The 56,388-nt window shown below is 74.7% G+C and carries 53 protein-coding genes, 2 pseudogenes and 1 riboswitch; of the genes and pseudogenes, 18 read left to right on the plus strand and 37 right to left on the minus strand.

All coding sequences use genetic code 11. From position 1 onward, the window contains the following. Positions 1 to 305: 305 nt before the first annotated feature. Complete coding sequence (locus ABZ809_RS26480) at positions 306 to 905, minus strand: hypothetical protein (RefSeq protein ID WP_357565309.1); 600 nt, start codon at positions 903 to 905, stop codon at positions 306 to 308. Positions 906 to 1,035: 130 nt separating this feature from the next. Between ABZ809_RS26480 and ABZ809_RS26485 the strand changes: the two genes are divergently transcribed. Beyond that, a complete protein-coding gene (locus ABZ809_RS26485) occupies positions 1,036 to 1,878 on the plus strand; it encodes an SAM-dependent chlorinase/fluorinase (RefSeq protein WP_357565310.1) in 843 nt (280 codons plus the stop codon). A gap of 39 nt (positions 1,879 to 1,917) precedes the next feature. Here ABZ809_RS26485 and ABZ809_RS26490 read toward each other — a convergent pair whose 3' ends face one another. Further along, positions 1,918 to 3,126, minus strand: coding sequence for a hypothetical protein (locus tag ABZ809_RS26490; RefSeq protein ID WP_357565311.1), 1,209 nt, complete (start codon positions 3,124 to 3,126; stop codon positions 1,918 to 1,920). Positions 3,127 to 3,236: 110 nt separating this feature from the next. Here ABZ809_RS26490 and ABZ809_RS26495 point away from each other — a divergent pair, with 110 nt between their 5' ends. Together ABZ809_RS26495 and ABZ809_RS26500 are read left to right on the plus strand one after the other, a co-directional pair. After that, positions 3,237 to 4,079, plus strand: a complete 843-nt coding sequence (locus ABZ809_RS26495; RefSeq protein ID WP_357565312.1) for a zinc finger domain-containing protein — start codon at positions 3,237 to 3,239, stop codon at positions 4,077 to 4,079. Between the two features lie 204 nt (positions 4,080 to 4,283). Further along, on the plus strand, positions 4,284 to 7,931 hold the full coding sequence (locus ABZ809_RS26500) for a hypothetical protein (RefSeq protein WP_357565313.1): 3,648 nt from the start codon (positions 4,284 to 4,286) through the stop codon (positions 7,929 to 7,931). Positions 7,932 to 7,955: 24 nt separating this feature from the next. On the opposite strand, the gene ABZ809_RS26505 is transcribed toward ABZ809_RS26500, so the two are convergent. The 7 genes from ABZ809_RS26505 to ABZ809_RS26535 form a co-directional block, all read right to left on the minus strand. After that, positions 7,956 to 8,735 (minus strand): hypothetical protein, encoded by a 780-nt coding sequence (locus ABZ809_RS26505; protein WP_357565314.1) that lies wholly within the window; start codon positions 8,733 to 8,735, stop codon positions 7,956 to 7,958. 25 nt (positions 8,736 to 8,760) lie between these two features. After that, complete coding sequence (locus ABZ809_RS26510) at positions 8,761 to 9,633, minus strand: PspA/IM30 family protein (protein ID WP_357565315.1); 873 nt, start codon at positions 9,631 to 9,633, stop codon at positions 8,761 to 8,763. Between the two features lie 253 nt (positions 9,634 to 9,886). Then, a complete protein-coding gene (locus tag ABZ809_RS26515) occupies positions 9,887 to 10,327 on the minus strand; it encodes a helix-turn-helix transcriptional regulator (protein ID WP_357565316.1) in 441 nt (146 codons plus the stop codon). Positions 10,328 to 10,468: 141 nt separating this feature from the next. Next, positions 10,469 to 11,026, minus strand: a complete 558-nt coding sequence (locus tag ABZ809_RS26520; protein ID WP_357565317.1) for a CinA family protein — start codon at positions 11,024 to 11,026, stop codon at positions 10,469 to 10,471. Positions 11,027 to 11,105: 79 nt separating this feature from the next. After that, the gene (pgsA, locus tag ABZ809_RS26525; protein WP_357565371.1) at positions 11,106 to 11,663 is read right to left on the minus strand and encodes a CDP-diacylglycerol--glycerol-3-phosphate 3-phosphatidyltransferase; all 558 of its coding nucleotides are present in this window, start codon (positions 11,661 to 11,663) and stop codon (positions 11,106 to 11,108) included. Between the two features lie 113 nt (positions 11,664 to 11,776). Further along, positions 11,777 to 13,324 carry a 30S ribosomal protein S12 methylthiotransferase RimO gene (rimO, locus tag ABZ809_RS26530; protein WP_357565318.1) on the minus strand — a complete coding sequence of 516 codons (1,548 nt, stop codon included), beginning with the start codon at positions 13,322 to 13,324 and terminating at the stop codon, positions 11,777 to 11,779. 86 nt (positions 13,325 to 13,410) lie between these two features. Continuing rightward, positions 13,411 to 14,334 carry an ornithine cyclodeaminase family protein gene (locus ABZ809_RS26535; RefSeq protein ID WP_357565372.1) on the minus strand — a complete coding sequence of 308 codons (924 nt, stop codon included), beginning with the start codon at positions 14,332 to 14,334 and terminating at the stop codon, positions 13,411 to 13,413. Between the two features lie 92 nt (positions 14,335 to 14,426). Continuing rightward, a riboswitch (guanidine-III (ykkC-III) riboswitch) is annotated at positions 14,427 to 14,492 on the plus strand. Positions 14,493 to 14,551: 59 nt separating this feature from the next. Here ABZ809_RS26535 and ABZ809_RS26540 point away from each other — a divergent pair. Next, complete coding sequence (locus ABZ809_RS26540) at positions 14,552 to 14,866, plus strand: SMR family transporter (protein WP_357565319.1); 315 nt, start codon at positions 14,552 to 14,554, stop codon at positions 14,864 to 14,866. A gap of 88 nt (positions 14,867 to 14,954) precedes the next feature. Beyond that, positions 14,955 to 15,200 (plus strand): hypothetical protein, encoded by a 246-nt coding sequence (locus tag ABZ809_RS26545; protein ID WP_357565320.1) that lies wholly within the window; start codon positions 14,955 to 14,957, stop codon positions 15,198 to 15,200. A gap of 93 nt (positions 15,201 to 15,293) precedes the next feature. On the opposite strand, the gene ABZ809_RS26550 is transcribed toward ABZ809_RS26545, so the two are convergent. After that, positions 15,294 to 17,729, minus strand: a complete 2,436-nt coding sequence (locus ABZ809_RS26550; protein ID WP_357565321.1) for a DNA translocase FtsK 4TM domain-containing protein — start codon at positions 17,727 to 17,729, stop codon at positions 15,294 to 15,296. A 112-nt stretch (positions 17,730 to 17,841) separates the two neighbouring features. Between ABZ809_RS26550 and ABZ809_RS26555 the strand changes: the two genes are divergently transcribed. Then, positions 17,842 to 18,321, plus strand: coding sequence for a YbjN domain-containing protein (locus ABZ809_RS26555; protein WP_357565322.1), 480 nt, complete (start codon positions 17,842 to 17,844; stop codon positions 18,319 to 18,321). Then, positions 18,318 to 19,964 (plus strand): YbjN domain-containing protein, encoded by a 1,647-nt coding sequence (locus ABZ809_RS26560; protein WP_357565323.1) that lies wholly within the window; start codon positions 18,318 to 18,320, stop codon positions 19,962 to 19,964. Before ABZ809_RS26555 ends, ABZ809_RS26560 begins: the two co-directional genes overlap by 4 nt. Before the next feature lie 69 nt (positions 19,965 to 20,033). Here ABZ809_RS26560 and ABZ809_RS26565 read toward each other — a convergent pair whose 3' ends face one another. The 5 genes from ABZ809_RS26565 to ABZ809_RS26585 form a co-directional block, all read right to left on the minus strand. Beyond that, entirely contained in the window at positions 20,034 to 21,722 is a 1,689-nt protein-coding gene (locus tag ABZ809_RS26565; protein WP_357565324.1) for a ribonuclease J, read from the minus strand. Between the two features lie 52 nt (positions 21,723 to 21,774). Further along, positions 21,775 to 22,701, minus strand: a complete 927-nt coding sequence (gene dapA / locus ABZ809_RS26570) for a 4-hydroxy-tetrahydrodipicolinate synthase (RefSeq protein WP_357565325.1) — start codon at positions 22,699 to 22,701, stop codon at positions 21,775 to 21,777. 52 nt (positions 22,702 to 22,753) lie between these two features. After that, complete coding sequence (gene thyX, locus ABZ809_RS26575) at positions 22,754 to 23,491, minus strand: FAD-dependent thymidylate synthase (RefSeq protein ID WP_357565373.1); 738 nt, start codon at positions 23,489 to 23,491, stop codon at positions 22,754 to 22,756. Between the two features lie 383 nt (positions 23,492 to 23,874). Further along, positions 23,875 to 24,396: a DUF2752 domain-containing protein gene (locus ABZ809_RS26580; protein ID WP_357565374.1), complete on the minus strand. Its 522-nt coding sequence runs from the start codon at positions 24,394 to 24,396 to the stop codon at positions 23,875 to 23,877. Between the two features lie 71 nt (positions 24,397 to 24,467). After that, the gene (locus ABZ809_RS26585; protein WP_357565326.1) at positions 24,468 to 25,697 is read right to left on the minus strand and encodes a crosslink repair DNA glycosylase YcaQ family protein; all 1,230 of its coding nucleotides are present in this window, start codon (positions 25,695 to 25,697) and stop codon (positions 24,468 to 24,470) included. Positions 25,698 to 25,775: 78 nt separating this feature from the next. Here ABZ809_RS26585 and ABZ809_RS26590 point away from each other — a divergent pair, with 78 nt between their 5' ends. After that, positions 25,776 to 26,327 carry a GNAT family N-acetyltransferase gene (locus tag ABZ809_RS26590; RefSeq protein WP_357565327.1) on the plus strand — a complete coding sequence of 184 codons (552 nt, stop codon included), beginning with the start codon at positions 25,776 to 25,778 and terminating at the stop codon, positions 26,325 to 26,327. Here the strand turns inward: ABZ809_RS26590 and ABZ809_RS26595 are convergent. Beyond that, entirely contained in the window at positions 26,249 to 27,532 is a 1,284-nt protein-coding gene (locus tag ABZ809_RS26595; RefSeq protein WP_357565328.1) for a glycosyltransferase 87 family protein, read from the minus strand. The two genes, ABZ809_RS26590 and ABZ809_RS26595, sit on opposite strands and share 79 nt — an antisense overlap. A gap of 35 nt (positions 27,533 to 27,567) precedes the next feature. Between ABZ809_RS26595 and ABZ809_RS26600 the strand changes: the two genes are divergently transcribed. Both ABZ809_RS26600 and ABZ809_RS26605 read left to right on the plus strand, forming a co-directional pair. After that, the gene (locus ABZ809_RS26600; protein ID WP_357565329.1) at positions 27,568 to 28,209 is read left to right on the plus strand and encodes a GNAT family N-acetyltransferase; all 642 of its coding nucleotides are present in this window, start codon (positions 27,568 to 27,570) and stop codon (positions 28,207 to 28,209) included. Between the two features lie 174 nt (positions 28,210 to 28,383). Next, positions 28,384 to 28,764, plus strand: coding sequence for a VOC family protein (locus ABZ809_RS26605; protein WP_357565330.1), 381 nt, complete (start codon positions 28,384 to 28,386; stop codon positions 28,762 to 28,764). A gap of 22 nt (positions 28,765 to 28,786) precedes the next feature. Here the strand turns inward: ABZ809_RS26605 and ABZ809_RS26610 are convergent, their stop codons facing one another. The 12 genes and pseudogenes from ABZ809_RS26610 to ABZ809_RS26665 form a co-directional block, all read right to left on the minus strand. Beyond that, positions 28,787 to 29,281: a GNAT family N-acetyltransferase gene (locus tag ABZ809_RS26610; protein ID WP_357565331.1), complete on the minus strand. Its 495-nt coding sequence runs from the start codon at positions 29,279 to 29,281 to the stop codon at positions 28,787 to 28,789. Between the two features lie 48 nt (positions 29,282 to 29,329). Next, positions 29,330 to 30,097, minus strand: a complete 768-nt coding sequence (dapB, locus tag ABZ809_RS26615; protein ID WP_357565332.1) for a 4-hydroxy-tetrahydrodipicolinate reductase — start codon at positions 30,095 to 30,097, stop codon at positions 29,330 to 29,332. A 125-nt stretch (positions 30,098 to 30,222) separates the two neighbouring features. Next, positions 30,223 to 31,635 (minus strand): pitrilysin family protein, encoded by a 1,413-nt coding sequence (locus ABZ809_RS26620; protein ID WP_357565333.1) that lies wholly within the window; start codon positions 31,633 to 31,635, stop codon positions 30,223 to 30,225. Positions 31,636 to 31,682: 47 nt separating this feature from the next. Continuing rightward, the gene (locus ABZ809_RS26625) at positions 31,683 to 34,037 is read right to left on the minus strand and encodes a polyribonucleotide nucleotidyltransferase (RefSeq protein ID WP_357565334.1); all 2,355 of its coding nucleotides are present in this window, start codon (positions 34,035 to 34,037) and stop codon (positions 31,683 to 31,685) included. A gap of 227 nt (positions 34,038 to 34,264) precedes the next feature. After that, positions 34,265 to 34,534 (minus strand): 30S ribosomal protein S15, encoded by a 270-nt coding sequence (gene rpsO, locus ABZ809_RS26630; RefSeq protein ID WP_043962418.1) that lies wholly within the window; start codon positions 34,532 to 34,534, stop codon positions 34,265 to 34,267. Positions 34,535 to 34,715: 181 nt separating this feature from the next. After that, complete coding sequence (locus ABZ809_RS26635; protein ID WP_357565335.1) at positions 34,716 to 35,645, minus strand: bifunctional riboflavin kinase/FAD synthetase; 930 nt, start codon at positions 35,643 to 35,645, stop codon at positions 34,716 to 34,718. A gap of 57 nt (positions 35,646 to 35,702) precedes the next feature. Continuing rightward, positions 35,703 to 36,587, minus strand: coding sequence for a tRNA pseudouridine(55) synthase TruB (truB, locus tag ABZ809_RS26640; RefSeq protein ID WP_357565336.1), 885 nt, complete (start codon positions 36,585 to 36,587; stop codon positions 35,703 to 35,705). 84 nt (positions 36,588 to 36,671) lie between these two features. Beyond that, positions 36,672 to 37,997, minus strand: a complete 1,326-nt coding sequence (locus ABZ809_RS26645; protein ID WP_357565337.1) for an MATE family efflux transporter — start codon at positions 37,995 to 37,997, stop codon at positions 36,672 to 36,674. A gap of 46 nt (positions 37,998 to 38,043) precedes the next feature. Further along, positions 38,044 to 38,997 carry an EamA family transporter gene (locus tag ABZ809_RS26650; RefSeq protein ID WP_357565338.1) on the minus strand — a complete coding sequence of 318 codons (954 nt, stop codon included), beginning with the start codon at positions 38,995 to 38,997 and terminating at the stop codon, positions 38,044 to 38,046. 295 nt (positions 38,998 to 39,292) lie between these two features. Next, positions 39,293 to 39,796: an SAM-dependent methyltransferase gene (locus ABZ809_RS26655; RefSeq protein ID WP_357565339.1), complete on the minus strand. Its 504-nt coding sequence runs from the start codon at positions 39,794 to 39,796 to the stop codon at positions 39,293 to 39,295. 447 nt (positions 39,797 to 40,243) lie between these two features. Further along, positions 40,244 to 40,432, minus strand: a pseudogene (locus ABZ809_RS26660) (ATP-binding cassette domain-containing protein); the annotation flags it as partial. Beyond that, positions 40,429 to 40,731, minus strand: coding sequence for a hypothetical protein (locus tag ABZ809_RS26665; RefSeq protein ID WP_357565340.1), 303 nt, complete (start codon positions 40,729 to 40,731; stop codon positions 40,429 to 40,431). The gene ABZ809_RS26665 and the pseudogene ABZ809_RS26660, both read right to left, overlap by 4 nt. 60 nt (positions 40,732 to 40,791) lie before the next feature. Between ABZ809_RS26665 and ABZ809_RS26670 the strand changes: the two genes are divergently transcribed. Then, positions 40,792 to 41,421, plus strand: coding sequence for a TetR/AcrR family transcriptional regulator (locus tag ABZ809_RS26670; protein WP_357565341.1), 630 nt, complete (start codon positions 40,792 to 40,794; stop codon positions 41,419 to 41,421). Positions 41,422 to 41,458: 37 nt separating this feature from the next. Continuing rightward, a pseudogene (locus tag ABZ809_RS26675) lies at positions 41,459 to 42,043 on the plus strand (methyltransferase domain-containing protein); the annotation flags it as partial. A 599-nt stretch (positions 42,044 to 42,642) separates the two neighbouring features. Here the strand turns inward: ABZ809_RS26675 and ABZ809_RS26680 are convergent. The 9 genes from ABZ809_RS26680 to rimP all read right to left on the minus strand — a co-directional run bounded on the left by ABZ809_RS26680 (position 42,643) and on the right by rimP (position 50,641). Continuing rightward, positions 42,643 to 42,852 (minus strand): DUF6186 family protein, encoded by a 210-nt coding sequence (locus ABZ809_RS26680; protein WP_357565375.1) that lies wholly within the window; start codon positions 42,850 to 42,852, stop codon positions 42,643 to 42,645. Then, positions 42,852 to 43,259, minus strand: coding sequence for a hypothetical protein (locus ABZ809_RS26685; protein WP_357565342.1), 408 nt, complete (start codon positions 43,257 to 43,259; stop codon positions 42,852 to 42,854). Before ABZ809_RS26685 ends, ABZ809_RS26680 begins: the two co-directional genes overlap by 1 nt. Before the next feature lie 86 nt (positions 43,260 to 43,345). Beyond that, positions 43,346 to 44,428, minus strand: a complete 1,083-nt coding sequence (locus ABZ809_RS26690; RefSeq protein WP_357565343.1) for a bifunctional oligoribonuclease/PAP phosphatase NrnA — start codon at positions 44,426 to 44,428, stop codon at positions 43,346 to 43,348. After that, complete coding sequence (gene rbfA, locus ABZ809_RS26695; protein WP_357565344.1) at positions 44,425 to 44,913, minus strand: 30S ribosome-binding factor RbfA; 489 nt, start codon at positions 44,911 to 44,913, stop codon at positions 44,425 to 44,427. The genes ABZ809_RS26690 and rbfA overlap by 4 nt, the downstream gene beginning before the upstream one ends. A 157-nt stretch (positions 44,914 to 45,070) precedes the next feature. Further along, entirely contained in the window at positions 45,071 to 45,364 is a 294-nt protein-coding gene (locus ABZ809_RS26700) for a DUF503 domain-containing protein (protein ID WP_357565345.1), read from the minus strand. Positions 45,365 to 45,451: 87 nt separating this feature from the next. Further along, on the minus strand, positions 45,452 to 48,469 hold the full coding sequence (gene infB, locus ABZ809_RS26705; protein ID WP_357565346.1) for a translation initiation factor IF-2: 3,018 nt from the start codon (positions 48,467 to 48,469) through the stop codon (positions 45,452 to 45,454). Between the two features lie 81 nt (positions 48,470 to 48,550). Continuing rightward, positions 48,551 to 48,883, minus strand: a complete 333-nt coding sequence (locus ABZ809_RS26710) for a YlxR family protein (protein ID WP_357565347.1) — start codon at positions 48,881 to 48,883, stop codon at positions 48,551 to 48,553. 16 nt (positions 48,884 to 48,899) lie between these two features. Further along, positions 48,900 to 49,943, minus strand: coding sequence for a transcription termination factor NusA (nusA, locus tag ABZ809_RS26715; RefSeq protein ID WP_357565348.1), 1,044 nt, complete (start codon positions 49,941 to 49,943; stop codon positions 48,900 to 48,902). Continuing rightward, the gene (rimP, locus tag ABZ809_RS26720) at positions 49,940 to 50,641 is read right to left on the minus strand and encodes a ribosome maturation factor RimP (protein WP_357565349.1); all 702 of its coding nucleotides are present in this window, start codon (positions 50,639 to 50,641) and stop codon (positions 49,940 to 49,942) included. Before rimP ends, nusA begins: the two co-directional genes overlap by 4 nt. 229 nt (positions 50,642 to 50,870) lie before the next feature. Between rimP and ABZ809_RS26725 the strand changes: the two genes are divergently transcribed. From ABZ809_RS26725 to ABZ809_RS26750, 6 genes are read left to right on the plus strand one after another with little or no spacing between them, the layout of a single operon-like run. Beyond that, on the plus strand, positions 50,871 to 51,320 hold the full coding sequence (locus ABZ809_RS26725; protein ID WP_357565350.1) for a hypothetical protein: 450 nt from the start codon (positions 50,871 to 50,873) through the stop codon (positions 51,318 to 51,320). Further along, positions 51,317 to 51,763, plus strand: coding sequence for a ferritin-like domain-containing protein (locus ABZ809_RS26730; protein WP_357565351.1), 447 nt, complete (start codon positions 51,317 to 51,319; stop codon positions 51,761 to 51,763). Before ABZ809_RS26725 ends, ABZ809_RS26730 begins: the two co-directional genes overlap by 4 nt. 55 nt (positions 51,764 to 51,818) lie before the next feature. After that, positions 51,819 to 52,406: a PadR family transcriptional regulator gene (locus ABZ809_RS26735; RefSeq protein WP_357565352.1), complete on the plus strand. Its 588-nt coding sequence runs from the start codon at positions 51,819 to 51,821 to the stop codon at positions 52,404 to 52,406. A gap of 41 nt (positions 52,407 to 52,447) precedes the next feature. Then, on the plus strand, positions 52,448 to 53,161 hold the full coding sequence (locus ABZ809_RS26740; protein ID WP_357565376.1) for an ABC transporter ATP-binding protein: 714 nt from the start codon (positions 52,448 to 52,450) through the stop codon (positions 53,159 to 53,161). Then, positions 53,158 to 55,860, plus strand: a complete 2,703-nt coding sequence (locus ABZ809_RS26745; protein ID WP_357565353.1) for an FtsX-like permease family protein — start codon at positions 53,158 to 53,160, stop codon at positions 55,858 to 55,860. The genes ABZ809_RS26740 and ABZ809_RS26745 overlap by 4 nt, the downstream gene beginning before the upstream one ends. Positions 55,861 to 55,887: 27 nt before the next feature. After that, positions 55,888 to 56,388, plus strand: a complete 501-nt coding sequence (locus ABZ809_RS26750) for a nitroreductase/quinone reductase family protein (protein ID WP_357565354.1) — start codon at positions 55,888 to 55,890, stop codon at positions 56,386 to 56,388.

Raw genomic sequence — 56,388 nt, forward strand, 5'->3', positions numbered from 1 at the left:
CGTGCCGCGCGCCGCCCCGCCATGCCGCGCGCCGCCCCGCCATGCCGCGCGCCGCCCCGCCATGCCGCGCGCCGCCCCGCCATGCCGCCGCCGCCATCCCCCCCGTGCCGCGCGCCACAGCCGGCTTCCGGTCCCTTGGGACCGCGACCACCAACGGGCGGATGCGGCGGCCCGTGCAGGCCAGTCGCGGGGCCGGTGGTCGCACAGACGGGGCAGCTCGACACTGTTCCCGGGACGACTCCTGCCGCCGAGAATCGCCGAACTGCCAACCATCGCCCGCCGCGACCACCGCGCTGGACGGACGGTCAGCGCAGGCCGGTGAGGACCTTCTCGTACCTGGCGCGGTCCGCGGCGGGCGTCCTGGCCTCCAGGTAGTTGAGCACCACGCTGCCCCGCCGGAACGACTGGCCACCCCAGGTCTCGGCGATGTCGCCGGCACTGGACTCGTCTGGGAAGACGTACACGGTGACGGCGTCGGTCACGACCAGCTCCGAGCAGCCCAGGCCGAGCCCGTCGGGGCCGCAGTCGACCGACCGGTCCCGGGGGTTGGGCACCTTCAACCCGGCGGCCCGGAACGCGTCGACGACCTGTCGCGCGCCCGGCGTCCCCGTCGGCCGGGCGGGCAGCTGCACCGGTGCCGGGTCGGCGGGCCGGCGTTCGGTCTTCCCGCCCCCGCCCGGTGCCGCCGGGCTCGAACCGGCCGGCGGGGCCGGCTGCGGGCCGGTGGGCGGCACCGGCTGACCGGGCGCACCCGTCGGGCTCGACGGGGCCACCCCGGCCGGGGTCGACGCCGCGGCGGCCGGTGGCGCGCCGCGTGGCGGGTCTGCGGCGTCGTCGCCGCAGGCGGCGGTGAGGGCGGCGGCGAGCACGAGCACCGCGACGGCGGGCAGACTGCGGTTGGTCACCCTGGCAGTCTGCCCAACCGGGGCACGTCCTGGCAGGGGCCGCTCGGCCAGTGCAGTTGTCCCGTTTCCGCCAACCCGTCCGGCCACCCGGGCAGATACGATTCCGACCCCGTCGACGAGGGAGCCGAGGATGACCGGAGTGACAGTCCGGCCGGCGCGGCCCGAGGACCGCGCCGCCGTGTGGATCTCGCTGACCACCGACTACGGGCTGGCCGACGGATTCGTCGCCGCCTGCCACGGCGTGATCGCGCGGCTCGCACCGGAGGCCCGGGTGATCGACGTGACCCACCTCGTCCCGCCGGCCGACGTCCGCCGGGGCGCGGCGGTGCTCGCGCAGACCGTGCCGCACCTGCCGGAGGGGGTGCACGTGGCCGTCGTCGACCCCGGCGTCGGCACGGCCCGCCGGGGCGTCGCCCTGGCCACGCCGCACGGGCTGCTGGTGGGGCCGGACAACGGTCTGCTGATCGACGCCGCCGAGGCGCTGGGCGGGGTCACCGCGGCCGTCGAGCTGACCGATCCGGACTGGCTCGCGCCCGAGGTGTCCCGCACGTTCCACGGCCGGGACGTCTTCGCGCCGGTGGCCGCGCGGCTGGCGCTCGGCGCGCCGCTGGCCGGGGCCGGTCCGGCGGTCGACCCGGACTCCCTGGCGCGGCTGCCGGCGCCGGTGGTCCGGCGGGAGGCGGACGGGTTCACCGCCGAGGTGGTGACGGTCGACCACTTCGGGAACGTGCAACTGGCCGCCCCGGCCGGTCTGCTGGCGTCGCTGCCCGCCCGGCTCCGGGTGCGGGCGGGCGCCACGGCCGGGGCCGGGCGGGAGGCCACCCACGGGCGTACCTTCGGCGACGCGGCACCGGGCGCGCTGGTGGTGCACGCGGACTCGGCCGACCGGGTCGCCGTGGCGGTCAACGGCGGCCGGGCGGTCGACGTGCTCGCGGTGGCACCGGGCGACCTGCTGCGGGTCGCGGCCGGCTGACCGCCGGGCCGGCAGGCGCCGGCCCGGCCGAGACACCCGTCAGCAGATCGTCACCGCGCCGCCGTAGACCGCCGAGATGTACGCGTGACTGACGTACTGGCCGCCGGCGAGGCGGTTCCACCGGTTGGTGGTCCGGTACGGCCCGGCGACGGTCTCCCCGGTCACGTAGCACTCGATCGGCACGTTGGCGTACCGGGCGGCCAGCCCGCGCACCGCGTACCCCGTGCCGGCGCCGGCCCGGATGTTGAGCGGCCCGTCGCCGACCACGCCGCGCGGGCCGGTGCCGGACCACAGGTACGCCACGTCCACCCAGGCATTGGTGGTGAGCTGCAACCCGTCCCAGAAGGTGCCGTCGGCGAGGTCGATGCCGGCCGGGTTCAGCACCACCCGACCGAACTGGTCCCGCCCACCGTGGTAGCCGTCCTGGTAGGCCGCCTGCGCCTGCGGCCGGCCCCGGGGCAGGTCCTTCCAGTTCTCCCGGACGGCGCTGAGGTTCCAGTAGTCGTCCCGGGTGTTCCACGGGCCGACGTCCCAGACGGGGGCGTACGCGCAGCGGCTGCCGGTGGTGGTGCAGACCTGGGCGGTGTAGTCGCCGGTGTTCGCCGGGGCCAGGCCACGCCGGGAGGGCAGCGCGACGAAGTGGTCCCGGGGCACGATGGTGTGCCCGTTGGCGGTCACCTCGCCGACCAGGCCGATCCGGGTCGCGTACACCCGGTAGGTGAGGCCGGGCGTGGCGGCGGCGACGGCGGCGGCGGTGTCGGCGGTGAGCCGCACGGCGCGCACCTCGGCGGTGACGCCCGGCCGGCTCGTGGTGAGCACCACCCGGGCCTGCACCCGGGTGACCGGCCGGTCGAAGACCGCCGCGCCGGTGGCCTCGCGCCACTCGGTCCAGCCGTTCGCCCGCCAGCCCCGCACCTGGGCCTCGGCCGTGGTGCCGGCGGCGACGCGGGCGTCGACGGCGGCGCGGACCCGGGTGGCGGGCCGGGTCAGCACGCGCGGTGCCGCGACGAGCATCCCCTCGGCGACCGCGCCCCGGTGCGCGCGGGCCGGTGCGGGACGGGGATCGGCCAGCCGGAGGCTGGCTCCGGTGTGCCGGACGTTGACGTCGTCGGCGTCGACGCGGGACAGGTCGGTGGTCCACTGCTCGCCGCCGCGGGCAGCGAACGCGGGATTCGGGACGGGCAGGAGGGCGAGGGTGAGGATGACGGTCAGGGCGACGGTACGGACACGACGATGAGGCAGATTCATGGGCATTCTCCTCAGAACTTCTCGATCGTGCCCTTTTCAGTAGATCGACAGGAACCTCCCTCCAAATAGCGACACATGCGAATTCGGCTCGAACGAGGGAGGATGGCCGGGTGCCCGAAGGCGACACCGTCTGGAACACCGCCCGCGTGCTGCACCGCGCCCTGGCGGGCGCCCGCCTGTCCGGCAGCGACTTCCGCGTGCCGCGGCTCGCCACGACCGACCTCACCGGCTGGACCGTGCGGGAGTCCACCAGCCGGGGCAAGCACCTGCTGCTCCGCCTCACCGCCCCGCCGGACGGCCCGGCCCGGGCTGCGGACACTGCACCGCCGGACGGCGACGGGACGCGCTGGACGCTGCACTCGCACCTGCGGATGGACGGTGCCTGGCGGGCGTACGCGCCGGGGGAACGCTGGACGGGCGGGCCGGCGCACCTGATCCGGGTGGTGCTGCGCAGCCCAGGGACGGTCGCCGTCGGTTACCACCTGCACGAGCTGGCGCTGGTGCCGACCGGCGAGGAGGACTCGCTGGTCGGCCACCTCGGCCCCGACCCGCTCGGCGCGGACTGGGACCCGGCGGAGGCGACCCGCCGGCTGGCCGCCCACCCGGACGCCACCATCGCCGAGGCGCTGCTGGACCAGCGCAACCTGGCCGGCGTCGGCAACGTGTACGCGTGCGAGCTGCTCTTTCTGCGCGGGCATTCGCCGTGGACGCCGGTGCACGCGGTGCCGGACCTCGCCGGCACGGTGGCCCTGGCGCGGAAGCTGCTCGTGGCGAACCGGGGCCGGTGGACGCGGAGCACCACCGGATCCCTGCACCGGGGGCAGACCAGTTACGTCTACGGCCGGCGTGCCCAGCCCTGCCGCCGGTGCGGCACCGCGATCCGCAAGGCGGAGCTGGGCGAGCGGGTCACCTACTGGTGCCCGACCTGCCAGCCGGAACGCCCCGCCGGCTGACCCGGGCCCCCGCGTGTCGGGCGGGACACTCCGGCGCGGCGGCACCCAGTCGCGTGCCCGCCGCAACTTGGGACGATTGGGTACTTCCTAACCCCGCCGTCGAGGTCGCATGCTGCGGTTGACTCCTCACGCATCGTCAGCGAAGCGCGACCCGGCCGGCACGCCGCCGTGGCGGCCGTCGCGCCCCGGCCACCGGGGAGAGCCATGGATCTGTTCCGCAGACTCCGGAGCCCGTGGGCGGAACGGGCGAACGCCCGTACCCGCGAGGGCGGCACCGACCGGCCCCCGGCGGCGGCCGTCCCGGCGGCCCGGCGCGTGGACGAACCGCTCGTCGCGCCGGCCAGCCTCGACCCGGCCGCCGTCCCGCGCAGCTTCGGGCCGGTGCCGAACCAGGCGCGCAGCCCGCTGCCGGTCGTCGACGCCGACGGCTCGGTGGTGCCCGGCACCGGCATCCGCAAGTTCGTCGACGCGCTGCCCGGCCTCGGCACGACCGGCCGCACCGAGTTGGGCGGCCACCTGCCGGTGGCGGTGCCGGACACCATCAGCTACCCGGGGTGCGACTACTACGAGATCGGCCTGGAGCAGTACGCGCAGCGGCTGCACCGGGACCTGCCGGCCACCCGGCTGCGCGGTTACCGGCAGCTCAACCTCGGCACGGACACCTTCGGGCACAACACCGTCGTGCCGGCGGGACGGCCCTGGCACCTCGGCCCGGTCGTCCTGGCCCGGCGGGGCCGGCCGGTCCGGATCAAGTTCATCAACCAGCTCCCCACGGGCCGGGCCGGGGAGCTCTTCCTGCCGGTCGACCCGACCGTCGACGGCGCGGGAGCCGGCCCGCTCGACGGTCCGGCCCCGTACCCGCAGAACCGGGCGGTGCTGCGCCTGGCGGGTGCGCACACCGGCTGGATCAGCGCCGGAAACCCCTGGCAGTGGGTGACCCCGGCGGGCGAGATCACCCCGTACCCGACGGGGGTGGGCCTGACCCACGTCCCCGACATGCCGCCGCCCGGCGCCGGCGCCACCACGCTGTACTACCCGAACGAGCAGAGCGGGCGGCTGTGCTGGTTCCACGACAACACGGTCGGCATGGCCCGGCTCACCGTCTACTCCGGGCAGCTCGCGCTCTATCTGCTCACCGACCCGGCCGAGGATCGGCTCGTCGCCGACGGGGTGTTCCCCGCCGACCAGCTGCCCCTGGTGATCGAGGACAAGACCTTCGTGCCGGACGACACGCAGCTCGCCGGGGAGGATCCGACCTGGGACCGGGACCGCTGGGGTGCCCGGGGCAGCCTCTGGCACCCGCACGTCTACCAGCCCCGGCAGAACCCGTACCGGGCCGACGGGTCGAACCCGACCGGGCGGTGGGACTACGGCCCGTGGTCGCGTACGGCCGACGAGACCGGGCCGCCGGAGCACGCCGGGTCACCCCGGCAGGCGGGCCCCGTGCCGAACCCGCACCACGACCCGGTCGCCGCGCCCGACGAGCCGCCGCTCGCGCCCGGCGTCCCGCACCCCTCGGCGGTGCCCGACGCGTTCGGCGACACCATGCTGGTCAACGGGGTGGCGTACCCGTACCTGGAGGTCGAGCCGAGGACGTACCGGTTCCGGATCCTCAACGCCTGCCTGGACCGCTGCCTCAACCTCCAGCTCTACCGGGCCCGCTCCGACGGCCCGATGTGGGACCCGGACGGCGGGCCGGCCGACGCCGACGCCGGCGAGGTGCCGATGGTGGAGGCGGTCCGCGCGCCGGGCCTGCCGGCCGGCTGGCCGACGGACGGGCGCGAGGGCGGGGTCCCGGACCCGGGCGCCGCCGGCCCGGAGATGATCCAGGTCGGCAACGAGTGCGGCCTGCTCCCCGCGCCGGTGGTCGTGCCGAACCGGCCGGTGGCCTACCGGTACGACCGCCGCGACCCGACCGTGCTCAACGTCGACTCGCACGCGCTGCTGCTCGCCCCCGGCGAGGCGGCCGACGTGCTGGTGGACTTCTCCGCCGTACCGCCCGGCGGCACCCTGATCCTCTACAACGACTGCCCGGCCCCGCTGCCCGGCTTCGACCCGCGCGCCGACCAGCATGGCGGTGCCCCGGACCGCACCGCCGAGGGTGGCGCCCCGCCGACCCGCCCCGGGTACGGGCCGAACACCCGCACCCTGCTCCAGTTCCGGGTCGCCGGCACCCCGGCGCCCCCGTACGACGTCGCCAGGCTGCGCGAGCGCCTGCCCGACGCGTACGCGGCCAGCCAGCCCCCGCCGGTCGTGCCGCAGCCGGCGTACGACCCGTCGTTCGGCGGCCGGACCACCCGCGAGACGGTGGTCCCGGTGCACGCCGGCACGGTCAGCTTCGTCCCGGCCGGCGCGACCGCCCCGGTGGACCTCCCGCTCCAGGTCAAGGCGGTGCAGCAGGTCTTCGAACCGGAGCACGGCCGGCTCGTCGGCCGGCTGGGGGTGGGGCACCCGCACGCCGGGCCGCTCTCCCCCGCCACCCTGCCGCTCGGCCCTACCGACCCGGCCACCGAGGTGCTGCACGTCGGCGATCCGGCCGTCGCGGTGGGCGGGCCCGCCGACGGCACCCAGGTCTGGCGGATCCGCGGCAACAGCCGGCAGACCCACCCGGTGCGCTTCGCCGGCTGTGACGTGCAGTTGGTCAACCGGGTGGGCTGGGACGGCACCATCCGCCCGCCGCACGCCGCCGAGCAGGGCTGGAAGCAGGTGATCCGGGTCAACCCACGGGAGGACGTGATCGTCGCGCTGCGGCCCGTCGCCCCGCCCCTGCCGTTCAAGATCGGCGACAGCGTACGCCTGCTCGACCCGACGCGACCGGCGGGCGCCCGGACCGGCTCGACCCCGGTCAGCCCGGTGGACGGCCGCCCGGCGGTGGTGGTGAACCAGCTCGTCAACCTCGGCTGGGAGTACCACTGGCACAGCCAGCTCGCGGGCCACCGGGACCAGGGCATGACCCGGCCGCTGGTGCTGCGGGTCTCGCCCAGGGCGCCGACGGGGTTGACCACGACCCCGGTCCCGGGCTCGGCCACCGCCCTGCCGGCCATCGCGCTGACCTGGACGGGCAACGGCAGCCGCCCGCCGGCCACCAGCCACCGGCTCCAGCGGGCCGCCGACGCCGCCTTCACGCAGGGGCTCACGGAGATCACCGTGGCGGCGACGGCGACCCGCTACACCGACGCCACGGTCACCCCCGGGGTGACCTACCACTACCGGATCCGGGCGGAGAACGCGGTCAGCTGCTCCACGTGGTCCAACAGCTCGCCGGCCTCGGTGCGGCTCGCCGCGCCGGCCGGGCTGACCGCGGCGATCCCCCCGGCCGCGCCGCTGCGGATCGCGCTGCGCTGGGCCAACCGTTCCTTCGCCACCGGGATCGACGTGCAGCGGGCCACCAACCCGACGTTCAGCAGCGGACCGGGCACCACCGCGATCGGGGTCGGCGACAACCACGTCGACGACGCGATCGCCCCCGACACCACCTACTACTACCGGGTGCGCACCACCTATCTCGGTGCCGCGTCGGCGTGGTCGACGGTGGCCCAGGCGACCACCCCGCCGGCGCCGGGCCCGCCCACCGGGGTGACCGCCACCGCGACGGCACCCGGGCCGGACACGGCGACGGTGATCCTCGGCTGGGCGGCGAGCGTTCCGGCCGGGCCGGGCGCCGGGTTCATCGTGCAGCGGGCCCTGGACCCGGCGTTCAGCCGGGAGGTGGCCACGTTCACCGTCACCGGCCGCGGCTTCACCAACACCGGCCTGGCGCGCGGCGTGACCTACCACTACCGGATCCGGTCGTTCAACGTCGTCGGCAGCTCCCCGTTCACCGGCCCGGTGCCGGTCAGCACACCGCCGTGAGCGGGCGAGCTGGACGGCCCGAGATCAGGGAACACGCGGCGCGGCGCCGACGCCGCGCAGCTCGGCCAGCGCCGAGGCGACCCCGTGCAGCAGGTCGGTCGCCTCGGTGAGGCGGGTCGCGGCCGGATGCTCGCCGTCGGGGCGGGCCTCCCCGGCGACGTAACCGGCGGCGGCCACGACCAGCCGTTCGTACGCGGCGACGCCCTCCTCCAGTTGCCCGGTCAGGGCCCGGTGCGCCTCCGCGAGCCCCGGCCGGGCCTCGGGCTGGGCGAGCCGCGCCGCGCGTTCGACGCTGGCCACCCGGTCGGCGAGATCACGTAGTGACCGGTCGGCCGCGCCGGCCTCCAGCAGGGCCGGCTCGGCCAGCCCGGTCAGCCGCCCGGCCATCCCGGCCAGGGTGAGGGAGGCCCGGTCCAGCCGGGCCCACGGGCCGGCGGCGGTGGTGCCGCGCAACGCCACCCGGGAGCGCACCCGGCGGACCTCGGCCAGCACGCCGGGGCCGGCGGGCAGCCGCTCCACGGCGGCGACCAGCCTGGCGCGGGACCGCGCGGCGGCCTCGGCCGGATCGGGCGGCGGCGGTGCCGGCTGGGCGGCCAGCGCCCGCAGATCGACCCAGCGCCAGGCCGCGAGCACCAGTGCCCCGCCCGCACCGGCCGCCCAGGCAGCGTCGGGCAGCCCGAGGCCGGCGTACGGGGTCAGCACGGCGGCGGCGCCGCCCAAACCGCCGGCGGTGACGCTCCACCGGCGGGCGGACCGCCGCAGCCAGTTCAGCCGCCGGAAGTACCGCGTGCGCTCGTCTGCCACCTCTGCCTCCTCGACCCGCTGCCGCTCAGCCGGCGGCCGTGGTGTCCCCGGTGCCACGCTCCCGGCCCATGCTGGCCCGGAGCTCGTCAAGCCGGGCGGCGGCGGCCGGGTCGGCGGCCGGCCCGGCGGGCTGTGCGTTGTCGACGGCCGGTCGTTCCTGCTTGCCGCCGAGCTGCTCGCCGGCCATGCTCGACCGGATCTGCTCCAGCCGGGACGAGGCGGCCGAGTCGAGGGTCGCCTTCTGGATCTCCAACATGCGGCCCTCGACGGAGTTGCCGGCCAGCTCGGCGCGGCCCATCGCCGTGGCGTAGCGCTGCTCGATCCGGTCGCGCACCTCGTCGAGCGAGGGCGTGTTGGCGGGCGCGGTCAGCGCCGACATCGACTCCAGCGAGCGGGCCACGCTCTCCTGCATCTTGGCCTGCTCCAGCTGGCTGAGCAGCTTGGTGCGCTCGGCGAGCTTCTGCTGGAGGATCATCGAGTTGTTCTCGACCGCCCGTCGGGCCTGGGCGGCGGCGCCGAGCGCCTGGTCGTGCAGGGTCTTCAGGTCCTCCATGGCCTGCTCGGCGGAGACCAGTTGGGTGGCCAGCGTCTGCGCGGACTGCTCGTAGCGGCCGGCCTCGGCCTCGTCGCCCCGGCCCCGGGCCTGGTCGGACAGGACCAGGGCCTGGCGCGCATTGGCCTGCAACCGCTCGACCTCGGACATCTGCCGGGACAGCTTCATCTCCAGCTGCCGCTGGTTGCCGATCACGGCGGCGGCCTGCTGGACGAGCGCCTGGTGCTGGCGCTGAGCCTCCTCGATCGCCTGCTGGATCTGCACCTTGGGATCGGCGTGCTCGTCGATCCTGGCGCCGAAGAGCGCCATCAGGTACTTCCATCCCTTGACGAACGGGTTCGCCATCTCTGCGTTGTCCCCTCAGTTGCGTCGCTCCGCCTGGCCGTGCCGGATGCGCCCGGCCGGCTCCGGCGCGGCAGTGGCTCCATCGTCCCAGCCGGACGCCAGCGGGGCATCCGTACCGGCGAGCGAAGCGAGCGCCGACGCCGTCCGCGATCAAGGGTACGCGGCGCCGTCGAGGCCGACCATGTGACGAGTAAGGGGCGGGCGGGACGCCGGACCGGACACGATCCGGCCCGCCCCGGCCGGGCGGACGAACTCAGGCGGCGCAGACCACGTCGCGCTCGCTCCCGCGGACCCGGGAACTGCGCAGGGTGGCCTTGAGCGGCGAATCCTGACGGACCTGGACGGCGACCTTGCCGTCCGAGCTGACCTGGTGGACGCCCCGGCCCGCGCTGCGGCGCACGGCGACGGGAGCGGCGTCGACCGGCTCGTCCTGCACGGGCACCAGCACGCCGGGCATCTGCTCGGCAAGGGCGACGGTGTCGCTGACCTCGCGCAGCAGCTCGGACAGTCGCGCGCCGAGAGCGTCACAGATCGCCGCCAGCAGCTCGCTGGACGGCTCCTTCTGGCCGCGCTCGATCTCGGAGAGGTAGCCGAGGCTGACGTTGGCGGCGGAGGAGACCTCCCGCAGGGTGCGGTGCTGCCCCTGCCGGCGCGCCCGCAGTGCGTCACCGATCACGCGGCGTAGCAGGACCATTCGCACCTCCCCTGAGGGACACCACTCGCTCGCGCGGCCGCCCGACACCGTACCGGGCCGCTCGACGGAGCCTTCCCGCAACCGTACCCGTTGCGGGCTCCCGCGACATCCCACCCCGCCCCTCGGATCGCGGAAGACCGCTCAACGCCGCCCCGCGCCGGCCGGGTCGGCCGGCCGGCCGTCCGCCTCGCCCGCGGCCGTGTCGTCGAGCCGCTCGGCGAGCAGCCGCAGCGCCTCGCGGACCGTGACGGCGCGGATGTGGTCGCGGCCGCCGTCGAGGTCGAGCTGCCGGACGCGGCTGCCGGACGGCCCGGCCACCGCCACGTAGACCAGCCCGACCGGCTTGCCGTCCTGCGGTTCCGGGCCGGCCACCCCGGTCGTGGCCAGGCCCCAGTCGGCCCCGCAGCGTCGCCGCCCGCCGTCGGCGAGGGCCACCGCCACGTCCGGGTCGACCGGCCCACGGGCGGCCAGCAACTCCTCCGGTACGTCGGCCAGCCACGACTTCAGCTCGGTGGCGTAGACCACCAGGCCGCCCCGGAACACCCCGCTGACCCCGGCGATCTCCACGATCGAGGCGGCCAGCAGGCCGCCGGTCAGCGACTCGACGGTGGCCAGGGTCTCGTGCCGCTCCGCGAGGCGGTGCACCACGCCGGCGGCCGGGCTGCCCGCCGGCCGTGCTGCCTCGGTGTCACTGTCCATGTCCCGGATCCTTTCCCCCGTCGCGGCGGCGCTACCCATCCTTCCCGACGGGGTGTGCGCGGGCGGGCACGGGCACGGATCAGCGGGTGGGGCGGCGCAGCCGGACGGCCTGGGCGACGTAGTCGAAGCCGGTCGCCACGGTGACGCCCACCGCGGCGGCCATGATCCACGGGCCGACGGCGGCGAGCGCGGCCGGCATCGGCCACAGGTACCACGTGATGGCCAGGATCTGGAGAGCGGTCTTGATCTTTCCGCCCCGGCTGGCCGCGATCACGCCGTGCCGGATCACCCAGAAGCGCAGCGCGGTGATGCCCAGTTCGCGGACGAGGATCACGGCGGTCACCCACCAGGGCAGCCGGTCGTACCAGGAGAGCAACAGCAGCGCGGCACCGGTGAGCGCCTTGTCGGCGATCGGGTCGGCGACCTTGCCCACCGAGGTGACCAGGGCGAACCGGCGGGCGATCCAGCCGTCCACGAGGTCGGTCGCCGAGGCGACGGCGAAGACGAGGCAGGCGACCATCTGCCAGCCGGCGTGGGTCATCGCCGAGATGACCACGGACACCGCGAAGACCGGCACCAGGACCAGCCGCAACGCGGTGAGCGCGTTGGCCGCGTTCAGCACGGGCACGTGAGCCACCACCGGGGCGGCCGAGGAATCCGTCGTCCCGGTCACCGCCGCGCCCCGCTCCGGCCGCCGTGGCGTCCCCGGCACCCCACCACGTGGCTCCCCCGCTCCGTCCGGGCCCGCCGTCACCGTGTCGCGCCGGGCGCAGCCGAGATCATCTCATCCGGGACCGCGACCAGGTCCACTCCCTCGGTGCTGGTTACCGTCGCCCGCACCAGGTCACCCGGACGCAGCGCGGCCAGGTCCACCCCGCCACCGACGGGGGCGACCAGGGTGGTCGAGCCGTCGACCTCGGGGGCCTGGTGGGCCGCCCGCCCCTCGACCACGCCGTCGTCGACCGAGTCGACAAGCACCTCGACCGTGGAGCCCAGGCGCTCCTCGGCACGCTGCGAGCAGAGCTCGTCGGCGAGCGCGCTGAGCTTGTCGTAGCGACGCTTGACCGTGGCGGCGGAGAGCTTGCCGGGCAGGCCGGCGGCCTCGGTGCCGTCCTCGTCGCTGTAGTCGAACACGCCGATGGCGTCGAGCCGCGCCTCGGTCAGGAAGCGGACCAGCTCCTGGTAGTCGGCGCGGGTCTCGCCGGGGAAACCGACGATGAAGTTGCTCCGCGCGCCCGCCTCGGGAGCCAGCGCCCGGGCGCCGGCCAGCAGCTCCAGGAAACGGTCGGTGGAGCCGAAGCGGCGCATCCGGCGCAGCACCGGCTCGCTGGAGTGCTGGAACGACAGGTCGAAGTAGGGTGCCACGCCGGGCGTGGTGGCGATCGCCTCGACGAGGCCGGGCCGGGTCTCGGCGGGCTGGAGGTAGCTGGCCCGCACCCGGACGATGCCGTCGATCGCGGCGAGCTGCGGCAGGAGCTTCTCCAGCGCCCGGGGATCGCCCAGGTCCTTGCCGTAGGAGGTCGAGTTCTCGCTGACCAGCACCAGCTCGCGGACGCCGGTCTTGGCCAGCCACTCCGCCTCGGCGAGCAGCTCGTCCGGCGTACGGGAGACGAAGGCGCCGCGGAAGGCGGGGATGGCGCAGAACGCGCAGCGCCGGTCGCAGCCGCTGGCGAGCTTGAGCGAGGCGACCGGGCCGGTGTCGAGCCGGCGGCGCAGCACCTGGCGCAGGTGGGCCGGGGTGTGCTCGTCGGTGTCGGTGACGCTCCGGGTGGGGGTGCCGTGGCCGGGCAGCGACACCGCGCTGTCCCGCCGGGCGACCGGGGTGAGCGGCAGCAGCTCGCGCCGGTCGCGCGGGGTGTGCGCCCCGATCCGCTCGCCGGCGACCACCGCGTCCAGCCGGGCCGCGATCTCCGGGTAGTCGTCGAAGCTCAGCACCGCCTGCGCCTCGGGAAGGCTGTCGGCCAGCTCGCGGCCGTAGCGCTCGGCCATGCAGCCGGCGGCGACGACCTTGGCACCGGTGTCGGCGGCGGCCAGCAGGGTCTGGATCGAGTCCTGCTTCGCCTTCTCCACGAAGCCGCACGTGTTCACGACCACCACGTCGGCGCCCTCGCCGTCGGTGGTGACCTGCCAGCCGTCGGCGTGCAGCCGGGCGGCCAGCTCCTCCGAGTCGACCTCGTTGCGGGCACAGCCCAGGGTCAGCAGGGCGACGCGGCGGCCGTCGGACGCCGGCTCCGGGTCGCGACGCGGCACGGGGTGCGCCGAGCTGGAGTTGTCGAGGGGGGAGGTGGCAGACACCATCCGAGGGTACCGGGCGGGCGGGCGGCGGCCGTCAACGGCGGGCCGCCCGCATCGGCCGGCTCACACTCCCCGTCGCCGCGGTCGGCTCAGAGCGCCGCGGCACCGACCCTGACCAGGCGGTCGAGCAGGAAGACCTCCGTGCCGGCCAGGCCGGTGGAGCAGAAGACCGAGATCTGGTCCGCGCCGGTCCGGCCGGGAACCGCCCCGGCCAGGACCGCGCCCAGGTCATGCAGCCGTCCGGCGTACGGGGGCAGCGTCGCCAGCATCGGCGGGTCGTACGCCCCGGCCTGGGCCGGCGAGTCGGTGGCCAGCAGGTCGGCGGCGGCCAGCAGGTCGGCGCCGAACTCGTGCCGGTCGACCTGCTTGAAACCGACCGCGTTGACGTGCGTGCCGGGGGCCAGGTCGGCGGCGTCCAGCACGGGGGTGACGGCGCTGGTGGCGAGCACCACGACGTCGCGGCCCCGGACGGCGGCCCGCGCCGAGTCCACCGCCCGCGCCGGCACGCCCAGCTCGGCACGGACCCGGGCGGCGAACGCCTCCCGCCGGGCGGTGGAGCGGCTGTGCACGGTGACCTCGCGCAGCGGGCGGACGGCGGCGGCGGCCCAGACCTGGGTCCACGCCTGCCCACCCGAGCCGACCACGCCCAGGGTGGCGGCGTCCGGCCGGGCCAGGGCGTCCACGGCGACCCCGCCCAGCCCGCCCGTGCGCCGGGAGCCCAGCTCCTCGCCGACCGCCACCGCCCGCACCGCCCCGGTACGCCCGTCGTGCAGCACCACCACCTGCTCGCTCTCCGGGTGCCCGAAGGTGTCGTACGAGCGGAAGCCGTACCACTCGCCGGTGAGGTGGCCGGCGGTGAGCACCATCCGCCCCCCGCCCAGCAAGGCGGCGGCCCGGGGCGGTGCCACCAGGCGACCGGCGTACGCGGCGAGCAGGGCGTCCCGCATCGCCGCCACCGTGGTGGGGGCGTCCAGCGCGGCGGCTACCTCGGGATCGGAGAAGAGCAGCGGCATACGCTCCATACTGCAAGTTGAAGCGAGGTTCAGGTCAAGAGCAAGATGAGCCTGGTCTCCCCTGGTCGCGCCCGGGGCGGTGCTAGGGTCGGTCGTGGCGGCCGGCGGTCGCCCCGGACGAGTGGTGGGCGTACCCGGTCAGGCCAAGACGCCCCGCGTGACATGCCGACTCGTCCCGGCCCCGGTGGTCCGGGCACTACCGCAGAGGTGTTCCGCCATGGCCTGGATCGTGCTGGTGATCTCCGGAATCCTGGAAACCGCGTGGGCGATCGCCCTCGACCGCAGCGCCGGCTTCACCCGGCTCGGGCCGTCCGTGGTCTTCGTGGTGACCCTGGTGCTCAGCATGGCCGGCCTGGCGTACGCACTGCGCGAGATCCCGGTCGGCACCGGCTACGCCGTCTGGGTCGGCATCGGCGCGGTCGGCACCGCCCTGGTCGGGATGTTCGCGCTGGGCGAGTCGGCCAGCCTGCCCCGGATCGCCTGCCTCTTCCTGGTGGTCGCCGGCGTCGTCGGCCTCAAGTTCTACCACTGACCGTCGCCACCCCGGTCAGGCGTGACGGACGACCACAGTGGGTAGACCTCTGGCAGGCACCGGAAGGCTCTCACCCACGGAGGCAGCAATGGCCAACATGCACTCGACCGCCCGCCCGCGCACCAACGCCGCCCGCATCTGCACGATCCTGGGCTTCGTCTTCGCGGTCCTCGCGCTCCTGCTCAACCCGCTCGTCTTCGGCGTGATCGGGCTGGTCCTGGGCATCGTCGGCGCCGTGCTGGGCGACAAGCCGCTCGGCTGGTACGCCGCCGCCGCCAACGTGGCCGCCATCATCCTCAGCCTGCTGATCGTCAGCGCGATCGTCAACAGCTGACCGCCGCTCACCCGTCAGCGGAGAAGGGCCCGCCGGTGCGCCGGCGGGCCCTCGCGCATGCCGGTGGAGGTCACTCGCGGGTGCCGGTGGAGGTCACTCGTCCCCGCCGCGCAGGCCGACCAGGACCTCCTCCAGCTCGTCCGGCTTGACCAGCACGTCGCGCGCCTTGGAGCCCTCGGACGGGCCGACCACGCCCCGGGTCTCCATGAGGTCCATCAGGCGGCCCGCCTTGGCGAAGCCGACCCGCAGCTTGCGCTGGAGCATCGAGGTCGAGCCGAACTGCGAGGTGACCACCAGCTCGACCGCCTGGACGAGCAGGTCGAGGTCGTCGCCGATCTCCTCGTCGATCTTCTTCTTGCCGCTGTCGGGCGCGACGAGCACGTCCGGGCGGAACTCCGGCTCGCGCTGGTTCTTGCAGAACTTGACCACGTCGGCGATCTCGCGCTCGGTCACCCAGGCGCCCTGGATCCGGATCGGCTTCGAGGCGCCCATCGGCAGGAACAGGCCGTCGCCGCGGCCGAGCAGCTTCTCCGCGCCCGGCTGGTCGAGGATGACCCGGGAGTCGGCCAGCGACGAGGTGGCGAACGCCAGCCGGGACGGCACGTTCGCCTTGATCAGGCCGGTGACCACGTCGACCGAGGGGCGCTGGGTGGCCAGCACCAGGTGGATGCCGGCCGCGCGGGCGAGCTGGGTGATCCGGACGACCGAGTCCTCCACGTCGCGCGGGGCGACCATCATCAGGTCGGCCAACTCGTCCACGATCACCAGCAGGTACGGGTACGGACGCATCTCCCGCTCGCTGCCGGGCGGGGCCTTGATCTCGCCGTTGCGCACCTTGCGGTTGAAGTCGTCGATGTGCCGGACCCCGTTGGCGGCGAGGTCGTCGTAGCGCATGTCCATCTCGCGGACGACCCACTCCAGCGAGTCGGCCGCCTTCTTGGCGTTGGTCACGATGGGGGTGACCAGGTGCGGAATGCCCTCGTAGCCGGTCATCTCGACCCGCTTCGGGTCGATCAGCAGCAGCCGGACCTCGTCCGGGGTGGCCCGGGTGAGGATGGACACCAGCAGCGAGTTCAGGCAGGACGACTTGCCCGCGCCGGTCGCGCCGGCGATCAGGATGTGCGGCATCTTGGCGAGGTTGGCCACCACGTAGCCGCCCTCGATGTCCTTGCCGAGCGCCACCACCATCGGGTGGTGGTCGCTGGTGGCGACCCGCGACCGCAGCACGTCGCCGAGCGCCACGTTCTCCGGGTCGGTGTTCGGGATCTCCACGCCGACCGCGCTCTTGCCCGGGATCGGGCTGAGGATCCGCACGTCGGGCGACTTGACCGCGTAGGCGATGTTGCGGGAGAGCTGGGTGATCCGCTCGACCTTGACGCCCGGGCCCAGCTCCACCTCGTAGCGGGTGACGGTCGGCCCCCGGGTGAAGCCGGTGACGGCGGCGTCCACACCGAACTGCTCGAAGACGCCGGTGAGCGCGACGATCACCTCGTCGTTGGCCCGGCTCCGGGACTTGGGCGCCGCCCCGCTGCCGAGCATGTTGGCCGGCGGCAGCATGTAGTCGCCGGTCAGCGCGAGCTGCTCGGCCCGGGTCGGGGCGGGCGAGTGCTCCGGCGGCTCGGCGGCCTTGCGGCTGGCCGGAACCCTGCTCGGGGGTTTGCGGGGCAGCACGAGGGTGTCCTGGAGGTCCACCCCGTCGAGGTCGTCGTCGAAGTCCTCCGGGTCGGGCGGCGGCGGTGCCGCCCGCTTCGCCGGGCGCCTGCGGGCCGGCTTGGCGGGCGCCTCGTCGGCCTCCTCGACGACCGGCACGACGATCCGCGTGCCGATCAGCAGGCCGAGCCGCTCGGGGACCTTGTTGATGGGCGTCGCGGTGACCACCAGCAGGCCGAAGAGCAGCAGCAGGATCAGCAGCGGCACGGCCACCCAGGCGGTGACCGCCCGCTCCAGCAGGCTGCCGACGCCCGCGCCGACCAGCCCGCCGGCGAAGTCACGCTGGCCCGCGTCGGCCGGATCCTGTCCGATGTGCAGCATCGCGGCGGTGGCGACGAGCATCGAGCTCCAGCCGACCAGCCCTCGGCCCCGGTGCTCCGGATCGGCGGGTTCGCGCATCAGCCGCCAGGCGCCGATCATCAGCAGCACCGGCACCACGATCGCGATCGCGCCGAGGAAGAGTCGGAAGGTGTCGGCCAGCCGGGCACCGACCGGGCCGGCACCGGAGAACCAGAGGGCCACCGCGCTGAGCAGGGCGAGGCCGAAGACCAGCAGCCCGGCGCCGTCGCGGCGGTGCTCCGGCTCGAGCCCTCGCGCCGAGCCGGCCTGCCGGAACGCCCAGCCGACGCCGTGTGCCAGCCCCATCCACAGCGCGCTGGCCGCCTGCCCGACGAGCATCGCCGGGCCCGGGCGGGCCGCCGTCCGGCGGCGGGGCGTCGCGCGGGCGGCCTTCTTCGCCGGCTGGCGGGCACGACTGTTCGTGCTGCCACGCGGCGACGCGCCGCGCCGCCGGCTCGCCTGAGAGGTACGGCCCGCCATAGCATCAACCTAGTGGCGTGACCGGCAGATCGCCGCCTTCCGGGTCGTGTCCGCGTGTCGCAGCGCGGGCCCCGCCGCGTCACGTGATATCCGCCTCAGAAGGGATGCCCCCATGCCCTCGCCGGGAACCGAGGACAGTCGGGACAGCCTCCTGGCCGGGCCCCCGGGGGCGCTGGCACCGCTGACCGGCGAGCTGATCGCCGCCGTGCTGCGCGCCCGCGGCTACCGGGTCGAGGCAGACGCCGACGGCGACCTGGTCGGCCGCTGGGACGACAGCCTGATCTGGTTCCTGCGGCCGGGCGCCGCCGGTGAGCTGCTCCAGGTCCGCACCCTGACCGCGCAGACGTTTCCGATCGAGTACGTGCCGGCGCTGCACGCCTTCTGCAACGCGTGGAACCACGACCGGCTCTGGCCGAAGGCGTTCGTGCACGTCGAGGACGACGGGCGGGCCCGGGTCTGCGGCGAGGTCATCACCGACCTGGAACGCGGCGTGACCCCGCACCAGCTCGACCAGTTGCTCGACTGCGGCATCGCCACCGGCTGCCAGCTCGCCACCGAGGTGGCCCGGCTGCCGGGCGGGGTGGTGGCGTGACGGGCCCCGGCGGGGAGCCGGGCGGTCGCGGGCTGGACCCGTTCGGGTCGCCCGGCTGGTGGAGCGGGCTGCGGCGCGGTGGCCGACGACCCGACCCCGCGCTGGCCGAGGCCCTCGCCGACGCCTGCGACACCCCGGACGGCGAGGCCCGCGGCACGGAACTGGAACGGATCGCCGCGCACGCCGACGCCGCGGGCGACGACCGGACGGCGGTGGCGGCCCGGTTCGCGCTGATCGAGTCGTGCCTGTCGCACGGCCAGCGGTGGCGGCTGGTCGAGCCGGTGCGCCGCTGCCTCGCCGCCGTGGACCGGCGCCCCGACCTGCTGCCCGGGCCGCAGGCCGAGCTGCTGCGGCGCTACCAGCGCTACGCGGTGGAGGCCCTGCCCGGCTCCCCACGGGTCGGGCTGGACCAGGCCCGTTCCCTGCTGGACGACCTCGCCGCCCGGGCGGCCGTCGACGATCCGGTGGTCGCGGAGCTGCGCTGCCGCATCGCCGACCACCTCGGCGACGAGCCCACCGCCCGGCGGTGGTACGACCGCTGGTCGCCGGCCGACCCGGGGCCGGCCGGCGGCTGCCCGGGCTGCGCGCCGGCCCGCCGGGCGGAACTGCTCGCCGGGTGGGGTGACCACCGGGCCGCGCTGGCCGCCCTGCGGGACGCGCCGGGCGACCCGGTCGACTGCACCGAGCAGCCGGAGCGGTCCCTGGTCGCCGGGCTGCTGCCCTGGCTGCGGGCCGGGGAGCCGGAGCGGGCGGCCGAGGCGCACGTGCGGGCGTACCGCCGGCACCGGCAGGAGCTGGCCGCCTTCCCGTACCTCGCCACACATCTGCGGTGGTGCGCGCTGGCCGGGCACCCCGCCCGGGGCCTGGACGTCCTCGCCGAGCAACTGCCCCGGCTGGACCAGCCACCGGACGATCTGTCCGCGATGGAGTTCGCCGCCGCGGGGGCACTGGTCTGCGCCCTCGCCGCCCGGGCGGGGCTCGGCGGGCGGACGCTGCACCGTCGGGCGTACGGCGTGCGGCCCGCCGCCGAACTCGACGTGGCGACGCTCGGGGCCACTCTGCTCGGCGTGGCCACGGCGCTGGCCGGCAGCTTCGACGCCCGCAACGGCACCGGCCACCAGTCCGGCCGGATCGCGTCCTGGCTGGCCGAGCGGCCGGTCGCCGCACCGGTGCCGCTGCCCCCTGACGACGCGCCGGACGACGCCGACGACCCGCCCGACGAGGCCACGGCGGACGGGGAGCCGCGCCCGCTGAGCCTGGAAATGATCACCGATGCCCTGGACCGGCGCGGGGACCGGTACGCCGTGGACGGCGGTGACACCGTGGTGGGCCGGTGGGGCGAGGCGCTGGTCCAGTTCCGGCGGGCCGGCGAGCGGGGCGAGATCCTCCAAGCCCGGTCCGTGGCGAGCCGCCGGCTGCCGGCCGACCGGGTCGCGGAGGCGTACGCGTTCTGCAACGCCTGGAACCACGACCGGCTGCTGCCGAAGGCGTACGTCCGCGACCTGGGGGGCGAGCTGGTGCTGGCCGGCGACATCGCCACCGACCTGGCGCACGGGGTGGCCCCCGCCCAGCTGACGGTCCTGCTCGACGCGGCCGTCGACACCGGCGTCGCGTACGCCGAGGCGGTGGCCGCGCTGCCCTGACCCTGCGGGCCGCCGAACGGCGACGCCCGCCGGCACACGGCGTGCGGGCGGGCGTCGCGGTGGCGCGGGTCAGACCTCGACGACGGTCGGGACGATCATGGGTCGACGCCGGTACGCGTCGTTCACCCACCGCCCGACGGTGCGCCGGACGATCTGCTGGAGCTGGTGCGGGTCGGTGATGCCGTCGGAGGCCGCCCGGTTCAGGGCCTCGGTGACCAGGGGGATCACCGGGTTGAACGCCTCCGGGTCCTCGGAGAAGCCCTTCGCCGACAGGGTCGGGCCGGCCACCACCTTGCCGGTCACCGAGTCGACCACCACGGTGGTGGCGATGAACCCGCCGTCGCCGAGGATCCGGCGTTCCGTGAGCAGCGACTCGCTGACGTCGCCGACGGCGAGACCGTCGACGTAGACGTAGCGGCTCTTCACGTGACCGACCAGGCTGGCCCGGCCCTCGACGAGGTCGACGACGTCGCCGTCCTCGCAGAGCACCACCCGGTCGGGGGCGACGCCGGACTCGATGCCGAGCCGGGCGTGCGCGCGCAGGTGCCGCCACTCGCCGTGCACCGGCATCAGGTTGCTCGGGCGCACCACGTTGAGCAGGTAGAGCAGCTCGCCGGCGGGGGCGTGACCGGAGACGTGCACCTTGGCCACGTCCTTGTGCACCACCACGGCACCGGCCCGGGCCAGCCGGTTGATCACCCGGTAGACCGAGGTCTCGTTGCCGGGCACCAGCGACGAGGCGAGCACCACCGTGTCGCCGGGGGCGATGGTGATGTGCCGGTGGTCGCCGCTGGCCATCCGGCCCAGGGCGCTCATCGGCTCGCCCTGGGAGCCGGTGGACATCAGCACGATCTGCTCGGGCGGCATGTTCGTCGCCTCTTCCAGCCCGACGACCAGCCCGGCCGGGATGTTGAGCAGCCCCAGGTCGCGGGCGATGCCCATGTTGCGGACCATGGACCGGCCGATCAGGGCGACCTTGCGGCCGTGCTCACCGGCGGAGTCGAAGACCTGCTGCACCCGGTGCACGTGCGACGCGAACGACGCGACGATGATCCGGCCCTTGGCCTTCGCGAAGATCGAGTCGAGCACCGGCCCGATCTCCCGCTCCGGGGTGACGAACCCGGGGATCTCGGCGTTGGTGGAGTCCGAGAGCAGCAGGTCCACGCCCTCGGCGCCGAGCCGGGCGAACCCGGCCAGGTCGGTGATCCGGCCGTCCAGCGGGAGCTGGTCCATCTTGAAGTCGCCGGTGTGCAGCACCAGGCCGGCCGGGGTGCGGATGGCCACCGCCAGCGCGTCGGGGATCGAGTGGTTCACCGCGAAGAACTCGCACTCGAACGGGCCGAGACGTTCCCGGCCGCCCTCCCGCACGGTCAACGTGTACGGCTGGATCCGCCGCTCGGCGAGCTTCGCCTCGACCAGGGCGAGGGTGAACTGCGAGCCGACCAGCGGGATGTCCGGCTTGTGCGCGAGCAGGTAGGGCACCGCGCCGATGTGGTCCTCGTGGCCGTGGGTGAGCACGATCGCCTGGACGTCGTCGAGGCGGTCCAGGATCGGCCCGAAGTCGGGCAGGATCAGGTCGACCCCGGGCTGCTCCACGTCGGGGAAGAGGACCCCGCAGTCGACCACCAGCAGCTTGCCGTCGTACTCGAAGACGGTCATGTTGCGGCCGATGGCGCCGAGCCCGCCGAGCGGGATGATCCGCAGCCCGCCCTCCGGCAGCGGTGGGGGTAGTTCCGCCTCGATGTGCGCCTCGGTCACGCGTCCACCTCATTCTGCGACGCCGTCACTCGGCGTCCGTCGTGTCGTTCGGTCATTCGGGAAGTTCCAGGCCCGCCGCCGCGCAGTCCGCGCGGAGCTGGGCGATCTCGTCGTCGGTCGCGTCGACCAGCGGCGGGCGCACCGGCCCGGCGGGAATCCCGGCCGCCGCCAGGCCCGCCTTCACCAGGATCACGCCCTGGGTACGGAAGATGCCGGTGAACAGCGGCAGCAGCCGCCGGTGCAGGCGCAACGCGGTAGCGGTGTCCCCCGCGTCGTACGCCTCGATCAGCTGCTTGGTGAGCGCGCCGGTGAAGTGGGTCGAGGTGCCGACCACGCCGACGGCGCCCACGGCGAGCGCGGGCAGGGTGAGCGCGTCCTCGCCGGTGTAGAAGGCGAGGTTCGTCCGGCTGGTGACCCAACTGGTGGCGGTGAGGTCGCCCTTGGCGTCCTTCACCGCGACGATCCGGCCGTGCTCGGCCAGGCGCACCATCGTCTCGGTCTCGATCGGCACCCCCGCCCGGTGCGGGATGTCGTAGAGCATCACCGGCAGGCCGCTGGCGTCCGCGACGGCGGTGAAGTGCCGCAGCAGGCCGCTCTGCGGCGGCTTGTTGTAGTAGGGGGTGACCACGAGCAGGCCGTGCGCGCCGGCCTTCTCGGCGGCGGCGGCCAGCTCGATGGTGTGCCGGGTGTCGTTGGTGCCCACCCCGGCCACGACCTTTGCGCGGTCACCGACGGCCTCCACCACGGCCCGGATCAGCCGCTCCTTCTCCGCGTCGGTGGTGGTCGGCGACTCGCCGGTGGTGCCGTTGACCACCAGCGCGTCGTTGCCCTGCTCGTCGACCAGGTAGCTGGCGAGCCGCCCCGCGCCGTCGAGGTCAAGCGAACCGTCGGCGGTGAACGGGGTCACCATGGCGGTGAGCACTCGCCCGAAGGGGCGGGACACCGCCCGGGCGGGGGTGTCTGGGTGGTCGTGCGTCATCCCACCAACCTAGCGGACGACCACCGGCACCCCGCCGGGGAAGCCCTCAGAGTCACTCGGCGTGCGGGCTGCTCGCCACCTCGGTGCCGTCCGGCAGGGTCGAGATGGCGAAGTCGGCGAAGACGTTCGGCGCGACGCCCTGGAGCTGCCGCAGGCACTCGACCGCCAGCTCACGGATCTCCACGTCGGCGTGCTCGGTCGCCCGCATGGCGATGAAGTGCCGCCAGGCCCGGTAGTTGCCGGTCACCACGATCCGCGTCTCGGTGGCGTTGGGCAGCACCGCGCGGGCCGCCTGCCGCGCCTGCTTGCGCCGCAGTGTGGCGTTCTCCACGTCGGCGAAGCGCCGCTCCAACCCCTCCAGCAGCTCGTTGTACGCCCGGACGCTCGCCTCGGCCGCCTCCACGAACTTCTTGTGCAGCTCCGGGTCGTCGGCGATCACGGCGGGCTCGACCATCGCGGCGTCGCGCTCCGGCACGTACCGCTGCGAGAGCTGGGAGTACGAGAAGTGCCGGTGCCGGATCAGCTCGTGGGTGAACGAGCGGGACACCCCGCTGAAGTAGAAGCTGACCGAGCCGTGCTCCAGCACACTCAGGTGACCGACCTCCAGGATGTGCGCGAGGTATCCCGCGTTGGTGGCGGTGGCCGGGTTCGGCTTCTTCCAACTCTGGTAGCAGGCCCGGCCGGCGAACTCGGCGAGCGCCTGGCCGCCCTCGGCGTCGGTCGACCACGGCACGTCGTCGGGAGCCTCGAAGTGGGTCCACGCGACGAGCTTGACCTGGGGCAGCACCATCTCCGGCATTCCTGGGACTGTAGTGGCCCGGTGGTCCCGGGGGAAATTTGACCAGCGGGCCAAACGGGTCGTTGAGCTGCGAATTGCGGACAGCCACCGGCTCACCTGATCGGCGCGTGGCCAAGATCTCGGCGCACTCGGCCCGCCCGTGCAGCGGCCCCCGCCACGGTGGCCGGGCGCCCCGCCCCGGGGCCGGGCGGGCCGGGCCGGAAAGCTACTCGCCGCGCTGTCGAGCTGCCCCACCAATGAGGGCAGGCCCGTCCGAGCGGTCTCGCCGGGCGCGCCCACGGGTGGTCCCATGGACGGGGCAGCTCGACAGCGACGACAAGCCATCCCCGCACCGCCGGACCACCCACGCACCGCGCGGCCGAGGACGGGCGCGGTCAGACGTAGAGGGAGGTGAACGGGGCCCAGGGAAGGTTGCGCACCACCGAGAAGGCCAGCCAGCCGACCAGGAAGACACCGATCACCCGGGAGCTGACCCGCAGCTCGGGCAGCCGCCAGCCGAACGCCTGCCGGCCCGCCCAGGCGACGAAGAGATAGGCCAGGAAGGGCAGCGCGAAGACGAAGAGGAAGTGGTGCCGGGCGGCGGCCGGCAGGTCACCGTGCAGCACGTACCAGAGCGCGCGGGTGCCGCCGCAGCCCGGGCAGTCCAGCCCCGTGGTCAGCTTCAGCAGGCAGGTCGGCGCGGCGTCCGGCGCCGAGCGGGTGGGGTCGCTGATCAGCGCGTAGCCGATGCCCGCGGCGACGCAGCCGAGCGCGGCCAGCGGCACCACCCAGCGCGGCGAGCGCTCGTAGAGCCGGACGACGAAGCGGGTGAGCCGGTCCGGCTCGGGAACCGGGTATGGCGGCACCGGACAGGGCGGCGCGGGGTGGGGCGGGGCCTGACCCGCCGCCCCGTCCAGGGACGGGGCGTCGACCCCGCCGGCCTGCGGATGCGGCTGGGGGGCCGGTCCGTCAACGCTCGTCACGCCGCTCACCGTACACCCGCCACGCCCACCAGCGCGGCGGCCAGCGGGGCCGCCAGGTCGCCGGCGGTGGGCGGCGCCACCGCGTCCAGGCCCAGCCAGCCGGCGAGGCGGTGCAGCTCGGTGGCGAGCGCCAGCGCGGTCTCGCCCTGGTCGACGCCCGGCTCGGCCCAGGCGGCGGGCACCAGCAGCACGCCGGCCTTCCGGTCGGCCTTCAGGTCGACCCGGGCGGTGAACCGCTCCCCCTGCAGGAAGGGCAGCACGTAGTAGCCGTGGACCCGCTGCGGCGCCGGCACGTAGATCTCGATCCGGTAGCTGAACTCGAAGAGCCGCTCGGCGCGGGCCCGCTCCCAGACCAGCGGGTCGAACGGGCTGACCAGGGTGTTGCCGCGCACCCAGCGGGGCAACCGCGCCCCGGCGTGCAGCCAGGCCGGCCGCTGCCAGCCCTGCACGGCGACCGGCAGCAGCTCGCCCGCCTCGACCAGCTCGGCGATGGCCTGCCGGGCGCCGGCCACCGGCAGCCGGAAGTAGTCGCGCAGCTCCGGCTCGGCGGCCACCCCGAGCGACCGTGCGGCGATCCCCATCAGTGCCCGGTGTGCCTCGGCGTCGGTCGGCGTGGGCGCGTCGAGCACGGCGGCCGGCAGCACCCGCTCCGGCAGGTCGTAGCGGCGGGCGAACGACGTGGTGCGCTCGGCGGCGGTGACCTCCCCCGCCCAGAACAGGAACTCCAGCGCCCGTTTCACCGCCGACCAGTTCCAGCCCCAGTTGCCGGTCTCCCGGGGCGCGTCGTGCTCGATCTCGGCGGCCGTCAGGGGGCCCCGGGCGGCCACCTCGTCGCGCACCCAGGCGACCAGGCCGGGCTGCTCCTCGGCGATCCGCCGCATCCCGCCCCAGGAATCCGAGCGGGACCGGGCCATCCGCCAGCGCAGCACCGGGTGCAGCCCGACGGGCACCAGCGACGCCTCGTGGCCCCAGTATTCGAACAGCTCCCGTGGCGCGCGGTAGGCGGCGGTGTCGAGCAGGGTGGTCGGATAGGGCCCGAGCCGGCTGTAGAGCGGCAGGTAGTGCGCCCGCTGCAGCACGTTCACCGAATCCATCTGGATCAGACCGACCCGGTCGAGCACGCGACGCAGGTGGCGGCGGGTGGGCACGCCGGTAGGCGCGGGGTCGGCGAAGCCCTGGGCGGCGAGCGCCACCCGGCGGGCCTGGGCGAGCGAGAGCGATTCCGGTGCGGTCATCGTCGGGCACCCTAGTTGATGGGTACGACGCCGGTGCGGACGCTGGACCGATCGCCCGCCAGGGAATAGAACGGACGCATGCTCACCATCCGCCGCGAGGAACCCGACGACGCCGAGGCGGTCGCCCGGGTGCACATCCACGGCTGGCAGAGCGGCTACGCCGGAATCATGCCCGAGGAGGTCCTGCGGCGGCTCAACGTGTCGGCCTGGGCGCAGCGCCGCCGGGACCTCGGCACCGCCGACCCGGAGCACCCCTTCACCACGCTGCTCGCCGAGGCCGCCGGGACGCTCGCCGGATTCACCACGTTCGGCCCGTACCGGAACAACCAGGACCGCGACGACCTCGACCCGGCCCACGGGGAGGTGGTGGCCATCTACGTCGAGCCGGCGCACTGGGGTGACGGCACGGCGCGGGCGCTGCTGGCGGCGGCCCGTGCCGGACTGGTCGCGCGGGGCTGGTCCGACTACCGGCTCTGGGTGCTGGAGGGCAACCACCGGGCCCGCCGGTTCTACGAGCGGGCCGGGCTGTCACCGGACGGTGAGCGGTCGACCTACCCGGTCCCGCTGGCCGGCGGGCGCCCGCCGGTCGGGCTCGTCGAGCTGCGGTACGCCGGATCCCTCGGCGGCTGACCCGGCCGGCGCCACCCGAGGGCGGCCGACCCGGCCGGCGCCGCCCACCGGCGGATGGGCAGGAACGCCAGCAGCGCCAGGCTGATCCAGACGTAGGTGTTGCTGCCGAGGAAGCCGTCCACCCCGGTGAAGTCCTTCTCCCAGGCCCAGACGATCCGGCTGATCAGGAAGCCGTACCCGACGATCGCGGCGCCCAGCAGGACACGGCGCCGGCGGCTGCCGGTGGCCGCGGCCATCCCGTTGTCGACCAGCAGGATCAGGCCGGGCAGCAGCCAGACCAGGTGGTGCACCCAGGTGACCGGACTGACCAGGCACATCACGGCACCCGTCAGCGCCAGGCCGGTCGCCTCGTCGCCGGCGGCCACGGCGGCGCGGGACCGCCACGCCCACAGCAGCAGCGTGGCGACCACCAGCACCAGCCAGGCCAGGGTGCTCGGGTGTTCCGGGTTCAGCCGGGCGACCACCCCGCGCAGCGACTGGTTGGAGACGAACGCCAGCTCGCCCACCCGGCCGGTGTTCCACAGCGCCTCGGTCCAGAACTCCCGCGAGGCGTCGGGAAAGAGCGCCGCGGCCAGCAGGGTCACGCCGGCCGCGGTGGCCATCGAGGTGACCGCGGCCCGCCAGCGCCTGGTGACCAGCAGGTAGACGATGAAGATGCCCGGCGTCAGCTTGATCGCGGTGGCCAGGCCGATGCCCACGCCGGCCCACCGGTTGCCGCCCGGCAGCAGCCGGAGCAGGTCGATCGCGACCAGGAAGAGCAGCAGCATGTTGACCTGGCCGAAGTTGACCGTCTCGCGCATCGGCTCGTACGCGGCGGCCAGGCAGAGCGCCACGGCGAGGGCGAACCAGCGGGTCCAGCCGGACCGGCGGGAGATCGGGTCGACCAGCCACCAGAACAGCACGGCGCTGGCCACCACGCTGGCGGCCACACTGACCGCGATCGCCGCCGACCACGGCAGGTACGCCATCGGCAGCATGACCAGGGCGGCGAAGGGCGGATAGGTGAAGCCGTACTGGGTGCCGGGCTTGAGGAAGTCGTAGATCTCCCCGCCGTCGTGCAGCCACCAGGTCAGCGCGCCGTAGTAGACCTTGAGGTCGAAGAAGCCGTGCCGGACGGCCGCCACGGACAGGAAGGCCGTCACCGCGACGGCGAGCGCGACGACGCCGACGACCTGCCGGATCGTCCGTGGGGGACCCTGCGCCACCATCGCCTCCCTCGCCCTGCGTAGGCTTCCGTCCCATGGCTCTCGGGTACGTCCGCCCGGCGCGTCCGGAAGACGCCGGCGAGATCGCACGCATCCAACTCACGACCTGGCGGGTCGCCTATCGCCGGATCCTGCCCCGGCACGTGCTCGACAACCTGGACGAGGCGTGGCTCGCCCGACGGTGGAGCGCGGCCGTGCAGGAGCCGCCCTCCGGCGCCCATCGGGTGCTGGTCGCCGTCGAACAGGCCGAGCAATCCTATCTGGTGGGGTTCGCCGCCTCCGGGCCGGCCGACGCCGAGGCGCTGGCCCCCGACGAGCCGGCGGAGGCCCTCGGGCCGCACGTCGCCGCGGTGACCGACCTGCTGGTGGAGCCGCGCTGGGGCCGGCGGGGGCACGGCAGCCGGCTGCTCGCCGCGACCGTCGACCTGTGGCGCTCCGACGGCTTCACCCACGCGCTGGCCTGGGCCTTCGACGATGACGCGGCGACCCGGAAGTTCCTCACCAGCACAGGTTGGGAGCCCGACGGCGCGGCCCGCGCCCTGGACGTGGAGGACATGCTCGTCCCGCAGGTGCGCCTGCACGTGGCGGTGCCCACGGACGCCGACCCCGCCGACGGGACGCCCACCGAGGCGACGCTGCCGGACGCGCCGGCCCCCCGGCCGGCTCCCGAGGACTGAGGCCCCCCCCCCGCGGGCGGCTGCCCTCGGTCCGACAGTCGGCCGGAGCGGCCGGGCCGGAGGGCACGGCGACGGGTCGGCGCGGCACGGTCCACGCCCGGATCGCCGGACACCGTCGGAGGCATCGCCTACGGTGGGCCCCATGGCCACGGCGACCGGTGGGAGGGCACGGACATGTTCACGGACACGCGGGCGTGGAGCAGTTTCTCGGTGGACGACACCGGGCGGGCGGAACGGTTCTACGCCGACACCCTCGGCCTGCGGGTGTCGCGGGACGACGCCATGGGCGGCCTGCTGACGCTGCACGTGGCCGGAGGCCGGGACGTCATGGTCTACCCGAAGGCGGACCACACCCCCGCGGCCTACACGGTCCTCAACTTCCCCGTCGAGGACGTCGACCGCGCCGTCGACGAGCTGACCGCGCGCGGGGTCCGGTTCGAGCGCTACCCCGGGCTGCCGCAGGACGAGAAGGGTGTCATGCGCGGCAACGGACCGACGATCGCGTGGTTCGCCGACCCGGCCGGCAACATCCTGTCGGTGATCGAGGAGAGCTGACCCCTGCCGCCGCCCGGCCAGGTCAGGGGCGGGCCGGATCGGGGGCGGCCGGGCGCAGCTCGGCGACCAGTTCGTCGTCCTCCATCGCCCCGGTGGGAGCGAAGCCGAGGCTCGTGTAGAGGCGGGCGGCCGACGCGTTGTCGGGGTGGTAGGAGAGCCGGACGGGGTGGCCGCCGTCCTGGCCGCCCAGCCACGCGGCCAGGGTCCGCACCGCCGCCCGGCCGACGCCCCGGTCCTGCTCGGCCGCGTCGATCACCATGCCGCCGATCCAGCGGGACCCGTCGTCGTCGACACCCCACATGACGTGCCCGACCACGGTCTCGTCGGCGTACACGGCGAGCGAGGTCCACACGTCCGAGCGCATGCTCAGCAGCAGGTAGCGGGCAGCCAGCGCGGCCACCCACCCGCGCTGGTCGTCGCGCGGGGCGACGTCGGCCACCGTCCGCCAGTTGTCGTCGTCCACCGGGCGCAGCGTGACCCGGCGCCCGGCCCGGTCGGAGAGTGCGGAATCGATCATCCGGGCAGCCTAGGATCGGGCCGCCGGCTTTGCGACGGGTTTTGCCCGTCAGTCGAGCAGGGCGTCCAGGCCGACGGTCAGCCCGGGGCGGGTACGGACGGCGCGGACGGCCAGCAGCACGCCGGGCATGAACGAGACCCGGTCGTACGAGTCGTGCCGGATGGTCAGCGTCTCCCCCAGGGTGCCGAAGAGCACCTCCTGGTGGGCGACGAGGCCGGTGGCGCGCACGGCGTGCACGCGTACCCCGTCGATGTCGGCGCCCCGCGCGCCCGGGACCTCGTCCTTCGTCGCGTCGGGCACCGGGCCGAGCCCGGCCTCGGCGCGGGCGGCCGCGATCAGCCGCGCGGTGTGCGTGGCGGTGCCGCTGGGGGCGTCCAGCTTGCGGGGATGGTGCTGCTCGACGATCTCGACCGACTCGAAGTGCCGGGCGGCCCGGGCGGCGAACTGCATCATCAGCACCGCGCCGATGCCGAAGTTGGGGGCGATCACCACGCCCACCCCGGGCCTGTCGGCCAGCCAGCCGCGCACCTGCGCCAACCGCTGCCCGGTGAAGCCGGTGGTGCCGACCACCGCGCTGATGCCCTGGTCGACGCACCAGCGCAGATTGTCCATGACGACGTCGGGGGTGGTGAAGTCCACGACCACCTCGGCGTCGGACGCGGCGGCCAGGTCGTCACCCTGGTCGATCGCGGCCACCAGCGCCATGTCGGCGGCGGCCTCCACGGCCCGGCACACCTCAAGGCCCATCCGCCCCCGGGCGCCCAGCACCCCGACCCGGATCGGCTCGCCGGCGCTCTTCTCCTGATCGTCAGTCACGAGGCACAACCTATCTGAGGTGGGACGTGCGTAGCCCGGCGGACCGGCAAGGTGCCGGCACGCGGGTGGCGGCCCCGGACAGGCCGGCGCCGGTCAGCGGGTGACGGGCCGAGCGGGCGGGCCGGTCAGCGGGTGGCGAAGTCGCCTGCGCCGAACGGGCCGACCACGGCCAGCGACATCGGCCGGCTCAGCAGCTCGGCGGCCAGGACGTTGACGTCGGCCACGGTGACCGCGTCGACCCGGCCGAGCAGCTCGTCGACCGGCGTCAGGTCGCCGTAGAGCAGCTCGCCCTTGGCCAGCCGGCTCATCCGCGAGCCGGTGTCCTCCAGGCCCAGCACGAACGAGCCCTTGCTCATCCCCTTGCCCCGCGCCACCTCGGCCTCGGTCAGGCCGTCGGCCGCCACCCGGGCGAGTTCCGCCCGGGTCAGGTCCAGCACCTCGTCCACCTTGCCGGGGGCGCAGCCGGCGTAGACGGCGAAGAGGCCGCTGTCGGCGTACTGGCTGGCGTAGGAGTAGACCGAGTAGGCGAGGCCGCGCCGCTCGCGGATCTCCTGGAACAGCCGGCTCGACATGCCGCCGCCGAGGATGTTGTTGAGCACGCCCAGGGCGAACCGGCGCTCGTCGAGCCGGTCGATGCCGGGGCAGCCGAGGATGACGTGCGCCTGCTCGGTCTCCTTCGGTTCCACCAGGGTGGTGGCGGGCTTCGTGCGTACCGCCGGGGTGGCCGGCCGGTGTGCGGCCGGCGTCGCCGGGTCGGTGTCCAGCGGGCTGCCGCGCAGCGCCTGCCGGACCAGCCTAACCACCGCGGCGTGGTCCAGGTTGCCGGCGGCGGCGATGACGATCTGCGGGGCGGTGTAGCGGCGGCGGTAGAAGCTCTGGATCTGCCGCCGGGTCATCGGGGTGACGGTCTCCTCGGTGCCGGAGATCAGCCGGCCCAGCGGGTGGTCGCCGTAGACGGCCCGGGCGAAGAGGTCGTGCACCTCGTCGCCGGGCTCGTCGTCGTGCATGGCGATCTCTTCGAGGATGACGCCCCGTTCGGTCTCCACGTCGGCCGGTTCCAGCACCGAGTCGGCGACCAGGTCGCACATCACGTCGATGGCCAGCGGCAGGTCCTCGTCCAGCACGCGGGCGTAGTAGCAGGTGTATTCCTTGGTGGTGAAGGCGTTGGTCTCGCCGCCCACCGCCTCGATCCCCGAGGAGATGTCCAGCGCACTGCGCTTGTTGGTGCCCTTGAAGAGCAGGTGCTCCAGGAAGTGCGCCGCGCCGGCCTGCGGGCCGGTCTCGTCCCGGGAGCCGACCGCGACCCAGATGCCGAACGAGACGCTGCGCATGGCGGGGATCGCCTCGGTGATCACGCGCAGCCCGCTGGGCAGGACGGTACGGCGTACCGTCCCGCCCAGCGGGTCGTCACTGAGCGTGCGGGTCACGGCCCGGGAGGCGCCGGCGCGGGCCGCGCCGGTGCTTCGGAAGGAGACTCCCGGAGACGCCGCCACCCCCCGTCGATCCGGCGGAAACGGCGCGCGAAAGGCCCGACTCACGTGTTGCTCCAGATCGACGAGGGGTGGGTGGTGCGGATTACGGTGGGTCAGCTGCGCCGGGTGCGGCGACGCGGACGGTCGCCGCCCTCGCCACCCTCGCCGCCGCCCTCGCCCCGGTCGCCGCCGCGCTCACGGTCGCCGCGCTCGCGCGGGGCCCGGTCGCCCCGGTCCCGGCCGGCGGGGCGCTCGCCACCGGCGGCCTCGCCAGCGGCCGGCGCCTCGGCACCCTCCGGGCGGACCTTGTCCAGGTAGATCTTGCCGCGGGCGTCGATGTCCGCGATCTCGACCTCGACCCGGTCGCCGACGTTGAGGAAGTCCTCGACCTTCTCGACCCGCTTGCCGTCGCCCACCTTGGAGATGTGCAGCAGGCCGTCACGCCCCGGCAGCAGCGAGACGAAGGCGCCGAACGCGGCGGTCTTGACGACCGTGCCGAGGAACTTGTCGCCGACCTTCGGCAGCGTCGGGTTGGCGATCGCGTTGATCCGCTCCACCGCGGCCTGGGCCGACGGCCCGTTGGTCGCGCCGACGTAGATCGTGCCGTCGTCCTCGATGGAGATCTCGGCGCCGGTCTCGTCCTGGATGGCGTTGATGGTCTGCCCCTTCGGGCCGATCACCATGCCGATCTTGTCGACCGGGATCTTGACGGTGGTGACCCGCGGGGCGTGGTCCGACATCTCGGCCGGGCCCTCGATCGCCTCCCGCATCACGCCGAGGATGGTCTGCCGGGCCTCGTTGGCCTGCTGGAGCGCGGCGGCCAGCACGTCCGACGGGATGCCGTCGAGCTTGGTGTCGAGCTGGAGCGCGGTCACGAACTCCGGCGTGCCGGCGACCTTGAAGTCCATGTCACCGAACGCGTCCTCGGCGCCGAGGATGTCGGTCAGCGTCACGTACTCGGTCTTGCCGTCCACCTCGTCCGAGATGAGCCCCATGGCGATGCCGGCGACCGGCGCCTTCAGTGGCACACCGGCGGAGAGCAGGCCCAGCGTCGAGGCGCAGACCGAGCCCATCGAGGTGGAGCCGTTGGAGCCGAGCGCCTCGGAAACCTGCCGGATGGCGTACGGGAACTCCTCACGCGACGGCAGCACGGGGATCAGCGCCCGCTCGGCGAGCGCGCCGTGGCCGATCTCGCGCCGCTTCGGCGAGCCGACCCGGCCGGTCTCACCGGTCGAGTACGGCGGGAAGTTGTAGTTGTGCATGTAGCGCTTGCGGTTCTCCGGGGAGAGCGTGTCCACCATCTGCTCCATGCGCAGCATGTTCAGCGTGGTGACGCCCAGGATCTGGGTCTCGCCGCGCTCGAACAGCGCCGAACCGTGCACGCGCGGCAGCACGCCGACCTCGGCGCTCAGCGGACGGATGTCGCGCGGGCCGCGGCCGTCGATGCGGACCTGCTCGCGCAGCACGCGGTTGCGCACCTCGGACTTGGTCAGCGACCGGAAGGCGGCGCTGAGCTCCTTCTCCCGGCCCTCGAAGCGCGGGCCGACCTCCTCGGCGACCTTGGCCTTGATCCGGTCCAGGGCCTCCTCGCGGTCCGCCTTGCCGGCGATCTGGAGGGCCTCGGCGACCTCGGCGCGGGCCACGTCGGCCACCGCCTGGTAGGCGTCGTCCTGGTAGTCCAGGAACACCGGGAACTCGGCGACCGGCTTGGCGGCCACCTCGGCCAGCTCGCTCTGCGCGCGGCACAGCTCGCGGATCGCCGGCTTCGCGGCCTCCAGGCCGCTGGCCACGATCTCCTCGGTCGGCGCGGTCGCGCCGCCCGCGATCAGGGTCACGGCGTGCGGCGTCGCCTCGGCCTCGACCATCATGATCGCGACGTCGCCGTCCGGCAGCGCGCGGCCGGCCACGACCATGTCGAACGTGGCCCGGGACAGCTCCTCCAGGGTCGGGAAGGCGACCCACTGGCCCTCGACGTGCGCGACCCGGGTCGCGCCGATCGGGCCGGAGAACGGCAGGCCGGAGAGCTTGGTCGACATCGACGCGGCGTTGATCGCGACGACGTCGTACGGGTGCTGCGGGTCGAGCGCGAGGACGGTCTCGACGACCTGGACCTCGTTGCGCAGGCCCTTGACGAAGGACGGGCGCAGCGGCCGGTCGATCAGCCGGCAGGTGAGGATCGCGTCCTCGCTGGGGCGGCCCTCACGGCGGAAGAACGAGCCGGGGATGCGGCCCGCGGCGTACATCCGCTCCTCGACGTCGACGGTCAGCGGGAAGAAGTCGAACTGCTCCTTCGGCTGCTTGCCGGCGGTGGTGGCGGAGAGGACGACCGTCTCGCCGAGCTGGGCGACGACGGAGCCGGCGGCCTGGCGGGCCAGCCGGCCGGTGGAGAACGTGATCTCACGGGTGCCGAAGGACCCGTTGTCGATCACGGCGGTGCGGGATTCGGTGCCGAGGTTGGTCTCGGTCATGTGCTGTCTTGCTCCTTCGCATCGGGGGCCCACGACGCGGGAAGCTGCTCAGACGGCCGGTCTTCGATCGAAGCGCCCGGATGGTCGGCGAGGTGCCGGCGTGCCCGGGGGCCACTACCGGAGACCGGTACGCTGACCGGCTCCCCTTCTCGGGTGTCGCGCGGCCCGGTTTTCCTGTGGTGACCGAAGCGGGGGAGTGGCCCGGTGAAGGCCACTCCCCCGTCACGTCACCGGCGCAGACCGAGCCGCTCGATGAGCGACCGGTAGCGGTTGATGTCCTTCTTCTGGACGTAGTTGAGCAGCCGACGGCGACGGCCGACCAGCAGCAGCAGCCCACGGCGGCTGTGGTGGTCGTGCTTGTGCACCTTCAGGTGCTCGGTGAGCTCGGCGATCCGCTTGGTGAGGACCGCGACCTGCACCTCCGGCGAACCGGTGTCGCCCTCGGCGGTCGCGTACTCCGCGCGGATCTTGGCCTTGGCTTCCTGGTCGAGCGCCATTTTCTCCCTGTTTCGTGGGTTGTTCGATGATGTCCGTCGGATCGGTCAGTGGACCGGAAAACGGACCGGTACCTCGCACCCGCGGCGTCGTGCAGGCACGCGAGGCCCCACGTCGGTCAGCCGACGTCCCCGCCAGACTACCAGCACGGTCCGGCGGCGGCAGTCAAGGGCCGCATCGCGGTCAGCCGAGCACCCGCCTGGCCCGCTCGACGTCCTGCTCCATCTGCGCGATCAGCGGTTCGACCGAGTCGTAGCGGATCTGCCCGCGCAGGTGCGCCACGAAGTCCAGGGCCAGCCGTTCGCCGTAGAGGTCGCCGGTGAAGTCCAGCACGTACGCCTCGACCCGCCGCTCCCGGCCGGAGAAGGTCGGGTTGGTGCCCACCGACACCGCCGCCGCCAGCGGCTCGCCGTGCCCCCGGCGCACCAGCCGGGCGGCGTAGACGCCGTCGGCGGGCACCGCCGCGTACCGGTGGCAGAGCAGGTTGGCGGTGGGGAAGCCCAACTCGCGCCCGCGTTGGTCGCCGCGGACCACCACGCCCTCCACCCGGTGCGGGCGGCCGAGCGCGGCGGCGGCGGCCGTCACGTCCCCGGCGTCGACGCAGGAGCGGATGTACGTGGAGGAGAAGACGGTGCCCGCCGCCGCGACGAGCGGCGCCCCCTCCACGCCGAAGCCGAAGGTGCGCCCGAGCCGCTCCAGCAGCGCCACGTCGCCGGCGGCCCGGTGCCCGAAGCGGAAGTTGTCGCCCACCACGACCAGGGCGGCGTGCAGGTGCTCGACCAGGATGTCGTGCACGAACGCCTCGGCGGGCAGCCGGGAGAACTCGGGGGTGAACGGCACCACGCAGAGCACGTCCACGCCGAGGGCCTCGATCAGCTCGGCCTTGCGGGCGGTCTCGGTGAGCACCGCCGGGTGCGAGCCGGGGCGGACCACCTCGGCCGGGTGCGGGTCGAAGGTGACCACCACCGACTGCACGCCCAGCTCGCGGGCCCGGAACACGGCGTGCCCGATGGTCGCCTGGTGCCCCTTGTGCACGCCGTCGAAGACGCCGATGGTGACGACCGACCGCCCCCAGCCGCCGGGCGCCGCGTCGTACCCCCGCCACCGCTGCATTGCCGCTCCTCCCTGCTCCCCGGCGGCCGCCGCCGGCCGCCGGTCCCCGTGCCCCCGTCAGGCGGGGGCGAGCACGATCTCCGCGCGGGCCCGGCCGTCCCGCTCGCTGACGATAGCGATCAGCCCGCCGTCGGGGCCGAAGACCGCGTAGGGGCCGGCGATTCCGGCCGGGTCGAGCGGCCCGCCGTGGGAGAGCACCTTCGCCTCGTCGGCGCTCGCGTCGCGGCGGGGGAAGAACCTGTCGGCCGCCGCGGCGAGCGGCAGGTTGACCACCTCGGGGGCGCGCTCCTCCAGCTCGTCGAGGGTGGCGGCCTCCGCGAGGGCGAAGCCGCCGACGGCGGTACGGCGCAGCGCGGTCAGGTGCCCGCCCACCCCGAGCGCCAGGCCGGCGTCCCGGGCGATCGCCCGGATGTACGTCCCCGAGGAGCAGGTCACGTCGATGTCCACGTCGACGACGTCGGGCGCGTCGCGGCGCACCGCGAGCAGCTCCAGCCGGGACACGGTGACCCGGCGGGCGGGCAGCTCGACGCTCTCCCCCTCGCGTACCCGCTTGTACGCCCGCTGCCCGTCGATCTTGATGGCGCTGACGGCGCTCGGCACCTGGTCGATCTCGCCCGTCGACGCGGCCAGCGCCGCCCGGATCGCCTCGTCGGTGACCCGACCGGCCGGGGTGGTGGCGATCACGTCGCCCTCGGCGTCGTCGGTGACGGTGGCCTGGCCGAGCCGGACGGTGGCGGTGTAGCTCTTGCCGGCGCCGATCACGTAGGTGAGCAGGCGGGTGGCCCGACCGACCCCGATGACCAGCACCCCGGTCGCCATCGGGTCGAGGGTGCCGCCATGTCCCACCCGGCGGGTCCGCGCCAACCGGCGGATCCGCGCCACCACGTCGTGCGACGTCATGCCGCCGGGCTTGTCGACCACGATCAGACCGTCTGTGCTCACGACACCCAAGCCTGCCAGACCCGGCCGGACCGTCCGCCGCCGCCGTGCACCGGTCGGCGCCCCGCCGGTCACCGGGGCGCAGGCTCAGCGGACCGCGCCGACCACGGCCCAGCCCCCGGAGCGCACGCGCCACAGCAGGGCGACCAGCCGGAGCACCACGAAAAGCGTGAGGCCCGCCCAGATGCCGCCGAGCCCGAGTTCGAGCCCGTACGCCAGCCAGATCGCGGGCAGGAATCCGCCGAAGGCGGCGACGAGGGTGAGGTTGCGCAGGTAGCGGACGTCTCCGGCGCCGATCAGCACACCGTCGAGAGCGAACACGACGCCGGCCAGCGGCAGCATCGCCACGAACCACGGCCAGGCGAGCATGGCCTGGTCGCGTACCTCCGGATCGGAGCTGAAGAAGCCGGGGAGCACGCCGGCGCCGGCGGCGACGAGCACCGCGAACGCCACGCCGCAGGCGCCGCCGAGCAGCCCGACCCGGCGCGCGATGTTCCGGGCGGCGGCGGCGTCGCCGGCCCCGAGCGCGGCGCCGACCAGCGCCTGGGCGGCGATGGCGAGCGCGTCGAGCACCAGGGCGGTGAAGAACCACAGTTGCAGCGCGATCTGGTGCGCGCCCACTGCGGCGGCCCCGAAACGGGCGGCGACGGCGGTGGCGGAGAGGAAGCTGGCCTGGAACGCGGCGCCCCGGATCAGCAGGTCGCGGCTGAGCGCCAGCTGCTGCCCGATCAGCCTCGGCCGGGGCCGCAGCGGGATCCGCTCGGCGACCAGCGCCCCGACGAAGAGCGCCCCGCCGATGGTCTGGGCGACGACGTTGGCCACGGCGGAGCCGACCAAGCCCAGCCCGGCCGGGTAGACCAGCAGCGGGCAGAGCACGGCGGAGAGCACGTTCGGGCCGAGCACGAACAGCAGCGGGCGGCGGGTGTCCTGCACGCCGCGCAGCCAGCCGTTGCCGGCGGCGGCGAGCAGCAGGCCGGGGGCGCCGAGCGCCGCGACCCGCAGCCACTGCGCGGCGGCGTCGGCCACCTCGCCGGGGCCTCCGGCGAGGGTACGCGCCAGCGCCCCGCCGCCGATCTGCATGCCGACCGCGACCAGCACTCCCACGCCGAGGGCCAGCCAGGAGGACTGGACGCCCTCGGCGACGGCGGAGGCCCGGTCGCCCGCGCCGAACCGCCGGGCCGCCCGCCCCGTGGTGCCGTACGCGACCACGGTGCCGAGCCAGGCGATGAGCGTCAGCACCGTCCCGCCGACGGCCAGGGCGGCCAGCGGCACCCGGCCGAGGTGCCCCACGACCGCCGTGTCCACGAGCACGTAGACCGGCTCGGCGGCCAGCACCACCAGCGCGGGAAGGGCCAGCGTGGCGATCCGGCGGGGCGCGGCGGCCAGGGGGTCGGCGACGACGGAAGGACTCATCGCCGCTGATCCTGGCACTACCTGGTAAGGATTGCAAGGTGCTCCATCACTTACCAGGGCGCAGGTGGACGACAGTCACGGCACCGAGCAGGAGCACTCCCCCGACGAGCACCGGCGCGGGCAGCGACTCGCCCACGAGCCAGCCCGCGAGCAGCACGGCGGTGAGCGGCTCCGCCAGGGTGGCCAGCGCCGCGGCGCTGCCGGTGATGCTGCGCAGCCCGGCGTAGAACAGGGCGTACGCCACCGCCGTGGTGACCACCCCGAGGTGGAGCAGCAGGCCGACCGGCGCGAGCCGGGCCGGGACGCCGATCCCCTCGGCCAGCGCGATCGGGGCCAGCGCCAACGCGCCGACCGCCGCCGACACGGTGGTGAGCGTCATCGGCGCGACGCGCTGCGCGGCGTGCCGACTCAGCACCGTGCTGGCGGCGTAGCCCACCCCCGAGCCGAACGCCGCGAGCAGCCCGAGCAGCGGGCGGGGTGCGGTCGTGCCCGGCTCCCCGACCGACACCGTGATCAGCACTAGGCCGATGACGCCGGCCACCAGGGCGCCCAGCATGGTCCGCCCGGGCAGCCGCCGCGCGCGTAGCGACTCCCAGCCGAAGATGAGGACGGGGGCGAGCCCCAGGCTGACCACGGTGGCCACCCCGACGCCGCCTGCCGCGACGGCGAGGAAGTACAGCGCCTGATAGCCCCCGAGGCCGATCCCGACGCCGACGAGGGCGACCGGTTCCGACCGCAGCGCCACGAGCACCGGCCGCAGGCGGTGCGCGAGCACAGCGACCAGCACCAGCGCGCCGATGGCGAGGCGGTAGCACCCGATGGCCGTCGGGGTGAGCGTGGTGGACTCGCGGACGAGCTGCACGGCGACACCGGTGGTGCCCCACAGCACGGCGGCGCCGGTGACGTACAGCAGCCCTCGGCGTACGCCACCGGCCGGGTCACGGCGCGGGCGGAGGATGGACGGGGACGTTGACGAGGTGGAGACAGAAGTTCGGGACACAGGTGCGCTCCAGGGCGGATCGAGACGCTGACAGGGATCGACGTCTGTCGGAGCGCACGCACGACGAACATGAGGCGGGCGTTTCCACCCGGGTTCTGCGGGGCCGCCGGTCAGGCGGGCCACCGTGCGGGAGACCGGCGGCAGCCCCGCGGGGACGCGGCCGGTGGCGTGGCGCTCCGGTCAGGAACGCGGCGGGGGCAGCACGCCCAGGTACGACCTCATGCCCGGACGGTAGCGCAGGGTCGCCCCGACGCGCGCCCCGGCACTCCCGGCGCCCATCGGCTGGAACGGCCCGCTACTCGCCGAAGTACTCCGCCATCAGGCGGTCGACCCACTCCGGTTGCCGGACGACTCCCGGGAGGAACTGGCGCAGCACGGGCTTGACGTCGAGGACCGGGGTGCCGTCGACCGCGTCCAGCCCGCGTACCCGCAGCTCCCGACCCCGCACCGAGACCACCTCGCAGACGGTGCAGCCGATCCGGTTGGGCCGCCGCGGCCCGCGGTCGGCGAACACCCCGACCTCGGGCAGGTCGGCCCGGCCGCGGGGCCGCAACAGCGGCCGGTAGTCCTCCCGTTCGGCGAGGCGGTCGAAGAAGAAGAGCACCTCCACGTGGGAGAAGTCGGCGAGCCCGGTGAGGCAGCCCTCCCCGAAGCGCGGCTCGACCAGGATGCTGCTCACCACGTCGCCCCAGTGGTCCGAGTCTCCCGGATCCCGCCGCGGGCTGTGGACCCGCCCGACCGGGGTCATCGTGATCGCCCCGGTCGCGGGGCGCTCGTCGGTGTCGCTCATGTCGGTCATCGGGTCCTTCCGGTCCGGTTCGGGGTTGCGCGGGGTCGGGCGCGGGTTCGGGGTCGGGCGCGGGTTCGGGGGTCGGGCGCGGGTTCGGGTTCGGGGTCGGGCGCGGGTTCGGGTTCGGGGTCGGGCGCGGGCGAGGGGTGCCACGGGCGTTGCCGCCCCCTCGCCCGCGCCGGATCATCGGGTGCGGAGCAGGCGCACCGACAGCGGCGCGAAGACCGCCGTCAGGGCGGCGCAGGCGACGAGGATCCACCCGATCTGGCGGCCGGGCAGGGCCCCCGCCATGAGTTCCCGGGCGGCGGTCAACCGCGGCGGCCACGCCGACGACGCCACCGCCCGGCCGGAAGCCGAGCGCGAGCCCGAGCCCCACGACCACCGCCGAGGCGAGCAGGTAGCGCACCACGTCACCGAGGAGTGCCCCGACGAGCGGGGCGACGGGCCGGATCGAGTGCCCGCGTCGGGGCGCAGCAGCGTGGCCAGCATGTGGATGGCGGTCGTCTTGCCGGCGCCGTTGGGCCCGAGGAACCCGTACACCGAGCCGACCGGGACGCTCAGGTCGATGCCGCCGACCGCCCGCGTCGCGCCGAACGTCTTCACCGGGCCCGATGCTTCGACGGCCAGGTGGCGGGAGGCTGTCATCGGGCCCAGATGTCCTCGACGACCAGGTCGCCCTGCTCCGCGGTGACGTCGCGGGCGACGGCGAACGCCGCGGCGGCCTCCGGCAGGCGCGGGGCGCCTTCGAGCGCCGCGTTCAGGGTCTCGGGCGAGTCCCACCGCCACGTGTCCACCCAGGTCCGCTCGTCAATGCGGACCAGTTGGGTCTCGGTCGGGCCGGCGAACGCCGCCCGGACGGCTTCGAGGAGCTTCGCGCGCCGCTCCAGCACGGTGTCGGCCTCGGCCGCGTCGGCGGTGAACCGGGTGGTCCGGATGAGAGTCATGTCCTGCACCAATCTCTAGAGTTTGTTTTTAAAGTTCGAATCTAGTGTTACAGTAAGGCCATGCAACTGGTCAAGAGCACCGGCAAGAAGGGCGAGCGGTCGCGGCAGACCCGACGGCGGATCCTCCAGGCGGCCTACGAGCTGTTCGTCGACCAGGGCTACGGGGCCACGACGCTGCAGGGCGTGGCCGAACGCGCCGGCGTCGCCGTGCAGACCATCTACTTCGCCTTCGGCAACAAGCCCTCGCTGCTCAAGGAACTGGTCGACGTCACCATCGCGGGCGACGACGAGCCGATCCCCACGTTGCAGCGGGCCTGGTTCCTCGACGCCGTCGCGGCCGGCACCGCCGAGGAGCAGCTACGGGCGCACGTACGGGGCACGTGCGAGGTGCTGGGCCGGGTGGCACCGATCATGGCCGTCCTGCGCGCCGCGGGGGCACAGGACGCGAGCCTGGCCGACATGTGGCAACAGGACAGCGACCCCCGTCTCGAGGTGCAGACGGCTGCCGCCCGCAGCCTCCTGGCCAAGCCCGGCGCCCGGGCGCAGCTCTCCGTCGACCACGCCGCCGACATCCTCTTCGGGCTGCTGAGCCCCGAGCTGTATCTCCTCTTCGTCCGCGACCGGGGGTGGACACCGGAACGCTGGCAGCAGTGGGCCTACGACACGCTGCGCGCACAGCTCTGCGACTGACCGGCGAGGGGTGACGCCTGCGCCACCGTCTCCCGCCGTGGACACCGAGGAGTGGCTGGCGGACACGCGCGTCTCCTACGACACGGTCGCCGAGAGCTACGCGGCCCAGGTGCGCGACTTCCTGGACGACGCACCGTACGAGCGGACGGCCCTCACGCTGTTCGCCCACCTGGTGCGGGCCGCCGGTGCAGGACCGGTCGCCGACGTGGGGTGCGGGCCGGGACACATCACCGCCCACCTGCACCGGCACGGGGTCGAGGCGTTCGGCGTCGACCTCTCCCCCGCGATGATCGACGTGGCCCGGCGTGACCACCCGGGCCTACGGTTCGCGGTGGGCTCCATGACCGCCCTCGGCCTCGCCGACGCGTCGCTGGCCGGCCTGGTCGCCTGGTACTCGGTGATCCACGTACCGGACGACGACATCGGCGTGGTCTTCGCGCAGTTCCGGCGGGTGCTGCGGCCCGGCGGCCCGCTACTGCTGGGCTTCCACGTCGGCGGCGGCTCCCGGCTGAAGACTGAGGGCTACGGCGGCCACCCCATGCGGGTCCACGTCCACCGCCGCCGGCCGGCCCGCGTCACGGCATGGCTGGCGGAAGCCGGCTTCACGGTCGAGGCGACGCTGACCGCCGCCCTCCCTCGCCCTCCCCGCGCTCCCCCGCCCTCCGCTCGGCGATCTTGCACTTTCGGCCCTCGAATTGAGGCGATATGCGGCAATCGCCAGGGCACAAAGTGCAAGATCGCCGAGCGGAGGGCGGGGCAGGGCAGGGCAGGGCAGGGCAGGGCGGGGCGGGGCGGGGCAGGGCGGCAGCAGGGGTTCAGCGGGGGTTACTGGCGGGTGTCCATGGAGGTTTGCAGGGCGCGGCGCATCTGCTCGCGGGCCTCGTCGGTGGTCTGCGGCTTGGGCTTGCTCGGCATGGTGGTCCCCTTCCAGGGCGTGGGTCGCCGACTGATCGGCGGCCCTCACGGGCGGTCGTGCTTAGCGCCCGACAGCGGTCCGGGGTCGCCGGAGCGGCTGGTTGGGCAGCGTGAGCCCGGGTCGGTCCGACCCTGGAGGGAGGTGCTGCCGGGTGTGGCCCCACCGCCCACGGCCAACGCCGCCACACGACGCCGGCCGATTCCCAAGCTATCGTTAAGTTCCACATTCTGCCCACGGTTCCCGCGATTTGGACTCACGTTCCACCCGGGCGCGGGCGGGTGATCAGCAGGTTGTAGGGGCAGCGGTCAGCGGGCGAGGAAGTGCCAGCCCAGCCACCACCAGAAGCCGAAGAGGCCGATCCGGCCGACCGGCACCGAGCCCACCTCGTAGCGCATCACGTACGCGCAGACCTCGCCGAGCGTGGGAACGCGCGAGCCCTCCCGCCGGGCGAGCCACTCCACCACGGCGAAGAGCACCAGCGAGGCGAGAAAGCCACCGATGGCCAGCATCCGCATCATCGCCGCACCAGCCCCCAGAACGCCGACAGCCAGGCCAGCCAGGCCGCCGAGCGGACCAGCTGGTCCTCCAGCAACGGATCGGCCAGCCGGGAGAAGGTCGGGAAGTCGTCCCCCGCCGCCATCACGAACGTGGTCCCCTCGAACACCCCGAAGACCACCACCGGCAGGGCCCACCAGGCCGCCGGGGAGCCCAGCCGGCGCGGCGCGGGCCGCCGGGGAACCCGGTTGCTCAGGCCCAGCCAGATCAGCACCCCGCCGGTGCCGAGGGTCCAGAGGTTGGCCTCCGTCGAGAACGACGGGAACCGGCCGCCGACCAGCGAGAGGCAGACGAGAACCGGCACGGTGACGGCGGGACGGTCCCAGGCGCGGGGCGCCTCGACGGTGAGGTCGTGGGGCTGCTCCATCCCGCGATTCTCCCCGCACTCGGCGGAGCCGGAAAGACGGACACTCCCCGAACTCACCCTGATCTTCGCTTTCCGGCGCGCTCCGGTCAGCGCCCTCCGGGGCCGGTCAACGCGCCGTCGAGCTCCGCGCGGATCCGGTCGACGACCTCGTCGACGGTCCCGGACCCGGTGAAGCCGGCGGCGAAGCGGTGCCCGCCACCGCCCAACGCGACCGCCACCCGGCTGACGTCCACCGCGCCCTTGCTGCGCATCGACACCGCCCAGTCGCCGGTCGTCGTCTGTTTGACCACGCAGCTCACGTCGGCCTCGGCGGTGCACCGGACCGAGTCGATCAGCGCCTCCAGCACGTACGGCCGCTGGTCGTGCCGAGCCAGGTCGTCCTGGGTGGCGTACGTCCACACCAGACCGTGCCCGGCGGCCGCCGCGGGCTCCAGACGGGCCCGGCCGAGCACCTCGCCGAAGAGGCGGACGGCGCCGAACGGCCGGGTGTCGAAGATCCGGCGGGAGATGTCGCCGGGTCGGATACCGGTGGCGAGCAGGCGGGCCGCCAGCTGGTGCACCGCCGGGGTGGTCGCCTCGAACCGGAACGAGCCGGTGTCGGTGCTCAGGGCGACGTAGAGGCACTCCGCGATCCCGGCGTCCAGTGGGACGCCGAGCCGGGTGAGCAGGCCCTCGGCGACCACCGAGGTGGCCGCCGCGTGCGGGTCGACCAGGTTGATCCGGCCGAACCGGGTGTTCGACGCGTGGTGGTCGAGCACCAGCGCCGCGCCCGCCGTCTCCAGCCGGTCGGCCAGCTCACCGAGCCGGGACTCGCCGGCCGCGTCGAAACAGATGACCAGGTCCGGATCCGGGTACGCCTCGGTCGCCGGGACCAGCAGGTCCAGCCCGGGCAGCCCCAGGAACGGCACGGGCACCTCCGGCGGGCCGGGGAAGGTCGCCTGGATCCGCCGTACGCCCAACCGCCGCAGCCCGAGCCCGAAGCCGAGCATGCTGCCCAGCGCGTCACCGTCCGGGTTGACGTGGCAGATCAGCAGCACCCGCCCGTCCGGCGGCAGACCCTGGACCGCCGCGACACCGGCGGCCCAGTCCGCCTCGGTCGGGCCGGCCCCGGCCGGCGGCGTCGCCTCGGCGAGGGCGCCACCGGCCGAGCCGCCGGACGGCTCGGTCACCGTTGGTCCCCGCCCCGGGGCGGGGACGCGTCCTCGTCGTCGGCGTCGGGCGCCTCGTCGTCGGTCTCCTCGTCCACCCGGTACGGCTGGGCGTCGCCCGCGTACTCGGCCCGGGCCGCGAGCCGCTGCACCTCGGCGTCGGCGGTGCGGGCCTGGGCGAGCAGGTCGTCGATGTGCTTGACCTGGTCCTGCACGTCGTCCAGGACGAAGGTCAGCGTCGGGGAGTGCCGCAGCCCGAGCGCCTTGCCGACGGTGCTGCGCAGCATGCCCTTGGCGCTCTCCAGCGCCGCCGCCGTGCCGGACTGGGCCGCCGCGTCGCCGAGCACCGTGTAGAAGACGGTCGCGTCGCGCAGGTCGGCGGTGATCCGGGCGTCGGTGATGGTGATCATGCCGAGCCGGGGATCCTTGATCTGGCTGCGCACCACCGACGCGACCAGCTCACGCACCCGCTCCGCGTGCCGGCGTACCTTGGCCGGATCCGACATCTCGCCACCTCCACGGCGTCCCGCTCCCGGCCGTCACCGGCGACGCGAAGCGCCCCCCGGAGCCGACCGGCCAACAACTCGAACACTACCCGCGCGGCCACCCGCGCCGCGCGGCGCCGGCTCCGTGCCGACCCCCGGCGGATCTCCGCCGACGGGGTCAGTCGTCCTCGCCGTGCAGCCGCCGGCGGACCGAGAGCAGCTCGGTCTCCGGCCGGCCGGCCACCAGGCGCTCGCAGGAGTCCAGCACCTCCTGGACGTGCGACGCCTCGGCGGCCACCACGGCCACGGCGATCTCCGCCCGACCGTGCAGGTCGAGCGCCCCCACCTCGGCGGCCGAGACCTCGAAGCGGCGCAGCGCCGCCACGATCGGCCGTACATATGATCTCTTGGCCTTGAGCGACCGTGAGTCGCCCGGCAGCAGCAGGTCGAAGACCGCGGTTCCGGTGAACATCGCCCCGGACGATACCCGGCCCACCCCCCACATGATCAAGGGGTTTACGCCTTTCGGCGTAAACCCCTTGATCAGTGACTTACCGGATCAGGCGCGAACCTTCTCCCGCATCTCGAAGGTCTCGATGATGTCGCCGACCTGGACGTTGTTGTAACCACCCAGGGTCAGACCACACTCGAAGCCCTCGCGCACCTCCGTGGCGTCGTCCTTGAACCGCTTGAGCGAGCTGATGGTGAGGTTGTCCGCCACCACCGACCCGTCCCGCAGCAGGCGCGCCTTGGCGTTGCGCCGGATGATGCCCGACCGGACGATGCAACCGGAGATGTTGCCGATCTTGGACGAGCGGAACACGTCGCGGATCTCCGCGGTGCCCAGCTCGGCCTCCTCGTACTCCGGCTTGAGCAGGCCCTTGAGCGCCGCCTCGATCTCCTCGATGGCCTGGTAGATCACGGTGTAGTACCGGATCTCCACGCCCTCGCGGTCGGCGATCTCGCGGACCTTGTTGGCGGCCCGCACGTTGAAGCCGATGATCGTGACCGCCTCGGACGAGGCGCTCGCGAGCATGACGTCGCTCTCGGTGATCGCACCCACGCCCCGGTGGATGATCCTGAGCTGGACCTCCTCGGGGATGTCGAGGTTGAACAGCGCGTCCTCGAGGGCCTCCACGGAACCGGAGACGTCGCCCTTGAGCACCAGGTTGAGCGAGGTCTTCTCGCCCTCCTTGAGCTGCTCCATGAGCGTCTCGAGGGTGGCCCGGCCGCGGGAGTTGGCGAAGGACGCCGCCCGCCGCCGCGCCTGCCGCTGCTCGGCGATCTGACGCACCGTGCGGTCGTCCGCCGCAGCGAGGAACGTGTCACCGGCACCCGGCACCGCGGTCAGGCCGAGGACCAGGACCGGACGCGCCGGACCCGCCTCGGCGACCTGGTTGCCGTTCTCGTCGAGCATCGCCCGGACCCGGCCGTGCGCCCCACCGGCGACGATGGAGTCGCCCGCCCGCAGGGTGCCCTTCTGCACCAGCACCGTCGCCACCGCACCGCGGCCCTTGTCCAGGTGCGCCTCGATGGCCACACCCTGCGCCGGCCCGTCGATCGGAGCGGTCAGCTCCAGCGACGCGTCGGCGGTCAGCAGGACCGCCTCGAGCAGCTCGTCGATGCCGATGCCCGGCTTGGCCGCCACGTTGACGAACATGGTGTCGCCGCCGTACTCCTCGGCGACCAGCCCGTACTCGGTCAGCTGCTGGCGGACCTTGTCCGGGTTGGCCTCCGGCTTGTCGACCTTGTTGACCGCCACCACGATCGGCACGTCGGCCGCCTTGGCGTGGTTCAACGCCTCGATCGTCTGCGGCATGACGCCGTCGTCGGCCGCGACCACCAGCACCACGATGTCGGTGACCTGGGCACCACGGGCACGCATGGCGGTGAACGCCTCGTGACCCGGGGTGTCGATGAAGGTCACCGCGCGGTCCACGCCCTCGTGCGGCACGTGCACCTGGTAGGCACCGATGTGCTGGGTGATGCCACCCGCCTCGCCGGCCACGACGTTCGCCTTGCGGATCGCGTCGAGCAGCTTGGTCTTACCGTGGTCGACGTGACCCATGACGGTCACGACCGGCGCACGGCTGACCAGGCGGTCCTCCGCGATCTCGGCGTCGAGGTCGATGTTGAACTGCGCGAGCAGCTCGCGGTCCTCGTCCTCCGGGCTGACGATCTGCACATCGAAGCCGAGGTGCTCACCCAGCAGCAGCAGGGTCTCGTCGGAGCAGGACTGGGTCGCGGTGACCATCTCGCCCAGGTTGAACATCTCCTGGACCAGCGAACCCGGGTTGGCGTTGATCCTGTCGGCGAAGTCCGACAGCGAGGCGCCACGGGAGAGCCGGACGACCTGACCCTGACCCCGGGGGGCACCCGAGCTCATGGTCGGGGCCGACAGGTTGTCGAACTCCTGTCTGCGCTGCTTCTTGGACTTGCGACCGCGGGTCGGCTTGCCGCCCGGACGCCCGAAGGCTCCCGCGGCGCCGCCGCCACGGCCACGACCACCGCCACCGGGACGACCGCCGCCACCGGCCGGCGCGCCCGGACGGAAGCCACCGCCGGGAGCACCGCCGCCGCCACCGGGACCGCCACGGTAGCCACCGCCACCGCCGCCGCCACCGGGACCGCCACGGAAGCCACCGCCACCGCCACCGCCACCGGGACCGCCACGGAAGCCACCGCCACCGCCACCGGGGCGACCCGCGCCACCGCCGCCGGGGCGACCCGCGCCACCGGGGCCGGGGCGACCGGTAGCGGGACGCTGGCTCGGCATGGAGGCCGGGCTCGGACGGGGCGGCATGGAAGCCGGGCTGGGACGCGGAGGCATGCCGGACGGGCTGGGCCGGGGCCCACCCGCACCGGCGGCCGGAGGCCGCTGCTGCTGTTGCTGGCTGCCCTGGATGCCGAACGGGTTGTTACCGGCGCCGCGCGCCGGCGGACGCCCGCCCGGACGACCACCCGGGCCCGGGGTCGGCGCGCCGGGACGACCGGCGGCCGGGGAACCGGGACGGGGCGGCATGGCACCCGGACCCGGTCGGGGACCGGGGCGGTTGCCACCGTCGGCCGGGGGCTCCCGGCGGACGTTCTCACGCTGCTGCTGCCGAGCGGCCTGGGCGGCCTTGACCGCGGCCTCCTGCTCGGCCTTCAGCGCGGCGGCACGCGCCTCCGCGGCCGCCACCTCGATGTCGTGGGCACTCGCCGGCTTGGCGACCGGGGCCGCTGGCTGCGGCGGACCGGGCACCGGGCCCTTCGGCTTCGGGCCGGGCACCGGCGCGGCCGGCCGCCGGGGCGGCATCGGCTTGGCCGAGATCCGGGGTCCGCCGGGGGCCGGCGAGGGCGTCGGGGTCGGGGTCGCCGCCGGGGCGGCCGCCGGTGGGGCGGCCGGCGCCGGGGATCCGGCGGAGGCGACGAACGCGTTACGCAGCCGCCGGGCGACGGGCGCCTCGACGGTGCTGGACGCGGACTTCACGAACTCGCCCATCTCCTTGAGCTTGGCGAGAACGGTCTTGCTTTCGACCCCGAGCTCTTTTGCAAGCTCGTGTACGCGGGCCTTACCTGCCACTGCACTCCTCACTCCGAGGTCGTGCGGGCAGCACCCGCAGCGACCTCACTCGTGCACTTGAAGCCTGGTCATTTCAGGGACTTCATCGTGTGCTCATGTCGGTCGTCCTACCTTGCTAGCGACCCTCGCCCGGTCGGGCTGACCGGGCGTAGTGGTTGGCGCATCGACGTGCTCCGCGAGCTCACCGTGGTCGGGGACCCCGGTGATGCGCAGCGCCCGCCCGAAGGCACGCCGCCGCACCGCTTGCGCGAAGCAGGCCGGATCCGGGTGCATGTTCGCTCCCCGACCCGGCAGCCTGCGGGCCGGATCGGGCCGAAGGCTGTGACCAGCCTCGTCACCGATCGCGACGATCCGCAGCAATTCGCTGGCCGGCGCACGTCGCCGGCAACCCACACAGGTGCGCTCCGGCAGCGCGCGTCGTACCACTGGAGAAAGTCTACCCCTAGGCGCCCGAGATCGCGCCGCCCGGCTCCGGGACGTGATCAGCTCCGCTCCGGCCGGTCGCACCCGCCTGCTCGGCGTCGGACCGGATGTCGATCCGCCAACCGGTCAGCCGGGCAGCAAGCCGGGCATTCTGCCCCTCCCGGCCGATGGCGAGCGAGAGCTGGAAGTCCGGAACGGTGACCCGGGCGGTGCGAGTGGCGAGATCGACCACCTCGACCCGCAGGGCCTTGGCCGGGGACAGGGCGTTGCCGACGAACGTCGCCGGATCGTCCGACCAGTCGATGATGTCGATCTTCTCGCCGTGCAGCTCGCTCATCACCGCGCGGACCCGCTGCCCCATCGGCCCGATGCAGGCCCCCTTGGGGTTGACGCCCTGGGTGGTGGAACGGACCGCGATCTTCGTACGGTGACCCGCCTCACGTGCGATCGCACCGATCTCGACCGTGCCGTCGGCGATCTCCGGCACCTCGAGCGCGAAGAGCTTCTTGACCAGCCCCGGGTGGGACCGGGACAGGGTGATCTGCGGCCCGCGCATCCCCTTGGCCACGTGCACCACCACGCAGCGGATCCGCTCGCCGTGCACGTAGCGCTCGCCCGGCACCTGCTCGGACTGCGGCAGGACGCCCTCCAGCTTGCCGAGGTCGACGCTGACGATGCCCTTCTCGGCCCGCGCCTCGTGCGCCTGCACCACGCCGGTGACCAGGTCGCCGTCGCGGCCGACGTACTCGCCGAAGTGCACCTCGTCGGTGGCCTCGCGCAGCCGCTGGAGGATCACCTGCTTGGCGGTCATGGCGGCGATCCGCCCGAAGTCGTGCGGGGTGTCGTCCCACTCCCGCACCACGGTGCCGTCGTCGCCCAGCTCCTGCGCGTAGACCAGGGCCGCGCCGGACTTGCGGTCGATCTCCACCCGGGCGTGCGGCTCCGCCCCGTCGGTGTGCCGGTAGGCGGTCAGCAGCGCGGTCTCGATCGCCGCGAGGATCGTGTCGAACGGGATCTCCCGCTCGCGCTCGAGTGCGCGCAGCGCCGCGAGGTCGATGTTCACCTCTCCTCGTCCTCCACATCATCTTCGTCGTCGAAGTCGTCGGTGTCGTCCATGTCGTCGGGTTCGTCCGTCTCCTCGATCTCGTCGAGACGGTGGAACTCGACCTGCACCCGGCCGGGGCCGAGCTCCGCGTAGGTCCAGGTGGCACGGCCGGTGTCGGTCTCCAGCACCACGCGTTCGGCGTCGGCCTCGACCACCCGGCCGGTGACCTGCCGGTCGCCGGTGGGCTGCGCGGCACCCTGCCCGGGCGGGGCGCCCGCGCCGCGCGCGGTCACCTTGACCAGCCGGCCGATGTTGCGTCGCCAGTGCCGGGGCAGGGTGAGCGGCCGGTCCACGCCGGGGGAACTGACCTCCAGCTGGTACTCCCCCGCGACGAGGTCGCCCCCGGCCTCCTCGGCCGCGTCGAGGGCGGCGGAGACGGCCCGGGAGACCTCGGCGACGGCGTCCAGGTTGATCCCGCCGTCGGCGTCCACGATCACCCGCACCACGTGCCGCCGGCCGGCCCGGGAGACGGAGAGGTCCTCCAGGTCGTAGCCGGCACCGGCCACCACCGGCCCGATGACCTCACGCAGCCGGGCCCGCCGGGCGGCCAGGTCACCACGGGGCCCGCCGGCGCGTTCCCCGCCCCGGGGGGCGTCGGCACGCCCGGCTCTTCCCGCCGGCCCCGTCGACCTCGTGGCACGGCCACGCTGCGTCATCTCCGCACCCTCCTGCTGATCGACGGCACCCGGTCGGCCGCCACGCCGGCACGCCACCGGAGCTGACGCGCCGGTGGCTGCGCAGAGCGTAACGCGCGTGTCGGCCGCCGGGCCGGGCGGCGCACCGACGCCGGTGGCCCACGTACGGCCGGTGATGGTGTTGACTTGTCCGGTGGCGACGGGCCGAACGACACAACGTGGGGAAACAACCGGGCATTCCCGGCGAAACGTGCTGCGCGCCGGGGCACTCCTGGCGCTCGGCGGCGCGTCGGTGCCGCTGACCGGCTGCGGCCTGTTCGACCGCGACGACGGCCCCGCCCCCGAGTCCGACCCGCTCACGCCACTGCTCGACGAGTCGCTCCAGCTCGCCGCCGGGCACCGGGACGCCGCCGCCGCGCACCCCGCCCTCGCCGACCTGCTCACCCCGATCGCCGAGGCGCACCAGGCACACGCGGCCGAACTCGCCCGGGTCATCGGCGTACCGCCGCCGTCGGCGTCCGCCCCGGCCACCGCCGCGCCGGGCGGGGACCCGGCGGCGACGCGGGCCGCGCTGCGCGAGCGCGAGCGGGGCGCCCGGGAGACCGCGACCAGGGCCTGCGCGGCGGCACCGGCGGAGCGGGCCGCGCTGCTCGCCTCGATCGTCGCCGCCCGGGCCACCCACGTGGAGGCGCTCAAGTGACCACACCCACACCGTCCGGGTCGACCGGTGCGCTCGGCGCGGCGCTCACCGCCGAGTACGCCGCCATCTGGGCCTACGGGCCCATCGGGGTACGCCTCACCGGCGCGGCCCGCACCGCCGCGAGGGAGGCGGAGGCCGCCCACCGGCGCCGCCGCGACGACCTGATCGTGCAGTTGAGCGCGGGTGGCGGCAGCGTCCCGCCCGACCGGGCCGGCTACGCGCTGCCGTTCCCCGTCACCGACAAGGCGAGCGCGCTGCGGCTGGCCGTCGAGGTGGAGGAGCGCACGGCCGCGTTCTGGCGGGCGGTGGTGCCCGCCGCCACCGGCGCCGACCGGGACAGGGCGCTGGCCGCCCTGGTCGAGTACGCCCTGCGGGCCACCCGCTGGCGGCGGACGGCCGGAATCACCCCGCTGACGGTGCCGTTCCCGGGCCGCCCCGCCTGACCGGTCCACCCGCTCCGGTTGCAGGTCGCATACCAGGTATGCATACTCCGTTGCCATGTCCATCCGTCACGGGCTGCTCGCCCTGCTCGAACGCGGCGAGATGTACGGCTACCAGCTGCGCGCCGCGTTCGAGGAGTCGACCGGCTCGACCTGGCCGCTGAACATCGGGCAGGTCTACACCACCCTGTCCCGCCTGGAGCGGGACGGGTTGGTCCGGTCGCTGCCCGAGAGCGAGGCCGGGCAGCGCCCGTACGAGATCACCGACGCCGGGCGGGCGGACCTGGCCCTGTGGTTCGTCACCCCGATCAGCCGCTCCGACCGGCCCCGCGACGAGCTGGCCATCAAGCTGGCCCTCGCGCTGACCACCCCGGGGGTCGACGTGCGATCGGTGGTGCAGACCCAGCGCAGCGCGACCATGCGGACGTTGCAGGAGTTGACCCGCCTGAAGTACGCCAGCGACCGCCCGGAGGACCTGCCGTGGCGCCTCGTGCTGGACGCCATGCTCTTCCAGGCCGAGGCCGAGGTGCGCTGGCTGGACCACTGCGAGAGCAGCCTCGTGCGCTACCGTCCGGCGGGGTCCGCCCCAACCCCGACGACGCCTGCCGGGGCGGTGGACGGGGCCGACGAGGAGGCGCGACGGTGAACACCGGGAACGGGCCGACGGGCGGGGGCCCGACCACGCCGGTGCTCGACGTGCGTAACGCGCACCGCACCCACGGCACGGGCCCGGCGAGCGTGCACGCGCTGCGCGGGGTGAGCCTCACCGTCCGGCCGGGGGAACTCGTCGCCGTGATGGGGCCGTCCGGCTCGGGGAAGTCGACCCTGCTCGCCCTTGCCGGCGGGCTGGACGGCCCGACCGCGGGCGAGGTGTACGTCGAGGGGCAGCCGCTCGGCGCCCTGGACCGGCGCCGGCTGGCCCAGCTGCGGCGCCGCCGGATCGGCTACGTCTTCCAGGACCTCAACCTGCTCGGCAGCCTCAGCGCGGTGGAGAACGTCGCCCTGCCCCTCGAACTCGACGGCACCGGCGTGCGGCGGGCCCGCCGGCTGGCGCTGGACGCGCTGGCCGAGGTGGGCCTGCCCGAGTTGGGCGACCGGTTCCCCGACCAGCTCTCCGGCGGGCAGCAGCAGCGGGTGGCGATCGCCCGCGCGCTGGTCGGCGACCGCCGGCTGGTGCTCGCCGACGAACCGACCGGGGCGCTGGACTCGCAGACCGGTGAGGCGGTGCTGCGCCTGCTGCGCCGGCGGGTCGACGCGGGGGCCGCCGCCGTGCTGGTCACCCACGAGGCGCGGCACGCCGCCTGGGCCGACCGGGTGGTCTTCCTCCGCGACGGGGTGCTGGTCGACTCGACGGCCCCGCTGAGCGGCGTGGAGCAGTTGCTGAGCGGCAGCGGTCGGTGAGCGCCCGCCGGGGCGGCCGGCTCGCCGGGGCGGCCGGATCCTGGTGGGCCGCGCTGCGGATCGCCCGGCGGGAGGCCCAGCGGGCGCGGGGGCGTACGGCGCTGGTGCTGGCGATGATCACGCTGCCGGTGCTGGTGCTGACCTTCACCGCGGTGAGCTGGGACATGTCCGAGCTGACCCGGGCCGAGCGGATCGACCGCCAGCTCGGGACCGCCGACCTGGAGCTGTCCCGGGTGACAGCGCAGCCGATCGTGCAGAGCGCCTGGGGCGAAAGCTGGAACACCGACGGGCAGGATCCACACCCGGTCGGGACGGTCACCGCCGAACAGGTGAGCGCCCTGCTGCCGGCGGGCAGCCGGGCGGTACCACTGCGCCGGTGGGTGCCGTTCGACGCCCGGGTGGGCGAGCGGGTCGACGACTCCGTCACGGCGCGGGCCGTGGACCTCGCGGACCCGCTCGGTCGGGGGCTGGCCCGGTTCCGCTCCGGCCGGGCGCCCGCCGGTTCGGACGAGATCGCGGTCAGCCCGGCGGCGCTGCGCCGCCTCGACGTCCGCCCCGGCGGCACCGTCACCTCCGGCGACGGCACCCGCTCCTGGCGGGTGGTCGGGGTGGTCGAGTACCCCGACCACCTCGGCCCGGTGGTGACGCTGCACCCGGCGGCGGACCGGGTGGCGACCGAGCCGCACGTGAGCTGGCTGGTCGACCTGCCCGGTGCCGTCGACGAGGAGTTGTTCCGCCGGCTCAACGACCACGGCTTCCTGGTCCACGCCCGCACCCCGGCCCCGGCGTCGGAGGTCGTCGCGTACCCCCACGACCGGCTCTCCGGCGTGGACGTGGAGGGGATGAGCGTCTCGGTGCTCGTCGGCGGGCTGGTGCTGCTGGAGGTGGTGCTGCTCGTCGGGCCGGCCTTCGCGGTCGGCGTACGGCGGCGGCGCCGGGATCTCGCACTGGTCGCGGTGGCCGGCGGGGACGACGCCCACCTGCGCCGGATCGTGCTGGCCGACGGCCTGGTGCTGGGCGCCCTCGGGGCGGTCGTCGGGGTCGCACTCGGCGTCGCCGCCGCGTTCGCCGGCCGGCCGCTGGTGGAGGAGCACCTCTACGGCGCACGCTTCGGCGGGTACCGCTGCTTCCCGGCGGCCCTGGCGGCGATCGCGGCCGTCGCGGTGCTGGCCGGGGTGCTGGCCGCGCTGGCCCCGGCCTGGACGGCAGCCCGGCAGGACGTGGTGGCGGGGCTGGCCGGCCGGCGCACCCCGCCGGCGCACCGGCGGCGCTGGCTGCACGCGGGCGTGCCACTTGTCGCCGGCGGCACCGCGGTGGCCGCGTTCGGGGCCGCCCGGACGTCGCCGGCCGTGATCCTGGCCGGCCTGGTCCTCGGCGAGCTGGGACTGGTCTTCGCCACCCCGACGCTGGTCGGCCTGCTCGCCCGGCTGGGCCGGTCCCTGCCGTTGGCCCCCCGCATCGCGCTGCGCGACGCCAGCCGCAACCGGTCCTCGACCGCCCCGGCGATCTCCGCCGTGATGGCGGCGGTCGCCAGCAGCGTCGCCATCGGGGTGTACCTGGCCAGTGACGAGGCCCGGACGGCGGCGAAGTACGAGCCGGCCCTGCCGGCCGGCACCGTGCTGGTCACCCGGTCCGGCCCCGACGGCCCGCCGCCCCTGGACCGGGTCGCCGAGGCGGCCCGCGCCCATCTGGGGGCCCGCGCGGTGGCGCCACTGGTCGGGGCCGTGTGCGGCACCGACACCGAGGCCTGCCCGGTCTCTCCGGTGCTGCCCCACGAGCGCGCCTGCCCGTGGGCCCCGGGTGACCGGCTGAGCGACTCGGAGCAGCGCCGGGCCCGCGCGGACCCTCGCTGCCGCAGCGGACCGGAGGACCACTTCGGCGCGTACTTCCAGGTGGTGGTGGACGAGGGAGCGGCGCTGCCGGTGCTCACCGGGGCGGCCCCCGCCGACGTCGCCGCCGCGATCGCGGTGCTACGGGCCGGCGGCGTGGTGGTGACCGACGCGCGCTACGTGCGGGACGGTCGGGTCGACATCGTGGTGCACCGCCCCGGGCAGGCCCGGCCCGACCCCACCGTCACGACCGTCGCCGGGCACCCGCTCTCCACCGGGCTGGACGCGAACCGGCTGCTGCTGTCCCGGGCGGCCGCCGACCGGCTCGGGCTGACCGCCCGCCCGGTCGGCTGGGCGATCGCCGCCGACGGGGCGCCCGACCAGCGCCAGCAGGACCGGTTCGGCACCGCCGTACGCCCGCTCGGCGCGCAGGTGGAGATCGAACGGGGCGACCCGGCGGGCCCCGGGCGGCCGGTGCTGTTGCTGTTGGCCGCCGCGGCCGGGGTGATCACCGTGGGCGCTGCCGGCATCGCCACCGGGCTGGCCGCGGCCGAGGGACGGGCGGACCTCTCCACGCTGGCGGCGGTCGGCGCCGGCCCGGGGCTGCGCCGGCTGCTCTCGCTCTGCCGGTCGGGGGTGATCGCCGTGCTGGGCTCGGTGCTCGGCATCGTCGCCGGCCTCGGCTCCGCGGTGGTCATCCTGACCGCACTCAACCGCCGGTACGCCGGGCTGTGGCCGGTCGTCGAGCCGTACCCGCTGGTGGTCCCGTGGAGCACGCTCGGCGTGCTGGTGGTGGTGCCGCTGGTGGCGATGCTCGGCGCCGGCCTGTTCACCCGGTCCCGGCTACCGATCGAACGACGTCTCGACTGACCGGCCGGGAACCGGCACACTGGTGCCGTGCCCGTACTGGGAGCCCTCACCCGCCGGGTCGGCCACCACCGTTGGTTCGGCGCCGCCGTCCGCCTGCTCGTCCCCGCCGACCGGTTGGTCGGGCGGCTCACCCGGGGACGGGTGGTCGCGCTCGGGCTCATCCCGTCCCTGGTCATCACCACCACGGGCCGCCGTTCCGGCAAGCCCCGCAGCAACCCGCTGCTCTACGTGCCCGACGGCGACGCGTACGTGGTGGTCGGCTCGAACTTCGGCCAGACCCACCAGCCCGGCTGGGCGATGAACCTGCGCGCCGATCCCGCCGCCGAGGTGGCCGTCAAGGGCCGCCGCGTCCCGGTGCGCGCCCAGGTCGCCACCGGAGCCGAACGGGACCGGCTGTGGGCGCTGCTGGTCACCGAGTGGCCCGCCTACCGGGCGTACGCCGAACGGGCCGGCGGGCGGGAGATCCTCGTCTTCCGGCTGGTGCCCACCGGGCGCGGCGGGCCGGGCGGGCCGACCGCCCGCGACTAG

This window comes from Micromonospora sp. NPDC047074 (genome assembly GCF_040643815.1).
In the GTDB taxonomy this organism is placed as follows: domain Bacteria; phylum Actinomycetota; class Actinomycetes; order Mycobacteriales; family Micromonosporaceae; genus Micromonospora.

Excerpts from the sequence above, each read along its gene's own strand:
- ABZ809_RS26485 (WP_357565310.1), top strand. The coding sequence starts at position 1,036 with ATGACCGGAGTGACAGTCCGGCCGGCGCGGCCCGAGGACCGCGCCGCC.
- ABZ809_RS26490 (WP_357565311.1), bottom strand. The coding sequence starts at position 3,126 with ATGAATCTGCCTCATCGTCGTGTCCGTACCGTCGCCCTGACCGTCATC.
- ABZ809_RS26500 (WP_357565313.1), top strand. The coding sequence starts at position 4,284 with ATGGATCTGTTCCGCAGACTCCGGAGCCCGTGGGCGGAACGGGCGAAC.
- ABZ809_RS26510 (WP_357565315.1), bottom strand. The coding sequence starts at position 9,633 with ATGGCGAACCCGTTCGTCAAGGGATGGAAGTACCTGATGGCGCTCTTC.
- ABZ809_RS26515 (WP_357565316.1), bottom strand. The coding sequence starts at position 10,327 with ATGGTCCTGCTACGCCGCGTGATCGGTGACGCACTGCGGGCGCGCCGG.
- ABZ809_RS26520 (WP_357565317.1), bottom strand. The coding sequence starts at position 11,026 with ATGGACAGTGACACCGAGGCAGCACGGCCGGCGGGCAGCCCGGCCGCC.
- rimO (WP_357565318.1), bottom strand. The coding sequence starts at position 13,324 with ATGGTGTCTGCCACCTCCCCCCTCGACAACTCCAGCTCGGCGCACCCC.
- ABZ809_RS26535 (WP_357565372.1), bottom strand. The coding sequence starts at position 14,334 with ATGCCGCTGCTCTTCTCCGATCCCGAGGTAGCCGCCGCGCTGGACGCC.
- ABZ809_RS26540 (WP_357565319.1), top strand. The coding sequence starts at position 14,552 with ATGGCCTGGATCGTGCTGGTGATCTCCGGAATCCTGGAAACCGCGTGG.
- ABZ809_RS26545 (WP_357565320.1), top strand. The coding sequence starts at position 14,955 with ATGGCCAACATGCACTCGACCGCCCGCCCGCGCACCAACGCCGCCCGC.
- ABZ809_RS26550 (WP_357565321.1), bottom strand. The coding sequence starts at position 17,729 with ATGGCGGGCCGTACCTCTCAGGCGAGCCGGCGGCGCGGCGCGTCGCCG.
- ABZ809_RS26555 (WP_357565322.1), top strand. The coding sequence starts at position 17,842 with ATGCCCTCGCCGGGAACCGAGGACAGTCGGGACAGCCTCCTGGCCGGG.
- dapA (WP_357565325.1), bottom strand. The coding sequence starts at position 22,701 with ATGACGCACGACCACCCAGACACCCCCGCCCGGGCGGTGTCCCGCCCC.
- thyX (WP_357565373.1), bottom strand. The coding sequence starts at position 23,491 with ATGGTGCTGCCCCAGGTCAAGCTCGTCGCGTGGACCCACTTCGAGGCT.
- ABZ809_RS26585 (WP_357565326.1), bottom strand. The coding sequence starts at position 25,697 with ATGACCGCACCGGAATCGCTCTCGCTCGCCCAGGCCCGCCGGGTGGCG.
- ABZ809_RS26590 (WP_357565327.1), top strand. The coding sequence starts at position 25,776 with ATGCTCACCATCCGCCGCGAGGAACCCGACGACGCCGAGGCGGTCGCC.
- ABZ809_RS26600 (WP_357565329.1), top strand. The coding sequence starts at position 27,568 with ATGGCTCTCGGGTACGTCCGCCCGGCGCGTCCGGAAGACGCCGGCGAG.
- ABZ809_RS26605 (WP_357565330.1), top strand. The coding sequence starts at position 28,384 with ATGTTCACGGACACGCGGGCGTGGAGCAGTTTCTCGGTGGACGACACC.
- ABZ809_RS26610 (WP_357565331.1), bottom strand. The coding sequence starts at position 29,281 with ATGATCGATTCCGCACTCTCCGACCGGGCCGGGCGCCGGGTCACGCTG.
- ABZ809_RS26625 (WP_357565334.1), bottom strand. The coding sequence starts at position 34,037 with ATGACCGAGACCAACCTCGGCACCGAATCCCGCACCGCCGTGATCGAC.
- rpsO (WP_043962418.1), bottom strand. The coding sequence starts at position 34,534 with ATGGCGCTCGACCAGGAAGCCAAGGCCAAGATCCGCGCGGAGTACGCG.
- ABZ809_RS26635 (WP_357565335.1), bottom strand. The coding sequence starts at position 35,645 with ATGCAGCGGTGGCGGGGGTACGACGCGGCGCCCGGCGGCTGGGGGCGG.
- ABZ809_RS26645 (WP_357565337.1), bottom strand. The coding sequence starts at position 37,997 with ATGAGTCCTTCCGTCGTCGCCGACCCCCTGGCCGCCGCGCCCCGCCGG.
- ABZ809_RS26655 (WP_357565339.1), bottom strand. The coding sequence starts at position 39,796 with ATGACCGACATGAGCGACACCGACGAGCGCCCCGCGACCGGGGCGATC.
- ABZ809_RS26665 (WP_357565340.1), bottom strand. The coding sequence starts at position 40,731 with ATGACTCTCATCCGGACCACCCGGTTCACCGCCGACGCGGCCGAGGCC.
- ABZ809_RS26670 (WP_357565341.1), top strand. The coding sequence starts at position 40,792 with ATGCAACTGGTCAAGAGCACCGGCAAGAAGGGCGAGCGGTCGCGGCAG.
- ABZ809_RS26680 (WP_357565375.1), bottom strand. The coding sequence starts at position 42,852 with ATGCGGATGCTGGCCATCGGTGGCTTTCTCGCCTCGCTGGTGCTCTTC.
- ABZ809_RS26685 (WP_357565342.1), bottom strand. The coding sequence starts at position 43,259 with ATGGAGCAGCCCCACGACCTCACCGTCGAGGCGCCCCGCGCCTGGGAC.
- rbfA (WP_357565344.1), bottom strand. The coding sequence starts at position 44,913 with ATGTCGGATCCGGCCAAGGTACGCCGGCACGCGGAGCGGGTGCGTGAG.
- ABZ809_RS26700 (WP_357565345.1), bottom strand. The coding sequence starts at position 45,364 with ATGTTCACCGGAACCGCGGTCTTCGACCTGCTGCTGCCGGGCGACTCA.
- rimP (WP_357565349.1), bottom strand. The coding sequence starts at position 50,641 with ATGACGCAGCGTGGCCGTGCCACGAGGTCGACGGGGCCGGCGGGAAGA.
- ABZ809_RS26735 (WP_357565352.1), top strand. The coding sequence starts at position 51,819 with ATGTCCATCCGTCACGGGCTGCTCGCCCTGCTCGAACGCGGCGAGATG.